Annotated in this window: 51 protein-coding genes (2 of these 51 only partly in view); 19 read left to right on the top strand and 32 right to left on the bottom strand. The window is 73.4% G+C overall.

What is annotated here, in order from left to right; genetic code table 11:
• A protein-coding gene (locus DEJ43_RS21055) for an SIS domain-containing protein (RefSeq protein WP_015035405.1) crosses the window boundary here: on the top strand, positions 1-301 show its final stretch. It extends 467 nt beyond the left edge of the window; 301 of the gene's 768 nt are visible here — the last part of the coding sequence; its start codon lies off the left edge, out of view; the stop codon is at positions 299-301.
• Between the two features lie 95 nt (positions 302-396).
• On the opposite strand, the gene DEJ43_RS21050 is transcribed toward DEJ43_RS21055, so the two are convergent.
• Together DEJ43_RS21050 and pdxH are read right to left on the bottom strand one after the other, a co-directional pair.
• Positions 397-1,731, bottom strand: coding sequence for a PAS domain-containing protein (locus tag DEJ43_RS21050; RefSeq protein WP_015035404.1), 1,335 nt, complete (start codon positions 1,729-1,731; stop codon positions 397-399).
• Positions 1,732-1,866: 135 nt separating this feature from the next.
• Positions 1,867-2,514 (bottom strand): pyridoxamine 5'-phosphate oxidase, encoded by a 648-nt coding sequence (gene pdxH / locus DEJ43_RS21045; RefSeq protein ID WP_181399457.1) that lies wholly within the window; start codon positions 2,512-2,514, stop codon positions 1,867-1,869.
• A 235-nt stretch (positions 2,515-2,749) separates the two neighbouring features.
• Here pdxH and DEJ43_RS21040 point away from each other — a divergent pair, with 235 nt between their 5' ends.
• A complete protein-coding gene (locus DEJ43_RS21040) occupies positions 2,750-3,850 on the top strand; it encodes a citrate synthase 2 (RefSeq protein ID WP_015035402.1) in 1,101 nt (366 codons plus the stop codon).
• 147 nt (positions 3,851-3,997) lie between these two features.
• On the opposite strand, the gene DEJ43_RS21035 is transcribed toward DEJ43_RS21040, so the two are convergent.
• Positions 3,998-5,065 carry an isopenicillin N synthase family dioxygenase gene (locus DEJ43_RS21035; RefSeq protein WP_015035401.1) on the bottom strand — a complete coding sequence of 356 codons (1,068 nt, stop codon included), beginning with the start codon at positions 5,063-5,065 and terminating at the stop codon, positions 3,998-4,000.
• Positions 5,066-5,431: 366 nt separating this feature from the next.
• On the opposite strand from DEJ43_RS21035, the gene DEJ43_RS38210 reads away from it, so the two are divergent.
• Together DEJ43_RS38210 and DEJ43_RS38205 are read left to right on the top strand one after the other, a co-directional pair.
• Positions 5,432-5,845 (top strand): hypothetical protein, encoded by a 414-nt coding sequence (locus DEJ43_RS38210; RefSeq protein WP_233447971.1) that lies wholly within the window; start codon positions 5,432-5,434, stop codon positions 5,843-5,845.
• On the top strand, positions 5,818-6,336 hold the full coding sequence (locus tag DEJ43_RS38205) for a M4 family metallopeptidase (protein WP_233447970.1): 519 nt from the start codon (positions 5,818-5,820) through the stop codon (positions 6,334-6,336). Before DEJ43_RS38210 ends, DEJ43_RS38205 begins: the two co-directional genes overlap by 28 nt.
• 41 nt (positions 6,337-6,377) lie before the next feature.
• On the opposite strand, the gene DEJ43_RS21025 is transcribed toward DEJ43_RS38205, so the two are convergent.
• From DEJ43_RS21025 to DEJ43_RS21010, 4 genes are all read right to left on the bottom strand, one after another.
• Positions 6,378-6,977, bottom strand: coding sequence for a TetR/AcrR family transcriptional regulator (locus DEJ43_RS21025; RefSeq protein ID WP_015035398.1), 600 nt, complete (start codon positions 6,975-6,977; stop codon positions 6,378-6,380).
• Positions 6,965-7,687: an enoyl-CoA hydratase family protein gene (locus DEJ43_RS21020; protein WP_015035397.1), complete on the bottom strand. Its 723-nt coding sequence runs from the start codon at positions 7,685-7,687 to the stop codon at positions 6,965-6,967. The genes DEJ43_RS21025 and DEJ43_RS21020 overlap by 13 nt, the downstream gene beginning before the upstream one ends.
• Positions 7,684-9,276: an AMP-binding protein gene (locus tag DEJ43_RS21015; protein ID WP_041662748.1), complete on the bottom strand. Its 1,593-nt coding sequence runs from the start codon at positions 9,274-9,276 to the stop codon at positions 7,684-7,686. Before DEJ43_RS21015 ends, DEJ43_RS21020 begins: the two co-directional genes overlap by 4 nt.
• 109 nt (positions 9,277-9,385) lie before the next feature.
• A complete protein-coding gene (locus tag DEJ43_RS21010; protein WP_015035395.1) occupies positions 9,386-10,390 on the bottom strand; it encodes a helix-turn-helix transcriptional regulator in 1,005 nt (334 codons plus the stop codon).
• 91 nt (positions 10,391-10,481) lie between these two features.
• Here DEJ43_RS21010 and DEJ43_RS21005 point away from each other — a divergent pair, with 91 nt between their 5' ends.
• Complete coding sequence (locus tag DEJ43_RS21005) at positions 10,482-10,877, top strand: RidA family protein (protein ID WP_041662747.1); 396 nt, start codon at positions 10,482-10,484, stop codon at positions 10,875-10,877.
• A gap of 51 nt (positions 10,878-10,928) precedes the next feature.
• Here DEJ43_RS21005 and DEJ43_RS38790 read toward each other — a convergent pair whose 3' ends face one another.
• The 6 genes from DEJ43_RS38790 to DEJ43_RS20970 form a co-directional block, all read right to left on the bottom strand.
• Positions 10,929-11,753: an excalibur calcium-binding domain-containing protein gene (locus DEJ43_RS38790; RefSeq protein WP_015035393.1), complete on the bottom strand. Its 825-nt coding sequence runs from the start codon at positions 11,751-11,753 to the stop codon at positions 10,929-10,931.
• Positions 11,754-11,951: 198 nt separating this feature from the next.
• Positions 11,952-13,085: an acyl-CoA dehydrogenase family protein gene (locus DEJ43_RS20990; protein WP_015035392.1), complete on the bottom strand. Its 1,134-nt coding sequence runs from the start codon at positions 13,083-13,085 to the stop codon at positions 11,952-11,954.
• Positions 13,082-15,031, bottom strand: a complete 1,950-nt coding sequence (locus tag DEJ43_RS20985; RefSeq protein ID WP_051026128.1) for an acetyl/propionyl/methylcrotonyl-CoA carboxylase subunit alpha — start codon at positions 15,029-15,031, stop codon at positions 13,082-13,084. The genes DEJ43_RS20990 and DEJ43_RS20985 overlap by 4 nt, the downstream gene beginning before the upstream one ends.
• Before the next feature lie 38 nt (positions 15,032-15,069).
• Positions 15,070-16,671: an acyl-CoA carboxylase subunit beta gene (locus DEJ43_RS20980; protein ID WP_015035390.1), complete on the bottom strand. Its 1,602-nt coding sequence runs from the start codon at positions 16,669-16,671 to the stop codon at positions 15,070-15,072.
• Positions 16,672-16,858: 187 nt separating this feature from the next.
• Entirely contained in the window at positions 16,859-18,583 is a 1,725-nt protein-coding gene (locus tag DEJ43_RS20975; RefSeq protein WP_015035389.1) for an acyclic terpene utilization AtuA family protein, read from the bottom strand.
• On the bottom strand, positions 18,580-19,515 hold the full coding sequence (locus tag DEJ43_RS20970; protein ID WP_078508707.1) for a TIGR03084 family metal-binding protein: 936 nt from the start codon (positions 19,513-19,515) through the stop codon (positions 18,580-18,582). Before DEJ43_RS20970 ends, DEJ43_RS20975 begins: the two co-directional genes overlap by 4 nt.
• A gap of 151 nt (positions 19,516-19,666) precedes the next feature.
• Between DEJ43_RS20970 and DEJ43_RS20965 the strand changes: the two genes are divergently transcribed.
• Both DEJ43_RS20965 and DEJ43_RS20960 read left to right on the top strand, forming a co-directional pair.
• Positions 19,667-20,266, top strand: coding sequence for a hypothetical protein (locus tag DEJ43_RS20965; RefSeq protein WP_015035387.1), 600 nt, complete (start codon positions 19,667-19,669; stop codon positions 20,264-20,266).
• 59 nt (positions 20,267-20,325) lie between these two features.
• On the top strand, positions 20,326-21,714 hold the full coding sequence (locus DEJ43_RS20960; RefSeq protein WP_015035386.1) for a M1 family metallopeptidase: 1,389 nt from the start codon (positions 20,326-20,328) through the stop codon (positions 21,712-21,714).
• 663 nt (positions 21,715-22,377) lie between these two features.
• On the opposite strand, the gene DEJ43_RS20950 is transcribed toward DEJ43_RS20960, so the two are convergent.
• A complete protein-coding gene (locus DEJ43_RS20950) occupies positions 22,378-23,595 on the bottom strand; it encodes an acyl-CoA dehydrogenase family protein (protein ID WP_015035385.1) in 1,218 nt (405 codons plus the stop codon).
• 158 nt (positions 23,596-23,753) lie between these two features.
• Between DEJ43_RS20950 and DEJ43_RS38575 the strand changes: the two genes are divergently transcribed.
• Positions 23,754-24,350 (top strand): TetR/AcrR family transcriptional regulator, encoded by a 597-nt coding sequence (locus DEJ43_RS38575; protein WP_051025910.1) that lies wholly within the window; start codon positions 23,754-23,756, stop codon positions 24,348-24,350.
• 286 nt (positions 24,351-24,636) lie between these two features.
• On the opposite strand, the gene DEJ43_RS20940 is transcribed toward DEJ43_RS38575, so the two are convergent.
• The 3 genes from DEJ43_RS20940 to DEJ43_RS20930 all read right to left on the bottom strand — a co-directional run bounded on the left by DEJ43_RS20940 (position 24,637) and on the right by DEJ43_RS20930 (position 26,807).
• Positions 24,637-25,410: an HAD family hydrolase gene (locus DEJ43_RS20940; RefSeq protein WP_015035382.1), complete on the bottom strand. Its 774-nt coding sequence runs from the start codon at positions 25,408-25,410 to the stop codon at positions 24,637-24,639.
• Entirely contained in the window at positions 25,407-25,703 is a 297-nt protein-coding gene (locus DEJ43_RS20935) for a LysR family transcriptional regulator (RefSeq protein ID WP_015035381.1), read from the bottom strand. Before DEJ43_RS20935 ends, DEJ43_RS20940 begins: the two co-directional genes overlap by 4 nt.
• A 78-nt stretch (positions 25,704-25,781) precedes the next feature.
• Positions 25,782-26,807: a ScbA/BarX family gamma-butyrolactone biosynthesis protein gene (locus DEJ43_RS20930; RefSeq protein WP_158506265.1), complete on the bottom strand. Its 1,026-nt coding sequence runs from the start codon at positions 26,805-26,807 to the stop codon at positions 25,782-25,784.
• Positions 26,808-26,940: 133 nt separating this feature from the next.
• On the opposite strand from DEJ43_RS20930, the gene DEJ43_RS20925 reads away from it, so the two are divergent.
• Positions 26,941-27,543, top strand: a complete 603-nt coding sequence (locus DEJ43_RS20925) for a ScbR family autoregulator-binding transcription factor (protein ID WP_015035379.1) — start codon at positions 26,941-26,943, stop codon at positions 27,541-27,543.
• A gap of 115 nt (positions 27,544-27,658) precedes the next feature.
• Here the strand turns inward: DEJ43_RS20925 and DEJ43_RS20920 are convergent, their stop codons facing one another.
• The 3 genes from DEJ43_RS20920 to DEJ43_RS20910 form a co-directional block, all read right to left on the bottom strand.
• Complete coding sequence (locus DEJ43_RS20920; RefSeq protein ID WP_015035378.1) at positions 27,659-28,723, bottom strand: DMT family transporter; 1,065 nt, start codon at positions 28,721-28,723, stop codon at positions 27,659-27,661.
• A 237-nt stretch (positions 28,724-28,960) separates the two neighbouring features.
• Complete coding sequence (locus tag DEJ43_RS20915) at positions 28,961-30,559, bottom strand: class I adenylate-forming enzyme family protein (RefSeq protein ID WP_015035377.1); 1,599 nt, start codon at positions 30,557-30,559, stop codon at positions 28,961-28,963.
• A gap of 285 nt (positions 30,560-30,844) precedes the next feature.
• Positions 30,845-32,521, bottom strand: coding sequence for an aminotransferase class I/II-fold pyridoxal phosphate-dependent enzyme (locus tag DEJ43_RS20910; protein WP_015035376.1), 1,677 nt, complete (start codon positions 32,519-32,521; stop codon positions 30,845-30,847).
• Between the two features lie 1,024 nt (positions 32,522-33,545).
• Here DEJ43_RS20910 and DEJ43_RS20905 point away from each other — a divergent pair.
• Entirely contained in the window at positions 33,546-34,046 is a 501-nt protein-coding gene (locus tag DEJ43_RS20905; protein ID WP_015035375.1) for a GNAT family N-acetyltransferase, read from the top strand.
• A gap of 180 nt (positions 34,047-34,226) precedes the next feature.
• Here DEJ43_RS20905 and DEJ43_RS20900 read toward each other — a convergent pair whose 3' ends face one another.
• The 3 genes from DEJ43_RS20900 to DEJ43_RS20890 form a co-directional block, all read right to left on the bottom strand.
• Positions 34,227-35,090, bottom strand: coding sequence for an alpha/beta hydrolase (locus DEJ43_RS20900; RefSeq protein WP_015035374.1), 864 nt, complete (start codon positions 35,088-35,090; stop codon positions 34,227-34,229).
• Between the two features lie 207 nt (positions 35,091-35,297).
• Positions 35,298-35,480, bottom strand: a complete 183-nt coding sequence (locus DEJ43_RS20895; protein WP_015035372.1) for a DUF1272 domain-containing protein — start codon at positions 35,478-35,480, stop codon at positions 35,298-35,300.
• A gap of 123 nt (positions 35,481-35,603) precedes the next feature.
• Positions 35,604-36,008 (bottom strand): ArsR/SmtB family transcription factor, encoded by a 405-nt coding sequence (locus DEJ43_RS20890; RefSeq protein ID WP_015035371.1) that lies wholly within the window; start codon positions 36,006-36,008, stop codon positions 35,604-35,606.
• A gap of 93 nt (positions 36,009-36,101) precedes the next feature.
• On the opposite strand from DEJ43_RS20890, the gene DEJ43_RS20885 reads away from it, so the two are divergent.
• Complete coding sequence (locus DEJ43_RS20885; protein WP_015035370.1) at positions 36,102-38,432, top strand: heavy metal translocating P-type ATPase; 2,331 nt, start codon at positions 36,102-36,104, stop codon at positions 38,430-38,432.
• Positions 38,433-38,525: 93 nt separating this feature from the next.
• On the top strand, positions 38,526-38,939 hold the full coding sequence (locus tag DEJ43_RS20880) for an SgcJ/EcaC family oxidoreductase (RefSeq protein WP_015035369.1): 414 nt from the start codon (positions 38,526-38,528) through the stop codon (positions 38,937-38,939).
• Between the two features lie 124 nt (positions 38,940-39,063).
• Here DEJ43_RS20880 and DEJ43_RS20875 read toward each other — a convergent pair whose 3' ends face one another.
• The 3 genes from DEJ43_RS20875 to DEJ43_RS20865 form a co-directional block, all read right to left on the bottom strand.
• Positions 39,064-39,708: a hypothetical protein gene (locus tag DEJ43_RS20875; RefSeq protein ID WP_106433732.1), complete on the bottom strand. Its 645-nt coding sequence runs from the start codon at positions 39,706-39,708 to the stop codon at positions 39,064-39,066.
• Between the two features lie 151 nt (positions 39,709-39,859).
• Complete coding sequence (locus DEJ43_RS20870) at positions 39,860-40,237, bottom strand: VOC family protein (protein ID WP_015035367.1); 378 nt, start codon at positions 40,235-40,237, stop codon at positions 39,860-39,862.
• A gap of 92 nt (positions 40,238-40,329) precedes the next feature.
• On the bottom strand, positions 40,330-41,055 hold the full coding sequence (locus DEJ43_RS20865) for an NADPH-dependent F420 reductase (RefSeq protein ID WP_071892475.1): 726 nt from the start codon (positions 41,053-41,055) through the stop codon (positions 40,330-40,332).
• A 345-nt stretch (positions 41,056-41,400) separates the two neighbouring features.
• Here DEJ43_RS20865 and DEJ43_RS20860 point away from each other — a divergent pair, with 345 nt between their 5' ends.
• The gene (locus tag DEJ43_RS20860) at positions 41,401-42,162 is read left to right on the top strand and encodes a formylglycine-generating enzyme family protein (RefSeq protein WP_015035365.1); all 762 of its coding nucleotides are present in this window, start codon (positions 41,401-41,403) and stop codon (positions 42,160-42,162) included.
• Between the two features lie 113 nt (positions 42,163-42,275).
• On the opposite strand, the gene DEJ43_RS20855 is transcribed toward DEJ43_RS20860, so the two are convergent.
• Complete coding sequence (locus DEJ43_RS20855; RefSeq protein ID WP_181399458.1) at positions 42,276-43,250, bottom strand: EamA family transporter; 975 nt, start codon at positions 43,248-43,250, stop codon at positions 42,276-42,278.
• A 153-nt stretch (positions 43,251-43,403) separates the two neighbouring features.
• Between DEJ43_RS20855 and DEJ43_RS20850 the strand changes: the two genes are divergently transcribed.
• Positions 43,404-44,261, top strand: coding sequence for a LysR family transcriptional regulator (locus tag DEJ43_RS20850; RefSeq protein ID WP_041662745.1), 858 nt, complete (start codon positions 43,404-43,406; stop codon positions 44,259-44,261).
• A gap of 20 nt (positions 44,262-44,281) precedes the next feature.
• Here DEJ43_RS20850 and DEJ43_RS20845 read toward each other — a convergent pair whose 3' ends face one another.
• The 3 genes from DEJ43_RS20845 to DEJ43_RS20835 form a co-directional block, all read right to left on the bottom strand.
• Positions 44,282-44,539, bottom strand: coding sequence for a DUF397 domain-containing protein (locus tag DEJ43_RS20845; RefSeq protein ID WP_015035362.1), 258 nt, complete (start codon positions 44,537-44,539; stop codon positions 44,282-44,284).
• Positions 44,517-45,365 (bottom strand): helix-turn-helix domain-containing protein, encoded by an 849-nt coding sequence (locus DEJ43_RS20840; protein WP_015035361.1) that lies wholly within the window; start codon positions 45,363-45,365, stop codon positions 44,517-44,519. The genes DEJ43_RS20845 and DEJ43_RS20840 overlap by 23 nt, the downstream gene beginning before the upstream one ends.
• Positions 45,366-46,160: 795 nt before the next feature.
• Entirely contained in the window at positions 46,161-49,040 is a 2,880-nt protein-coding gene (locus tag DEJ43_RS20835; RefSeq protein WP_015035360.1) for an FAD-binding and (Fe-S)-binding domain-containing protein, read from the bottom strand.
• A gap of 51 nt (positions 49,041-49,091) precedes the next feature.
• On the opposite strand from DEJ43_RS20835, the gene serC reads away from it, so the two are divergent.
• On the top strand, positions 49,092-50,210 hold the full coding sequence (gene serC, locus DEJ43_RS20830; protein WP_015035359.1) for a phosphoserine transaminase: 1,119 nt from the start codon (positions 49,092-49,094) through the stop codon (positions 50,208-50,210).
• Between the two features lie 71 nt (positions 50,211-50,281).
• On the opposite strand, the gene DEJ43_RS20825 is transcribed toward serC, so the two are convergent.
• Positions 50,282-51,277: an SdiA-regulated/phytase-like domain-containing protein gene (locus DEJ43_RS20825; RefSeq protein ID WP_015035358.1), complete on the bottom strand. Its 996-nt coding sequence runs from the start codon at positions 51,275-51,277 to the stop codon at positions 50,282-50,284.
• Positions 51,278-51,347: 70 nt separating this feature from the next.
• On the opposite strand from DEJ43_RS20825, the gene DEJ43_RS20820 reads away from it, so the two are divergent.
• Both DEJ43_RS20820 and DEJ43_RS20815 read left to right on the top strand, forming a co-directional pair.
• Positions 51,348-52,187 (top strand): alpha/beta fold hydrolase, encoded by an 840-nt coding sequence (locus DEJ43_RS20820; protein ID WP_041664099.1) that lies wholly within the window; start codon positions 51,348-51,350, stop codon positions 52,185-52,187.
• A gap of 168 nt (positions 52,188-52,355) precedes the next feature.
• Positions 52,356-53,036 (top strand): GDSL-type esterase/lipase family protein, encoded by a 681-nt coding sequence (locus tag DEJ43_RS20815; protein WP_015035356.1) that lies wholly within the window; start codon positions 52,356-52,358, stop codon positions 53,034-53,036.
• Positions 53,037-53,040: 4 nt separating this feature from the next.
• On the opposite strand, the gene DEJ43_RS20810 is transcribed toward DEJ43_RS20815, so the two are convergent.
• Positions 53,041-53,442 carry a carboxymuconolactone decarboxylase family protein gene (locus DEJ43_RS20810; RefSeq protein WP_233448072.1) on the bottom strand — a complete coding sequence of 134 codons (402 nt, stop codon included), beginning with the start codon at positions 53,440-53,442 and terminating at the stop codon, positions 53,041-53,043.
• Positions 53,443-53,503: 61 nt separating this feature from the next.
• On the opposite strand from DEJ43_RS20810, the gene DEJ43_RS20805 reads away from it, so the two are divergent.
• On the top strand, positions 53,504-54,064 hold the full coding sequence (locus tag DEJ43_RS20805; RefSeq protein ID WP_015035354.1) for a MarR family winged helix-turn-helix transcriptional regulator: 561 nt from the start codon (positions 53,504-53,506) through the stop codon (positions 54,062-54,064).
• A gap of 87 nt (positions 54,065-54,151) precedes the next feature.
• Positions 54,152-55,537: the 5' portion of a serine/threonine-protein kinase gene (locus DEJ43_RS38785; RefSeq protein ID WP_015035353.1), read on the top strand. Its footprint extends 294 nt past the window's final position; the window shows 1,386 of its 1,680 coding nt (coding positions 1-1,386); its start codon is at positions 54,152-54,154; its stop codon lies off the right edge, out of view.

Raw genomic sequence — 55,537 nt, 5'->3', positions numbered from 1 at the left:
GACCAGGTCACGGCACGTCTCGGGGACCTACCTCAAGGACCACTGCGACATCGTCCTCGACTCCCGGATCGCGGTCGGCGACGCCGAACTCACCCACGAGGGCATCGAGGCCCCCTTCGCGCCCGCCTCCACCGTCGTCACCAGCGCCCTCATGCAGGCCACCCTGGCCGCCGCGGCCGAGGACCTGGTCCGCCGCGGCATCGAGCCGCCGCTGCTGCGGTCCGGCAACGTCGACGGCGGCCACGAGTGGAACGGCCGCGTGATGACGGAGTACGGCGACCGGATCTTCTACAAGCACTGACCTCGGACGGGCCCGGCCCGGACCTCGCACGGGCCCCGACCTTCCACGAGCACCAACCGGCCACGAGCACCGACCGGCCACGAGGCCCCGGGCGCCTACTTCACGCCCGGGCCCTCCCCCAGGTCCAGCGCCGCGGCCACCCGCGCCGCCACCGACTCCGCGAAGACCACCTCCTCGCCCTCGAACGGCCGCCGGCAGGCGGCCCGCAGGAACGTCACGACACCCAGCGTCCGGCCCCGCGAGCGCAGGGCCACGCAGACCGCGTGCGCCGCGTCCCCGGGCCACTGGTGGGCCTCCGCCCACACCTCGGCCGTCCGCCCCGCGCTTGCCCGTACGGTCCCCACCCGGTCCCAGGCCTGGAGCGCCGGGTGCCGCGGGCCGTACCGCAGCGGGATGCCGCCGCCCACGACCGGCGAGGAGGGCCCTGGCGCACCCACCGGGGTCGTCAGCGCCCGGGTCAGCCGCCGCTCGCCCGCCACCCGGTCGAGGAGGGCGTGGTCCGCGAAGCCGGCGAGGGCGAAGTCCAGCAGCACCGCGGCCGCCTCCGCCGGGTCCTCGCACTCCGCCGCCGCCGCGCCAGCCCGGTGCAGCTGGCTCCAGCGGAACCGCAGCCGGTCCGCCTCCCGCGCCGCCAGCCGCTCCTCGGTCACGTCCTGGAAGAGCCAGGCGACACCCAGCGGCACGGGCTCCTCCGCCATCGGCGAGGACAGCCGCAGGAAGCCGCTGCGCCAGCACCGGCGGCGCTCCCCCGTGGACGTGCGGAGCGTCACCCACACCTCGGCGGGCGCGGGGGGCGTGCCCTCGGCGAGGACGTGCTGGAGCGCGCCCTCCAGTTCCTCCGCGCCGTGCACGACGACATCGCCGAGCGGGCGCCCCAGCAGGGCCGTACGGCCGGTTCCGAAGGCGCGGGCCGCGTGGCCGTTGACCATGGCGGGGCGCAGGTCGGCGTCGACGAGGACGACGCCCCAGGAGGCGTCCTCGAACAGGGCCTCGCTGAGGGCCACCGAGCGCTCCAGGTCGAGCTGCACGTGGACCTCGCTGAACGCGCAGTACACCCCCGCCGGGGTGCCGTCCGCGCCGCGCACCCCGGCGGCCTGGCTCCGTACGAGCACGCGGCCGCCGTCCTTGCGGAGCAGGGCCAGTTCGTGGACCTGGCGTCCGGGGCCCTTCATGGCCCCCATCAGGCGTCCCAGGGTCTCCTGGGCGTCGGCGCTGCGGGCGGCCCAGCCCTCGAAGCCGTGCCGTCCGACGGCCTCACCGGCGGACCAGCCGAGGATGCGCTCGGCCTCCCGGTTCCAGTGCGTGACCGTCCCGTCGGCGTCGAAGGCGCAGAGCGCCGCGTCCATCCCGTCGAGCAGTGCGGCCAGCAGATCGGCCCCCGCCCCGGGAACGGAAGCGGTCTCGCTCGCGGACCCCGTGAAAGCACTCATCCCGGCACCCCCCATGCTGCTGCCATTCAACTGGAACGTGACCCAGAGCACAGCACCTTCACCGAAAATGTTGCATCGCGGAAACGAATGCGGAGGCGGCTGCGGATCCGGCCGCGCCAGCGGCATATGCGCCGGTCAGGGCGCCAGCCGCTCCACCCGCCAGGTCTCGCCGGCGGCGCCGTCGGGGCCCTCCACGCGGACGTACCGGAGGCGGTCGTGCAGCCGGTTCTCGTGCCCCTGCCAGAACTCGATCGCGTCCGGCACCACCCGGATGCCGCCCCACTCCGGCGGCACCGGCACCTGGCTGCCCTCGGGATGCCGGGCGGCCAGCTCCTCGTAACGCGCGAGGAGTTCGGCCCGGGAGCCGATCACCGAGGACTGCCGGCTGGCCCAGGCGCCGAGCTGGGAGCCGTGCGGGCGGGTACGGAAGTAGGCGACGGTCTCGTCCCGGCCGACGCGCTCGGCGCGGCCCGTGACGATGACCTGGCGGGCCAGCGGGTGCCAGGGGAAGAGCAGCGAGGCGTACGGGTTGACCGCGAGGTCCGCGCCCTTGCGCGAGTCGTAGTTGGTGAAGAAGACGAAGCCCGCCCGGTCGTAGTGCTTGAGGAGCACCGTGCGGGAGGAGGGGCGGCCGTCGGCGCCGGCCGTGGAGACGATCATCGCGTTCGGCTCGTGGATCGCCGGGTTCGCGGCGGTCTCCTTGAACCAGCGGGTGAACTGCGCGATCGGCTCGGGCGCGAGGTCGGACGCCGACAGCTCCGTGGTGCGGTACTGCTCGCGCATGTCGGCGGGATCCAGGGCGTCGTTCACGGGATCAGTCACGGGGCCATCCTGCCGCAGCACCGCAGTCTGCCCGGCACCGCGTGCCGCCAATCCTTACTCGCCGGATCGGCGCAGTGTGCCGGATGTCACGCTTCCCCGCATCATCGGAACCGTACAGACTCTGGGGCTGGACGACTGTTGAATCCCCCCATCGACCAGCGCACGGTTGATCGATCATCGATAGAGGAGCCGCCTGATGTCCGACTTCGTACCCGGGCTCGAGGGAGTCGTCGCGTTCGAGACGGAGATCGCCGAACCCGACAAGGAAGGCGGCGCGCTCCGCTACCGCGGCGTCGACATCGAAGACCTCGTCGGCCACGTCTCCTTCGGCAACGTCTGGGGGCTGCTCGTCGACGGCGCCTTCAACCCCGGCCTGCCCGCCGCCGAGCCGTTCCCGATCCCCGTGCACTCCGGCGACATCCGCGTCGACGTGCAGTCCGCCCTCGCGATGCTCGCCCCCGTGTGGGGACTCAAACCGCTCCTCGACATCACCGCCGAGCAGGCCCGCGACGACCTCGCCCGCGCGGCCGTCATGGCCCTCTCGTACGTCGCCCAGTCCGCCCGCGGCCAGGGCCTCCCCATGGTCCCGCAGAGCGAGATCGACAAGGCCGAGTCCGTCGTCGAACGCTTCATGATCCGCTGGCGCGGCGAGCCCGACCCCAAGCACGTCAAGGCCGTCGACGCCTACTGGACCTCCGCCGCCGAACACGGCATGAACGCCTCCACGTTCACCGCCCGCGTCATCGCCTCCACCGGCGCCGACGTGGCCGCCTCCCTCTCCGGCGCCGTCGGCGCCATGTCCGGCCCGCTGCACGGCGGCGCGCCCTCCCGCGTCCTCGGCATGATCGAGGAGATCGAGCGCACCGGCGACGCGACGGCCTGGGTGAAGCAGGCCCTCGACAAGGGCGAGCGCCTGATGGGCTTCGGCCACCGCGTCTACCGCGCCGAAGACCCCCGCGCCCGCGTGCTGCGCCGTACGGCCAAGGAACTGGACGCCCCGCGCTACGAGGTGGCCGCCGCGCTGGAGAAGGCCGCCCTCGAAGAGCTGCACAACCGGCGCCCCGACCGGGTCCTGGCCACGAACGTCGAGTTCTGGGCGGCCATCGTCCTGGACTTCGCCGAGGTCCCCGCGCACATGTTCACGTCGATGTTCACCTGCGCCCGCACGGCCGGCTGGTCGGCGCACATCCTGGAGCAGAAGCGCACCGGGCGGCTCGTGCGCCCCTCGGCCCGCTACACGGGCCCGGGCCAGCGGAACCCCCGCGAGATCGAGGGTTACGCCGACATCGCCGGCTGAGTCCACCCCGGCCCGCACCGCGGCGGCCCGACCCGCACAGTCGGGGCCGCCGCGCAGGGCCGGCCGGGCGCTGTGGGGCCGGCCTCTGTCGGGTCGGCCGCTGTCGGGCCGGCCTCTGTCCCGGCCTCTGTCCCGGCCTCTGTAGGGCTAGGACAGGGCGGGCTGCGTCTCCGGGTGGAGGAGCAGGTCCGCGTGATGGCGGGCCGTCGTCAGCGGGTGGGCCCGCAGCTTGCCCTTCAGCTCGTTGCGCCCGTACTCGGCGAACAGCGGGTTCGCCGGGTCGGCCGTGACGCCGGGCGCGCTCTGCGCGTACGGGAAGACCAGCGGGCTGATCCGGGCGTCGAGCCGCGGGTTGTAGAAGAACGGCACCGAGTAGCGCTCCGTGGCCCCCGGCGGCGAGACGACCCGGTGGTTGGTGGCGATCAGATAGCCGTTGGTCGCCACCTCGAGCAGCTCCCCGAGGTTCACGACGAACGCGCCCGGCAGCGGCGGCACGTCGTGGAAGTTCCCGTCCTCGCGCTGCACCTGGAGCCCGCCCACCTGGTCCTGGAGCAGCAGGGTCAGGAAGCCGTAGTCCTTGTGCGCGCCGACGCCCTGGTCGTCGCCGTCGCCGCTGCTGCCCGGGTAGCGCACCAGCTTGAGGTGCGGGTGGGCACGCGGGCCGAAGATGTCGTCGTAGAAGTCCTCGGGCGCGCCGATCGAGGCGAGCAGCTCGTGCAGCAGGCGCTCGGCGACGGCGCTGAGCCGGTCGATCCAGTGCAGGGCCGCGGTGCGCAGCTCGGGGAGCGCGGCGGGCCACTGGTTGGGGCCTTCGAGCCACCAGTACGGGGCTTCCCAGGGTCCGGGGTCGCGGGCCGGGCGCTCGGCGCCGATGTCGAGCTGGTCGCGCCAGTCGCGGGCGCCGCCGGTGCGCTCGTCGCCGATCCGGGTGTAGCCGCGGAAGTGCGGGGAGTTGATGTTGTCGAGGGCGAGCCGGTCGGCCTCGGGCAGCGCGAAGAACGCGTGCATGGCGGAGGTCAGGGCCCGGGTCTCCGCCTCGGTCACGCCGTGCCCGACGAGCTGGAAGAACCCGACGTCATGGGCGGCGGAGTGGAGCTGCGCGTGCAGCAGCCGCCGGGCCTGGGGGCCGCGGTCGGCGGCGGAGAGGTCGACGATGGGGAGCTGCGACGGGGAGGAGGAGAGGGTCGACTGCGGGGAGTACGAGCTGCGAGTCATGGGTGCGTCCGCGGGGTCTACGGGTGCCCGGGGCGGCCGCCAGGGGTGGGGCGGGGGCCACGGGTGCCGATCGGCTTTGGGCTCTGAACGAGGGACCCGGGGGCCGGTGATGGGGCCCAGGGGGTCAGGCGGAGCGGCGACAGCTCATGCTCGTGACGCGGACGAAGTCCACGTGGCGACGGCGTACGAGCGTAGGCATGCGACCAGAGTACTGCGCGTACGGGTGAACGACTGTGGTCCGGGTCACGTTCCGGTGTCCGTGACGCGGGGGTGTTCAAAGGGGCGGCCGTACGCGAAGATCTCCGCCACGCATGTCAAGCGCATGCCAATGATCTCGTCGCAGCATCCCATCGCAGGAGGATGTCCATGAGTCGCCGCCCGTCCCGCGGCCCGATCGCCACGGCCATCGTCACGCTGCGGAACCTCGACGCGAGCGGCGGCCTCTCCGGCCGCTGGGCCGCGGTGCGGTCCGAGACCGGCAAGCCCGCCACGGTCGCGGGCGCCACCGCGTACGACCGCTCCCACGACGAGTTCGAGCAGGTCATGGCGTACTTCTGGGTCAACGAGTCACAGGAGTACCTCCAGGGGCTCGGCTTCGGCACCGAACTGCCCGGCGCCAACGACCGGGTGCAGCCGGTCCGGATCAACCAGTGGGGCGCCGACAACTCCTTCTTCACCGACAAGAAGGCCGAGATCCTTCCCCAAGCTCTCAGCTCCGTTCGAGCAGGGGAGACCCCAATGGCAAGGGCGGGGTGGACGACGCCGAGGACGCCGAGGTGATCGTCCACGAGTACGGGCACGCCGTGCACCACGCCCAGGTGCCCGGCTTCGGCACGACTCCGGAGTCCGGCGCGATCGGCGAGGCCTTCGGCGACTACCTGGCCGTGGCGGTCGGCACGCACGCGGCCGGGAAGTACGGCTGGCCGGTCAAGGCCGACGCGGCCTGCGTCGCCGACTGGGACGCGACCGGCTACAGCGAGGCGCCGCACTGCCTCCGCCGGATCGACGGCACGAAGACGTACGCGGACCGGGAGGGCGAGGTCCACGCCGACGGCGAGATCTGGTCCCGGGCGCTCCTCGACATCCGCACCTCGCTCGGCGCCCGAACCGCCGACCGGATCATCGTGAACGCCCAGTTCGGCTTCGCCCCCGACACCAGCTTCCGGGACGCCGCCCTGACGACGATCGCGACCGCGGAGAAGATGTACGGGTCGGGCGCGGCGAAGGCCGTACGGGACGCCTTCCGCGCCCGCGAGATCCCGGGGGTCTGACCGGGGGCCGGCCCGGCCCCCTGGCCGGGCGGGGGGCCGCGTCAGGCGTCCAGCGCCTCGTCGATCAGGCGAGCCCACTGGGCGACCACACGGTCCCGGCGGGCCCGGTCGTCCGTCAGCAGGGTCGCGAGACCGAGACCGCGGGCCATGTCCAGGAGGCCCTGAACGGTCTCGCGGACTCCGGGGCGGGACTCGTCCGCGCCGAGGACCTCCACGGCGATGCGGTGCGACTCGCGGCCGACCCGGGCCTCCAGCTCCGTCACGCGCGCGCGGAGCTGCTCCTCGCCCGACGCGGCGACCCACAGGTGGAGCGCGGCCCGGAAGAGCGGGCCGGTGAACAGGTCGACGAGGGCGGCGACGGCCTCGTGGCGGTCGCGGGACGGGAGGGTCCGCAGCGCCTGGGACCGCTCCTCCGCCACGTACTCGACGGCGGCCGTGAACAGGTCCTCGCGGGTGGGGAAGTGGTGCTGGGCGGCGCCCCGGGAAACCCCGGCCCGTTCCGCGACGACGGCGACCGTGGAGCCCACCCAGCCGTGTTCGGCCAGGCAGGACACGGCCGCCTCCAGGAGCCGCTGCCGGGTGGCGCGGCTCCTGTCCTGCTTGGGGTTCCGGTCCGGCTTGGGTGCGGTCACAGCCGCCATGCGGGGTCCCGTCGTTCGAGGAAGGCCGTCATCCCCTCGCGTGCCTCGGGGGAGGCGAAGAGCGTGGCCGACCTCTGCACCAGGTCCTCCGCGTCACGTTCGAAGGTCTCCAGGACTCTAGCGGTGACCAGGCGCTTCGCCTCGCGCAGGCCCTGCGGGGAGGCGGCGCGCAGCGCGTCGAGGATGCCGGGGAGGGCCTGGTCGCCGTCGGTGACGAGGCCCATGGCGACGGCCTCGGGCACCCCGAACCGCTCGCCGGTCAGGTAGTGGCGGGCCGCCGCGCGGGGTTCCAGCTTGGGCAGGAGGGTGAGGGAGATGACGGCGGGCGCGACCCCTATCCGTACCTCGGTGAGGGCGAAGTCCGCCGTCTCGCCCGCGAGCACGATGTCGCAGGCTCCGAGCAGTCCGAGGCCTCCGGCCCGTACGTGCCCGGTGACGTGGCCGACGACCGGTTTCGGCAGCTCGACGACCTGCCGGAGCAGGTCGACGAAGGCGTACGGGCTCGGCGGCGCCTTCAGGTCGGCGCCGGCGCTGAAGGTGCCGCCGGTGTGGCCGAGCACGACGGCCCGGACGGCCGGGTCCTTGCCGCAGGCGGTGAGCGCGTCGGACAGCTCGGTGACGAGCGCCGCCGACAGGGCGTTGCGGGTGGCCGGGGAGTTCAGGGCGAGGGTGGTGATGCCCCGCTCCTCGGTGACGGCGACCAGGGTCATGCGCGGTCCCTCAACTCTCGGTCTCGGAGCTCTCGTCGGAGGATCTTCCCGGACGCTGCCCGGGGGACGGCGTCGATGAACTCGACGGCGCGGACCTTCTTGTAGGGGGCGACCCGGGCGGCGACGTGCGCCATGACGTCCTCGGCGGTGAGGCCGGCCGCGGCGGGCTGGCGCACGACGAAGGCCTTGGGGATCTCGGTGCCGTCGGCGTCGGTGACGCCGATGACGGCGGCGTCGGCGATGCCCTCGTGGGTGAGCAGGAGCGCTTCGAGTTCGGCGGGGGCGACCTGGAAGCCCTTGTACTTGATGAGTTCTTTGACGCGGTCGACGACGAACAGCCAGCCGTCGTCGTCGACGCGTCCGATGTCGCCGGTGTGCACCCAGCCGTCGGTGTCGATCATGGCGGCGGTGGCGTCGGGGCGGCCGAGGTATCCCTTCATGACCTGCGGCCCCCGGATGGCGACCTCGCCCTCCTCGCCGGGCGCCGCGTCCTTCGACGGGTCGTCGAGGGAGAGGATGCGCATCTCGGTGGAGGGCAGCAGTTTGCCGACGGTGCCGGGCGGGGGGTTGGGGGCGTCGAGCGGGACGACGTGGGTGCCGGGGGAGAGTTCCGTCATGCCGTACGCCTGGAGGACGGGCGGCAGCCCGAGCCGGGCGGAGCAGGCCGCGGCGAGGGCGGCGTCGAGCGGGGCGGCGGCGCTGACGACGTACTCCAGGGAGGACAGGTCGTACTCGGCGACGGCCGGGTGTTTGGCGAGGGCGAGGACGACGGGCGGGGCGACGTAGAGGCCGTTGATGCGGTGTTTCTGGATGGCGCCGAGGAAGGTGTCGAGTTCGAAGCGGGGCAGGACGACGACGGTGGCGCCCTGGCGCAGGGGCGCGTTCATGAGAGCAGTGAGCCCGTAAATGTGAAAAAAGGGCAAAATCGCTAGAATTCGGTCGCCGGGGCCCATCGGGATGACCGGTTCCAGCTGGGCGAGGTTGGTGGCGATGGACGTGTGGGTGAGCATCACGCCCTTGGGGACGCCGGTGGTGCCGGAGGAGTACGGGAGCGCGGCGATGTCCTCGTCGGGGTCGACGTCGATCTCGGGGACGGGCCCGGTGGAGCCGAGGAACGCCTGGAGCGAGCGGACGTCCTCTCCTTCGGGCGCCGCGTCGCAGACGAATATCTCCTGGACCCCGCCCGCGAGTTCGGCGGCCGCGCGAGCGGCGGGGAGCAGCGGTGAGACGGTGACGATCCAGCGGGCGGCGGAGTCCCGCAGCTGCTTGGCGAATTCTTCGGGGGTCGCGAGCGGGTGCACGGTGGTGACGGCGGCGCCGGCGCGGGTCGCGGCGTAGAAGGCGATGGGGAAGAGCACGGTGTTGGGGCTGTGCAGCGCGAGCACGTCCCCCTTCCGCACCCCGGCCTCGGCGAGCCCGGCGGCCACCCGCCGGTGGAACGCGTCGACCTGCCCGTACGAGAGGGTCAGCTCTCCGGCCCCGTCGATCAGCGCGGGGAGCTCGCCCCGCTCGGCGGCCCGCCCGAGGACGGCGTCGTGGATCGGCAGGGAAACGCTGGGAACGGCCTCGTACTCGCTGTGGAACACCATGCAAGCCCCCTGGAGCGGTGGAAGGTGATCGCCAGGATCGCGTGAGTCACGACGACTTGGGGAGACCTTGTCAGCACTCCATCGAAACAATCAAGCATGCATGCATGGTTTATGACAGAGTCCCGGCGTCCCCGCTACCGCCGCCGTCCCCGTCTCCGTACTGCGCGACGATCGCCGCCGCGCGGGCCCGTAGGGCGGTGCGCAGGGACGGGGGGTTCAGGGCCTCCGCGTCCGGGCCCAGTTGCCACAGGGCCCATTCGGCGTGCCGGGCGTCCTGGAAGGTCAGTTCCAGGCGCAGGCGGCCGTCTTCCTCCGGTTCCTCCGTGCGGGCGGCCACCGCGGTGCCGAGGAGTTCCTCCCTTCGCGCCGGGGTGACCCGTACGAGCACGGTGAGGTGGCCGTCGGAGAGGAACCGCGCGGTGCGCTCCCGCCAGACCCGGTCCAGGTCGACGCGGTCCGGGCGGTCCGCCGCTTCGGGGAGTTCCTCGGCGGCCCGCACCCGCGACAGCCGGTAGGTGCGGTCCTCGCCGGCTCTGGTGGCCAGCAGGTAGCCCCGGTCCCGCACGGTGACCAGGCCGATCGGGTCCACGGTCCGCCACCGGGGCGGCTCGCCCGCGGCCGCGTAGTGGATGCGCAGCCTGTGCCCGGTGAGCACCGCGCGCCGGACCTCTGCCAGCACATTGCCAGGTACCTCTTCGGTGGTTCGCCGGCGGGAGAGCAGGTCGGTCTCGGGGTCGACGAGGAAGCGCCGGGCCGCGTCGCTCGCGGTGGCCCGGTGACCCTCGGGCAGCGCGTCGACCACCTTCCGCAGGGCCGAGGCGAGCGACGGGCCGAGGCCGATGACCCGCTCGGCGGGGCCCGGTCCGGCGGCCAGGAGGGCGAGGGCCTCGTCGTGGTTCAGTCCGGTCAGCTCGGTACGGAAGCCGGGCAGCAGCGAGAAGCCGCCGTGGCGGCCGCGTTCGGCGTAGACCGGGACTCCGGCGGCGGACAGTGCCTCGATGTCGCGGAGCACGGTCCGGGTCGACACCTCCAGCTCACGGGCCAGGGCGCCCGCGGTCAGCCGGCCGTGCCGGCGCAGCAGGAGCACCAGGGAGACCAGCCGGTCGGCGCGCATGCGCGAACGCTAACGGAATACCTGACCGAGGGTGTCGTGATTGCTTGGCAGGCTCCGGATCACCCAAGGAACGAGTGGAGTTGATGCGGCGATGCAGCGAACGGCTGTCAATCCGGTGACGTGGTCGACGGGACTGGGCTTCGACCAGGGCGTGGTCGTCTCCGGGCAGACCCGGACCCTGTACATCTCGGGCCAGACCGCCATGGACGGCGACGGCAGGCCCCGGCACGACGGTGACATGGCGGCGCAGCTGGCCCTGAGCACCGACAACCTGGAGGCCGTGCTCGCCGGGGCCGGGATGTCCCTGGCGAACCTCGTGCGGCTCGGTGTCTACACGACCGACGTCGACCTGCTGTTCCAGCACTACGGCGGGCTCGTGGCGCGGCTGGCGGCCGCCGGGGTGACGCCGACGATGACGATGCTCGGCGTGACACGACTGGCGGTCCCCGGCCAGCTGGTCGAGCTGGAGGGAACCGCCGTCGCCTGACAGGGGCGGGTGGAGGCCGCCGTCGCCTGACAGGAGCGGGTGGGGGCCGCGTCAGCCCTCGCAGCCCACGCCGTCGCCGTCGCGGTCGAGGTGGCGGCCGTAGCCCGGGTCGCCCGCGTGGATGGGGGCGGCGCCGGCGGCGCGGACGGCCGCGCAGTTGCGGTAGGAGACGCTGCCGCCGCCCCCGGACGAGCCGTCACCGGCGTCCTCGGTCGGCTCCGGCTCCGGCGCCCGGGTACGGGTCGGCTCGGGCGTGGGTGTCGGCTTCGGCTTCTGGGTGGTCGGCGTGGGCTTCGGGGTCGGCTTGTGGAGCAGTTCGCTGGTGGACTTCGGGCAGGGGACGCCCGGCTCCGTCAGGTACACGACCGGCACCGTGGATCCGACCGGCGCGCCGGCGTCCGGGCGCTGGAAGCAGACCGTCCAGTCGGCGGCGTCGGCGGGCGGGACGACGTCCTTGTACGCGCCGTACGCCCGGCCCTTGTTGTCCTTGAGGAGCTGTGCGGCGTCCGCGTAGGTGCCGCCCACCAGCTGGGGCATGGCCGGGGCGTCCTCCGTCGGCGACGGTGTCGGCGTGGGCGTCGGGGTCGGCGTGGCGGCGGCCGTCGCCGCCGGCTTCGGGTCGGCCTTCGCCTCGTCCTTCTTCTGCTCGGGGGAGTCGGTCAGGAGGAACAGCAGGAACCAGAGCGCGCCGAGCACGGTCGCGATGATCTTCTTGTTCTGGCTCCAACGGCTCGTCCAGACCAGGGCTATGCCCGCCGGGGGAAAGACGACGAGGAGACAGATGATCAGTGCCGAGTGCTGCCACCAGCGCCGCGGGGGCGCGGGGGGATGGAACGGCGGCGGGGGCTGGAACGCGGGCGGCTGAGGCGGGTACACGTGCGGCTCCGGGGGCTGTGAGCGTGTGCGAAGTGTCGTGGATCGTACACAGGATGTTCACAACCGGTGGCCGACTCTACGGAAATGAGACCGCCGGCCTCCGCCGCCCGGCCGGGAGACGCCCGGCCCCCGCCGCCCGGCCGGGAGACGCACGCCCCCGCCGCCCGCCCGGCGGGGACAGTGCGTCTCCCCGCCGCCTCAGTACGACTTGGGCAGCCCCAGCGTCTGGTGCGACACGTAGTTGAGGATCATCTCGCGGCTGACCGGGGCGATCCGGGCCACCCGGGCCGCCGTGACCAGCCGGGCAAGGCCGAACTCCTTGGTCAGGCCGTTGCCGCCGAGGGTGTGGACCGCCTGGTCGACGGCCCTCACACAGGCCTCCGCCGCCGCGTACTTCGCCATGTTGGCGGCCTCCCCCGCCCCCATGTCGTCGCCCGCGTCGTAGAGCTGCGCCGCCTTCGCCATCATCAGCCGGGCCAGCTCCAGCTCGATGTGGGCCTGGGCCAGCGGGTGCGCGATCGCCTGGTGGGCGCCGATCGGGGCCTTCCAGACCTGCCGCTCCTTGGCGTACTTCACGGCCTGCGCGAGCGCGTACCGGCCCATGCCGATCGCGAACGCCGCCGTCATGATGCGCTCCGGGTTGAGGCCCGCGAAGAGCTGGAGCAGACCCGCGTCCTCGTCGCCGACGAGCGCGTCGGCCGGCAGGTGCACGTCGTCGAGGGTCAGCTCGAACTGCTTCTCGTTCGCGTCGAGTTCCATCTCGATGTGCCGCCGCTGGAAGCCGGGGACCTCGCGCGGCACGATGAACAGGCAGGGCTTGAGGCTGCCCGTCCGGGCGTCCGACGTACGGCCGACGATCAGCGTCGCGTCGGCGATGTCGACGCCCGACACGAACACCTTGCGGCCGTTGAGGACCCAGCCGTCCTCCGTCCGCTCGGCCGTGGTCGTGATGCGGTGCGAGTTCGAGCCGGCGTCCGGCTCCGTGATGCCGAACGCCATCGTCAGCGAACCGTCGGCGAGCCCCGGCAGCCAGGCCCGCTTCTGCTCCTCCGTGCCGAACCGGGCGATGACCGTGCCGCAGATCGCGGGCGAGACCACCATCATCAGGAGCGGCGCGCCCGCCGCGCCCGCCTCTTCGAGGACGACCGACAGCTCGGCCATGCCGCCGCCCCCGCCGCCGTACTCCTCGGGCAGGTTCACCCCCAGGTAGCCGAGCTTCCCGGCCTCCGCCCACAGGGCCGCCCGGTCGAAGCCGGGGCCGTGCCGGTGGCCGAGCGCGGAGACGGCGGCGCGGAGCGCGACGAGCTCGTCGCTTTCGATCATGCTGCTCATACGGTCTGGTCCTCCTGTGCTGCGTCGGGCGTGGCGTCGTCCGAGACGACGGCGAGCAGGGCACCGACCTCGACCTGGCGGCCGGGGGCGGCGTGGAGCGCGGTGAGCGTGCCGGAGGCGGGGGCGATGACGCGGTGCTCCATCTTCATGGCCTCCAGCCAGAGGAGCGGCTGCCCGGCCTCGACCCGGGCGCCGACGGCGAGACCGTCCGCGACCCGCACGACGGTGCCGGGCATGGGTGCGAGCAGGGACCCGGGGGCGGTCTGCTCGCGGGGGTCGGTGAAGCGGGGGCGGCGGGTGAGCCGGTGCCGTCCCGCGTGGACGGTGCCGTCCTCGTACGCGGTGACGTCGAAGTCCCGTACGACGCCGCCGACTTCGAGGCGCACCCGGTCCGGGGTCGCCGACACGACCCGGACGCCTTCGGGGGCCGTGACCTCGTACCCGCCGTCCCGTGTCGGCCGGTAGCGGACCTCGTGGTCCCCGTAGGTCCGCGTCTCGTCCTGCGAGCGCAGGTTCCGCCACCCCCCGCCGAACCGGCCCCCGCGCCCGGCGGCCTCGGCCAGGGCGGCCGCGACGGCCGCGTACTCCGCACCGGTCCGGGGTTCCGTCAGCGTGGCGCCGTTCCGGTCGTAGAAACCGGTGTCCAGCAGCCCGGGGTCCCCGAACTCGGGATGCCGGAGGGAGGCGACCAGCAGGTCGCGGTTGGTGACCGGGCCGTGGATCCGCGCCCGGTCCAGGGCGTGGGCCAGCTTGCGGACCGCCTCGGCGCGGGTGGGCGCGTGGACGATCACCTTGGCGAGCATGGCGTCGTAGTGGACTCCGACGGCGTCCCCGGAGACGTACCCGGTGTCGAGCCGGACGCGGCCCTCACGGGGCAGTTCGAAGAGGTGCAGGACGCCCGTCTGCGGGGCCCATCCCCGCGCCGGGTCCTCCGCGTACAGCCGCGCCTCGATCGCATGGCCGCGGGGGGCCGGCGGCTCGGGCGGCAGGGCGCGGCCCTCGGCGACGGAGAGCTGGAGGGCGACGAGGTCGACCCCGAACACCTCCTCGGTCACGGGGTGTTCGACCTGGAGACGGGTGTTCATCTCCAGGAAGTGGGCACGCCCTTCGGCCACCAGGAACTCGACCGTGCCCGCCCCCACGTAGCCGACGGCCTTCGCCGCCCGGACGGCCGTGTCCAGGAGGGACGCTTCGAGCGCGGCGGGCAGTCCGGGCGCGGGGGCCTCCTCGACGACCTTCTGGTGGCGCCGCTGGAGGGAGCAGTCGCGGGTGCCGAGCGCCCAGACGGTGCCGTGGGCGTCGCAGAGGAGCTGCACCTCGACGTGCCGCCCGTTCTCGACGTACGGCTCGACGAACACCTCGCCGTCCCCGAAGGCGCTCGCCGCCTCCGCCGACGCGGCCGCCAACTCGCCTTCCAGGTGCGCCAGTTCCCGTACGATCCGCATGCCCCGGCCGCCGCCGCCCGCCGCCGCCTTCACCAGGACGGGCAGGTCCGCCTCGGTCACGTCCGTGAGGGGCGCGATCCCGAGGAGTTCCTTGGCGCGGGTCTTCGACGCCATCGCCTCGATCGCCGCCGGCGGCGGGCCGATCCAGACGAGACCGGCGGCGGTCACCGCGCGGGCGAAGTCGGCGTTCTCGGAGAGGAAGCCGTAGCCGGGGTGGACGGCGTCCGCGCCGGCCGCGAGCGCCGCCTTCACCACCAGGTCGCCGCGCAGGTACGTCTCCGAGGGCGCGGCCCCCGGCAGCCGTACCGCCGCGTCCGCCTCCCGTACGTGCAGGGCGTCGGCGTCCGCGTCGGAGTACACGGCGACGGTGGAGATGCCCAGCTCACGGCAGGTGCGGAAGACCCGGCAGGCGATCTCGCCGCGGTTGGCGACGAGGAGGGTGGAGATCGTCGGCGCCGCGGACGGGGTCGTCGAGGCCGCGGACGGGGTGATCGAGGTCATCGGAGTCATCGGGGTCATCGAGGTCATCGGGAGGGGCCTCACATTCGGAAGACGCCGAAGCCGCCTCGCGCGCCCTCGACCGGTGCCGTGTGGATCGCGGAGAGGCACAGCCCGAGGACCGTGCGGGTGTCGCGGGGGTCGATGACCCCGTCGTCGTACAGCCGGCCCGAGAGGAACATCGGCAGGGACTCGGACTCGATCTGCGCCTCGACGAGCGCCCGCAGACCGGCGTCGGCCTCCTCGTCGTACGGCTGCCCCTTCGCGACGGCGCTCGCCCGCGCGACGATGGACAGGACACCGGCGAGCTGCTGGGGGCCCATGACGGCGGACTTGGCGCTCGGCCAGGCGAAGAGGAAACGGGGGTCGTAGGCCCGGCCGCACATGCCGTAGTGCCCGGCGCCGTAGCTCGCCCCCATGAGGACGGACAGATGGGGGACCTTCGAGTTCGACACCGCGTTGATCATCATCGCGCCGTGCTTGATGATGCCGCCCTGCTCGTACTCCTTGCCCACCATGTAGCCGGTGGTGTTGTGGAGGAAGACGAGCGGGATGTCGCGCTGGTTGGCGAGCTGGATGAACTGCGCGGCCTTCTGCGACTCCGGACCGAACAGCACGCCCTGGGCGTTGGCGAGGACGCCGACCGGGTAGCCGTGCAGGGTCGCCCAGCCCGTGACCAGGCTCGGCCCGTACAGCGGCTTGAACTCGTCGAAGTCCGAGCCGTCGACGATCCGGGCGATCACCTCGCGCGGGTCGAACGGCGTCTTCAGGTCGCCGGGGACGATCCCGAGCAGCTCGTCCTCGTCGTACCGGGGCGGCTCTGCGGCGGTGACCGGGTCCGGGTGCGCCTTGCGGTGGTTGAGCCGGGCCACGATCCGGCGGGCCTGCCGGAGCGCGTCGGGCTCGTCGACGGCGTAGTGGTCGGCGAGCCCGGACGTCCGGGCGTGCATCTCGGCGCCGCCGAGGGATTCGTCGTCGCTCTCCTCCCCCGTCGCCATCTTCACCAGCGGCGGCCCGCCGAGGAACACCTTCGAGCGCTCCCTGATCATCACGGCGTGGTCGGACATGCCGGGGACGTACGCGCCGCCGGCCGTCGAGTTGCCGAAGACGACCGCGACCGTGGGGATGCCGGCGGCGGAGAGGCGGGTGAGGTCGCGGAAGAGCGCGCCGCCGGGGATGAAGATCTCCTTCTGGGAGGGGAGGTCGGCGCCGCCGGACTCGACGAGCGAGATCACCGGCAGCCGGTTGGCGAAGGCGATCTCGTTGGCCCTGAGGGCCTTCTTCAGCGTCCAGGGGTTGGAGGCGCCGCCCCGTACGGTCGGGTCGTTGGCCGTGATCAGGCACTCGACGCCCTCGACGACCCCGATCCCGGTGATCAGGGAGGCACCCACGGCGTAGTCGCTGCCCCAGGCGGCGAGCGGCGACAGTTCGAGGAAGGGGGTGTCCGGGTCGACGAGCAGCTCGATCCGCTCGCGGGCGAGCAGCTTGCCGCGCGCACGGTGCCGCGCCACGTACTTCTCGCCGCCGCCCGCGAGGGACTTGGCGTGCTCGGCGTCGAGGGCGGTGAGCTTGTCGAGCATGGCGGCCCGGGCGTCGGCGTAGTCGGATCCGCCGGTGTCGAGGGCGGAGGCGAGGACGGTCACTGGAGTTCCTCCGGTACGTCGGGCGGGAGGGGGGTCACCGGATGGCCTCCGGTACGTCGGGCGGGAGGGCGGTCACCGGATGGCCTCCGGTACGTGGGGCGGGAGGGCCGTCACCGGAGGTCCTCCCGTGCGTCGGGGCAGGAGCGCGGTCACCGGAAGTCCTCCCGTGCGTCGGGCAGGAGCGCGGTCACCGGAAGTCCTCCGCCACGTCGGGTAGCAGCGCGGCAGGGATGTCGGTGTGGCGGGAGCGGAGCCACTCGCCGAGGGCCTTGGCCTGGGGGTCGAAGCGGGCCTGTGAGGCGACGCCGTCGCCGAGGATGCCGGCGACGGTGAAGTTCAGGGCGCGCAGGTTCGGCAGGACGTGCCGGGTGACGTCCAGGCCGGCGGTCTCCGGGAGGAGCTCCCGCAGCCGCGCCACGGTGAGGGTGTGCGCGAGCCAGCGCCACTCCTCGTCCGTGCGCACCCAGACGCCGATGTTGGCGTCGCCGCCCTTGTCGCCGCTGCGGGCGCCGGCGAGCCGGCCGAGCGGGACGCGCCGGGTGGGCCCGGGAGGAAGCGGCTGCGGCAGCGCCGGCTCGGGGACGGGCTCCAGCTCCCGCGTCCGCGCCGGTATGGGAACGGGGACGCGGGACCCGTCCGGGAGGACGGCCGTGTGGGGAACGTCGCCGGCCGGTACGAACGCGGTCCCGAACACCCCGTACGGCGCGCCCTTCCCGGGCGGCGCGGTGACGTGGAAGCCGGGGTAGCTGGCGAGGGCCAGCTCGATCGCCGCGCCGGTGAGGGCGCGGCCGACGGGCCCGGGGGCCGGGTCCCGGACGACGAGCCGCAGCAGGGCGCTCGCGGTCTCCTCGGTGTCCGCGTCGGGCCGGTCGGTCCTGACGAGTTCCCAGCGGACCTCGCGGGGGCGGGCGTCCGTTCCGGCGAGGGCGTCCTCGACCTGGTCCCGGACGAGCGCGGCCTTCTCCTCGACGTCGAGGCCGGTCAGGACGAACACGACCTCGTTGCGGAAGCCGCCGAGCCGGCTGAGCCCGACCTTGAGCGTGGGGGGCGGCGCCTCTCCCCGTACGCCGTCGATCCGGACCCGGTCGGGGCCCTCCTGGGTGAGCCGTACGGTGTCGAGCCGGGCGGTCACGTCGGGGCCGGCGTAGCGGGCGCCGGCCGTCTCGTACAGGAGCTGGGCCGTGACCGTGCCGACGTCGACGAGGCCGCCGGTGCCGGGGTGCTTGGTGACGACGGCGCTGCCGTCCTCGTGGAGTTCGGCGAGCGGGAAGCCGGGGCGGCGCAGGAGCGCCGGGTCGTGCTCGCGGAAGAAGGCGTAGTTGCCGCCGGTGGCCTGGGTGCCGCACTCCAGGACGTGCCCGGCGACGACCGCCCCCGCCAGCTTGTCGTACTCCTCGGGGCCCCAGCCGAAGTGCCACTGCGCGGGCCCGGTGACCAGGGCGGCGTCGGTGACCCGGCCGGTGACGACGACGTCGGCGCCGGCGGCGAGGCAGGCGGCGATCCCGGCGCCGCCGAGGTAGGCGTTGGCGGCCAACACCCCTTCCGCGGCGGGGAGTCGGTCGCCCTCCACGTGCGCGACGGTGGTCGGCAGGCCGAGCTTGGCGGCGAGGGCGCGCAGGGCGTCGGCGAGCCCGGCGGGGTTGAGGCCGCCCGCGTTGGTGACGATCCTGATCCCGCGGTCGTGGGCGAGTCCGAGGCCCTCCTCCATCTGGCGCAGGAAGGTCTTCGCGTACCCGGCCGCCGGGTCCTTGAGCTGGTCGCGGCCGAGGATGAGCATGGTCAGTTCGGCGAGGTAGTCGCCGGTGAGGACGTCGACCGCGCCATCGGGCCCGCCGCCGGTGAGCATCTCGCGGACGGCGTCGAAACGGTCGCCGTAGAAGCCGGAGGCGTTGCCGATCCGAAGCACGGTCACGGGGCCTCCTTGGCGGTGCGGCTGCTGCCTGGGGTCTCCGTGGCCGTACGGCCCGGGGCCTCCTCGTCCGTACGGCCCGGGCCGGCGGCCTCCTCGGCGGCGCGGCCGGGGCCGGGGGCGTCCTCGGCGGTGCGGCTGGGACCGCTGGCCTCCTTGGTCGTGCGGCCCGGGCCCGCCGGGCCCGCGAAGGCCTGGGCGATGTCCAGCCAGCGGTCGGCGTCGGCGCCTTCGGCGACGAGGGCGGTGTCGGCGCGGTGGACGCGCTGGGTGACGAGCAGGCAGAAGTCGAGCGCGGGCCCGGTGACCCTCTGGGCGGCGCCCTCGGGCCCGTACGTCCACAACTCCCCGTCGGGGGCGGTGACCTCGACCCGGACGGGCTCGGCGGGCACGGGGAGTCCCCGTACCAGGAAGGCGTAGTCACGGGCCCGGTGGCCGATCCAGGCGACGTGCCGGAGGCGGGCCGTCGGGGTGCGGACGATCCCGAGGGCGTCGGCGACGTCCTGGCCGTGCGCCCAGGTCTCCATGAGCCGGGCCGTGGCCATGGCGGGGGCGCTCATGGGCGGCCCGTACCAGGGGAACCTCGCCCCCGCCGGCACCGCGCGCAGGGCGTCCTGGAGCCGCTCGCGCCCCGCCCGCCAGTCGGCGAGCAGCTCGGCGGGCGGCAGCTTCGCGCCCTCCTCGGCGCCCTCGTCGACGAACCGGTCGGGGGCGGCGAGCGCCTTCTCCGTCTCGGCGGCGAAGGCCTGGGCGTCGGTGGCCGCGAGGAACGCGGCGCGGTCGGTCCAGGCGAGGTGCGCGATCTGGTGGGCGATGGTCCAGCCGGCCGCGGGGGTGGGCGCACCCCATCTCTCGTCGCTCAACTCCGCGACGAGCCGGTCGAGTTCGTCACTCTCGTCACGCAGGTCGTCGAGCACGACGACGGGGTCGGACACGGTGCGCTCCCCTCGGGGACGGGCGGTCACGGGCCTTCGCAAGGAGCATGGCAGCGGGGAAAGAAACAATCAAGCGCGCTTGCTTTAGATTCTTGGGCGCCCAAAAGATCGGCAACGCACCGATCGCCACATTTACGATGACCGGGTGATCATGGAGGAAGGCGCCCGGTCGGGCGCGGAAGCAGCCCGCAGGCTGGCGAGGACGGGAAGGGCCGAGATGCTCCCCGGCCTGTCGGACGCGGAGTTCGACCGGATCGAGGAGGAGTTCGGCTTCGCGTTCAGCGACGACCACCGGGTGTTCCTGGCGGCCGGGCTTCCCGTGGGCCGGCCCGACCCGCACGGCCGCCCGTCGCCGTGGCCGAACTGGCGCGGCCCCGACCGCGACGACCTGCGGTGGCGCTTGGAGAGGCCGGTCGACGGCGTCCTCTTCGACGTCGAGCACAACTCCTTCTGGCGGCGGGAATGGGGCCCGCGGCCGGCCGCGCCCGCCGAGGCCGTGACGGCGGCGCGCGCCGAACTGGCCACCGTGCCGCAGATGGTGCCGGTCTACGCCCACCGGTACCTGCCCGCCGGGCGCGGCACGCACGGCCACCCGGTCCTGTCGATCCAGCAGACCGACGTCATCTACTACGGCGCCGACCTACCCGACTACGTCGACCGGGAGTTCAACGCCGCGGCCGCGCCGAGGGGATGGGGCGAGGAGGACGGGGAGGAAGCGGAGGCGACGGTGCCGTTCTGGCGCGACCTCTAGGCGCACGCGCATCGCGGAACCCGCCCGTCCGGGCGTACGGGCGTTCTAGCGTGCCTGGCATGACCTCGCTCAGTGGCTGGCGGGCGCCGTTGCTCGCCCTCGCGGCCCTCCTGCTGCTCGCCCCGCAGACCGCCGTGGCGCAGGCACCCGACGGCCCCTCGGTCGCCCCGTCGGCGGCGACGCCGGACCGGCCCTCGTACGACGTGCGGCTGCGCGCCGACGGCGACGGTTCGCACTGGTCCGGCCGCCAGACGGTGTCCTTCCGGAACGCCGCCCGGGCCCCTCTGACCTCGGTCGACCTGCGGCTGTGGGGCAACGGCACCGACGGCTGCGGCGCCCCGGACAGCCCGTCCCCGGTGCGGGTCGGGCGGGTCTCCGGAGGCACCCCGCGGCCGCTCGCGGTCGACTGCACCGCGCTCCGGATCGAACTGCCCGAGCCGCTGCCGTACGGGGCGCGGGCGAGCGTGTCGTTCGACGTCGACATCGCCGTACCGGACCGGGTGCACCGCTTCGGGAAGGACGGCGCGTACCGCTACCTCGGCAACGCGCTGCCCCTGCTGTCCGTACGCGACGAGCAGGGCCCGCACCTCGACCCGGACGTCGGCTTCGGCGAGAGCTTCCACACCCTGGCCGGCGACTTCCGGGTCGTCCTCGACCATCCGCGCGCGCTGGTCGTCCCCGCGACCGGCACCACCACCCGGCGCGCCGGCGCACCCGGCCGGACCGTCAGCACGAGCGTGGCGCACGGGGTGCGGGACTTCGCGTGGGCGGCGGGCCCCTTCACGTCCAGGACGGTGACGACGCCCGGCGGGGTCCGGCTGAACGCGTACTGGACGGCGACCACGCCCCCCGAAGGCGTCGAGACCGACCTGAAGGCGGCCGTCGGCTCGGTCGACGACTTCGGAAGACGCTTCGGGCACTACCCGTACGGCGAGCTCGACCTCGTCATGAGCGACAACCTCGACGACTTCGGCAGCATGGAGTTCCCGGGCCTCGTCCTGCTGTGGACGGAACCGGAAGGGTCGGCCGTGGTCCACGAGATCGCCCACCAGTGGTTCTACGGCATCGTCGGCAACGACCAGTTCGCCTCACCGTGGCTCGACGAGTCCTTCGCGCAGTACGCGAACCAGCTGTACTACGGGGAGCCCACAGCCACCTGCTGGGAGGACCAGGGCGAATGGCCCAGCGACACGGCCGCGCTCCACAGGACCATGGCGTACTACGCGGACGGCCACCGCTCGGAGTACGTCCGCGTCGTCTACATCCGCGGCGCCTGCGCCCTGCACGACCTGGAACGAACCCTGGGCAGCCGGGAAATGGCCACCATGCTGCGCACCTACGTACGCACCCACTGGCTGGGCGTCGCCACAACGGCCGACTTCAAACACGCGGCCCAGTCGGCGACGGACCGGGACTTGGGTCCGTTCTGGAGGGAACACCGGATCTAGGGGCGGGGCGGGGGCGGGTCGCTGCGCGCGGGGCGGGGGTCGGTTCGGCTCGGCTGGGGGCGCGGATTGGGGCGTGGCTCGGGGCCCCAGCTCGGCCCGGCTTGGGGCCCGGCGCGGGGGCCGGCTTCGGGCCCGGAAGGGGGCCGGTTTGGGGCCTGGCTCAGGGCCCGGGCTTGGGGCCCGGCGCGGGGCCCCGGCCTCGGGCCCGACTCACGGCCCGGCTTCGGGCCCGGAAGGGGCCCGGCTTCGGGCCCCGGCTTGGGGCCCGGATCACGGCCCCGGCTTGGGGCCCGGCTTCGAGCCCGGCCCGGGGCCTGGCTTCGGGCCCGGCACGGGATCCGGCACGGGGCGCGGCTCACGGCCCGGCCTAGGGCCCGGCTCAGGGCCCCGACTTCGGGCCCGACTCACGGCGCGGCTCAGGGCCGGGCTTGGGGCCCCGACTTCGGACCCGACTCACGGCCCGGCTTCGGGCCCGGCTCAGGGCCCAGCTCAGGGCCCCGCTCAGGGCCCCCGCTCAGGGCCGCGGCTCACGGCCCAGCCATGGCCCGGCTCACGGCCCAGTTCGGCGCCCGGCTCTTCCGGGGGACGCCGCCGGGGCGGAGGACTCATGCCCCCGGCGAGCTTCTGGAGACGGCCCCCGTCCTAGGTCGCTCCCCCGGGCGTTCAGGGTGACGTCGGGAACACCGTCGCCGCGTAGGCGGCCGCCGCCGGGGCCGGTTGGAGGGCCGCGTGCGCGGCTATCGCGTGGACGTCGCGCCAGGCGCGCTCCAGGCCGCCGCCCGCGATCAGGCCCCGCGCGCCGCCGGCCCGCATCAGCCGCTCCACCGCGCCCACCAGCAGGTCCACGGCCCCCGCCGCGTCGCGTTGGTTGAGCGCGGTGACCGCCTCGCGGGCGTCCCTCGCCCCCGCGGCCCCGCCCGGCCAGTCGTCCGCCCGGGTCGCCGCCGCCTTCAGCAGGAGGTGCGCCGCGTCGATCTCCGCCGCGCTGCGGGACAGCGTCTGCTGGACCACCGGGTCCTCCGTCAGCGGCCGGCCGTCCGGGAGGCGGCGTAACCCCGTCATCAGCGTCCACGCCTCCAGCGCTCCCCGCGCCGCGCCCAGCGCCGGCGCCGCGAACTGGAGGGACGCGACCAGCTGGTACGGCACCCGGTGGCACGGGGCCACCTCGGCGGGCGCGTCGCCGGCCTCGCTCCCGGCCGCGCCCTCCCCCGGGTCGACGGCCCCCGTCACCACCCCCGTCACCAGCGTCTCGCGCAGGAACGTGCGGTGCTCCGGTACGAAGACCTCCGCCGCCTCCTCGATCACCACGCTGTGGCTGCCCGTCGCCCGCAGCCCCACCGCGTCCCACGTCTCCCTGATCCCGACCCGTTCACGCGGCACCGCCAGGACCCGGTAGCCGGGCGCCCCGGCCCCCGAGTGGTCGAGCGAGGCGAGCAGCACCCACTCCGCGTCCTCCACCCCGCTCGCGAACGCCCACTCCCCCGACAGCCGCCACCCTCCCGGCACCCGCCGGAGCCGCCCCGCCGGGGGCACCACCGCCGCCGCCACGCGGGTGTCCGGCGAGTCGCCCCACAGTTCGCGCTGCCCCTCGACCGGCAGGTGCGCGGCGAGCCGGCCGTGGGCCGCGAGCAGCGCCCCGCACCAGGCGGTGGACGCGCAGGCCGTCCCCACCTCGGCGACGGTGTCGAGGAGTTCGGCGAACCCGCCGGCCCGGCCGCCCCAGCGGCGCGGGACGAAGTGCCGGGCGAGCCCGGCGGCGGTCATCGCGGTGACGACCTCGGGGTGGAGCCGTCCGCTCCGTTCCGACCCCTCCGCGTGGCGCGCTGCGGCGGCGTACAGGTATCCGGTGGCGAGGGAAGCGGGCGTGTCGACGACCGTCATGACGTGGACTCCTTGAGTGGTGGTACTGATGCGAGTAGAAAAAGATTCGGTCTGGAAGGTATTTTCTGTGGGGCCGTCATGCATCCATGGAGGTCCGAAGGAACACGAACACAGCGACGGGAGGCGGACGCTCGGTGAAGCAACAGGACAGGGCCCGCATGACCTACGACCTGGTGCTCGGCGCCGCTGCCGCCGAGTTCGCCCTGCACGGATTCGCGGGGACGAACCTGGCCGACATCACGGCCCGCACCGGACTGACCAAAGGAGCCCTCTACGGACACTTCTCGTCGAAGGCGGACCTCGCCGGCGAACTGACCCGCTCCTTCGAGTCGCGCTGGGCCGACGCCCTCGCCACCGCCGCCACCCGGGGGGCGGGCGCCACCGCCCAACGGGGCACGGCACTGACCGCCCTGCGCGGACTGCTCGTCGAGCTGAGCCGCAGGGTGTACGAGGACCTGCCCTTCGCCGCCGGCCTCCGCCTGGTCATGGACGCGGCCCGCGCCGAAGGAACCGTCCCCGTCCAGCTCGGTGAACTCTGCGGTGTCGTCGAGCTGTTGATCCGCAGGGGCCAGGAGGAGGGCTCGGTGTCCGACGCCCATCCCGCCGGACTCCTCGCCCAGCTCGCCGTGGCGCTCCTGGTCGGGGCCCCCGCCGTGGTGCGGGCGACGGACACGACCGGCCCCGCCGATCTCGTACGCGAGGTCTGGGACGTCCTCGAACCGTCCCTGTCGACCGCTCGCCCCGCGACCGCCTGACCGGCCGCTCCCCGACCACGCCTACCGACCCCGCCCCCCGCCCGGAGCCTCCGTGGCGGCGGGGCTTCCTCGGCGGGTCGTGGTCTTCCAGGCGCTGAGCGATGACGAGTGTGACGTCGGTGAGGAGGGTCTCGCCCGTGACGTCGGTGACGTCGGTAACGAGCCTTCCGGGGTGCGGGGGGGGACGGGGGAAGACAGTCATGCACGTGAGGGCGAGGACAAGAGCGGCACCCTCCCGAGCGGCCCCCGGCAGATCCTCAGGCCGTCCGCGGCCTCATGACGGCTCTCAGGCCGCCTGCGTCACCGGCCTGCGGGCGGTCGCCGCGGCCGTGCGCGCGGCCGAGGGCCGGCCCGGAGCGGGCGCCGGGGCCGAAGGCGCCGCGGCGGGCGCGGGGCCCGGGAGCCAGGACCAGCCCGCCGTCTCGGAGGGCGGTGCGGAGACCGGTCCGTCGCCGACGAGGACCGGGTGACCGACGGAGCGCAGCAGCGGCAGGTCGCTCTCGTCGTCGGCGTACGCGAAACACTCCTCGGGCCCGAGCCCGAAGGCCGTCATGATCCGGCGGGCCGCCTCGCCCTTCGCCTCGCCGAGCATCGGCGGGCCGACCAGTTCCCCGGTGAGCACTCCCTCCGAGGTCACCTCGGGCACGGTGCACACGACGAGGTCGGCGCCGATGTCGCGGGCCAGCGGCTCCAGGCAGGCGGAGAAGGCTCCGGAGACGAGGACGACGAGGTCGCCGGCGCCGGCGTGGCGTCGGAGCGCCTCGTACACGGGGGTGTGGAGGAGTCCGCCGGTGCGGGCCTTCTCGTACCACTCCTGTCCGCAGGTCTCCAGGTCGTCGAGGTGGCTGCCGGCCAGGAAACGGAAGAAGGTTCGGTTCACCTGCTCGCGGGGCACGCCCTCGCGGATCATGCGCCGGAGTTCGGCGTGCGCCGCGGCGAACCTGCGGGCGGCCACTTCGCCGCGCCCCCAGAAGCGGGCGAGGACGCAGGCCATGCTCTTGCAGGTGATCAGGGTCTCGTCGACGTCGAAGAACGCGGCGCGGCCGGGAGCGATGCTCATGCTCTGCCCCCTCTGGCCCGGCCGCCGGCGCCGACCGGGCCCGCGATCTCGTGCTGGGCGGTGTCGACCAGTTCCAGGATCTGTTCCGCCAGCGGACGCAGGCGCGCCCCGGCCGGCGTCAGTTCCACGGAGCGGTTGCCGCGCCGCTGGAACAGCGACGCCCCCATGTCCTCTTCCAGGCCCTTGATCTGCGCGGTCACGGCGGGCTGGGAGTAGTGCAGGTTGTGCGCCGCGCGGGTGAAGCTGAGTTCTCGGGCCACTTCGCGGAAGGCCCGTAAGTGCTGGAGTTCCATCGCTCTTTCCTTTCTACGTCTCTACGTCTCTACGCCTCTACGTCGGTCCGTTCGTCCTTCGGGTCGCGCCTCCGGCCCTCACGCGCGGCGGGCCCCCGCCGTCGCGAGCACGCGACCTCCCTGGGTCGCCGACAGCCGCATCCGGCCGTCCCCCGCGGTCGTCGCCGCCGCTTGGACGGTCACCGCCTCGCCCAGCTCCCCGAACACCGCGAACTCGGCTTCCAGGGAGGCCAGTACGGTCCCTCCACAGAGTTCGAGGGCGGCCTGCCGGAAGGCTTCCAGGAGGAGCATCCCGGGGACGTGGTCCGACGGGTGCTCGAAGTACCCGGGGTGCGTGGGGTCGACGTGCAGCCGCCACTCGCCGGTGCCGGCCGGCCGTATCGCCGTCCCCGGCGCGGGGCGCAGCACGCCCCGTCCGTCGCCGGGGGCCCCGCCCTTCCTCTCGTACGCGGACGGGCGGGCGGGCGCGGTTCCCTCGTACGCGGACGGGCGGGCCGACACGGTCCCCTCGGTACGGCCCCGCTGCCGGAGGCGGGCGTACCGCACCCCGTCGATCACGGTCACCCCGGCGGAGGCGCGGGCGCACTCCCGTCCGCCGACCTCGATCACCATGTCGAAGCGGGCGTCGAAGCGCCGCGGGTTGCGCGCGCCGGGGATGCCGGCCGTCCGTCCGCCCGGCGTGGCGACGTTCACGTCGAGGACCACCGCGAGCGGTCCGGCGCCGACCCGGAGCGCGGCCGGGTCGCTGATGTGCAGCGACAGGGCCTTGAAGATGAAGTGGTGGCCGAGCGGCACGTCGTAGTGCCGGTGGCTCAGGTAGATCCCGGCCTGCCGCACGGTCTCGACGAGGAGCATGAAGTCGCACTGCCCGGTCTCCTCCGGGCGGTACAGGGCGTGGTTGCGGGGCAGTTGGGCCCCGATCAGGAAGCGGTCCGCGCCGGCGACGGCCGCGTCGGTGAGGAAGACCTCCGTCACCGAGGCGCGGTGGACGAGCCGTCGGGAGATCGTTCGGTCGAAGCTGAGGCCGTCCTTGGCCTCCCGCACGAGAGACTCCAGTGACTCCAGGGGCTCAAGCGGCTCAAGAGGCAATACGGTCTGCAGCACACCGATGGACATCCTTTTCCCCCTCAAGGTGAATCATCGTTGCGACGAGGGACCTCGGCGGCCCCTCGGCAGCAAGAAATATACCTTCGAGAATGTATATTGCAAGGCATACGAACGAGAGAGGCGGACAGGCATGGCGACACCCCGAAGCCAACCGAAGCAGGAGCGCGCCCGGCGTACGAAGGTGCACATCCTCCAGTCGGCGGCCGAGCTCTTCGCGGAGCGCGGCTACGCGACCGTCACCCTGCAGGACGTGGCCGAGCGCGCCGAGATGACCAAGGGCGCGGTGTACTTCCACTACACGAACAAGGAGGCCCTCGCCGTCGCGGTCGTCCAGGAGCACTACGCCCGCTGGCCCGAGATCCTCAAGGGCGCCGAGGGCGACCACGCGGAGCCGTTCGACATGCTCACCGCCGTCCTCGACACGGTCACCCGGGCGTTCGCGCGGGACATCGTCGTCCAGGCCGGCGCCCGGCTCCAGATCGAGCGCGCCCTCATCGACGCCGAGCTCCCGGAGCCGTACGTCGGCTGGGAGGACTACCTCACCCGCCTCATCGCCGAAGCCCGGGACGCGGGACAACTGCGGGACGGAGTGGAACCCCGCGCCGCGGCCCGCGTCCTCGTCTCCGCCTTCTTCGGCATGCAGCACATCTCCGACGTCCTCAGCGGCCGCTCGGACCTCACCGAGCGGTACGAGGAGCTGCGCACCGTCCTCCTCGAAGGCCTGCGCCGCTGATCGGCCGCCAGGCCACCGCGCGGGACCGGAAAACGGCGTGGCCCCCCACGAGGTGTGGGAGGCCACGCCATAGGCGTTCCCGGGGACGCGCACCCGGGCCGTACGGGTCGGGGCGTCAGGACCTGGTGCCCGACCCGACCGGCGCGGGAGCGGAAGCGGAACCCGAACCGGAGGCCGTACCGGAGGACGTACCGGAAGACGAGCCGACGGACGGTCCGGACGCGGCGGGCGCCGGGGACGCGGCGGGGGCGGCCTTGGCGATGCGCCGCAGGTACAGGTTGTTGAAGACCAGCGCCGCCGCCGTGAGCGAGGCGCCGACGATCTGCACGCCGGCCGGGACGACCCCCGTCAGGGCGGAGATCACGAAGGCGGTCACCGGCACCACGTCCATGAACAGGACGCCGTTGAGCGGGCCGAGGTAGCGGTTGCCGAAGTTCCAGCCGAGCACACCCACGAAGCCGGCGATGACGCTCATGTACGCCAGCTGCGGAAGGATCGTGCCCACGGCACCCGCCGTCGGGACCGGCACCCCGCCGGCCGCCAGGATGACCGCCGTGATCACGGTGGCGCTCGCGAGCCCGAGGACCGTCGTGATCGCCGTGTACTTGATCGGGGACCAGGTCGGGAAGTAGCTCGCACCCGACGTGTAGACGACCCAGCACAGCGCGGCGAAGAGCAGCAGGGCGTCGGCGCCCGCCTCCTTCGGGGAGGCGATCAGGGAGCCGATGTCGCCGTTGGAGACGACCAGGATGGTGCCGACGAAGGACATCGCGATGAAGACGAGCGAGAACTTCGGCGGGACGACCTTCTTCATGACCCAGTTCACCAGGAAGCCCATCATGGGCATGGTCGCCATCATGATCGAGGCGTTGAGCGCGCCCCGGGCGCCGATGAGGTCCTGCCCGAAGAAGACCAGGAACTGGAAGCCCGCGAACCCGGCGGTGCCGAACAGCCAGGCCAGGCCGATGCGTTCGCCCTTCAGGCGCAGCCCCTCCCGCCCCTCGCGCATCCGCAGGAAGACCAGGAACATCGCGCCGGCGATGGTGTACCGCATGACCGTGAAGGTGAACGGGTCGATGTGCTGGAGGGTGGAATCCATGAGGGGGAACATCGCGCCCCAGGACACCGTGGCCAGGAGGCAGAGAAGGACGCCTCGCGTGTACGTGTTCTGACTGTTCATGACTCTTCCTGTCAGGCCTGTTCCGGCTGGGAGTTGAGGAGGGGAAGGGGAGGTAGGGCTACGGGGGTGAGGCGGGGAATCCGAGGAGGGAGGGCCGGCCGGCGGGAAGGGGGTCCGCCGGCCGGGGGCCAGGAACGACGACCGGGCAAGGTCCACCGGTCGGCGGGGTCGGCCGGTCGGCGGGTCGGACGGGTCGGCCGGGTCTGCGGGTCGGACGGGTCGGCGGGGGCGGCCGGGTCAGACCCCGACCGTCTCCGCCTCGCGCTCGTCCGCCGGCCGGATGTCCAGGAGCGGGAGGACCGACTCCAGGAGCTGGGCCGCCCGGACCTTGCCGGTGGGGCTGTACGGGATGGCGTCGACGGGCACCACGTACGCCGGGAGGCAGGGCACGCGGCGGGCGCAGGCGGCGCTGACCGCCCGGTAGCCGCTCTCCTGGCGTTCGGGCGCGACCGGCGTGAAGGGCACGACGAGCACCTCGCCGGCGCCGGGGAGACTGGTCCGCAGGACGGCCGTCTCGCGGACGCAGGGCAGGTCCATCAGGTCGGCTTCGAGCCCGAAGATGTTGACGTCGAGCGGCTTGCCCGCCTCGGCCTTGGCGACGCCGTCGTTGCGGCCGGTGAGTTCGAGCCGGCCCGCCTCGTCGACGAGCCCGCTGTCGCCGGTGAGCAGGAACCGCTGGGTGCGGCCGCCGTAGTCGAGCGTCATGAAGTCGGGCTCGCTGGTCGCGTAACTGTCCATCAGCTGGTAGCTCGCTATGGCGACCCGGCCGCGGCTGCCCTTGGGGAGCGGGCGGTTCTCGGCGTCCAGGACGACGACGGTGTTGCCGGGCATGGGACGGCCGGAACGGCAGGGAGCCACGTGCAGCTCCTCGGGTCCGATCATGACGTTCACGCCGGTCTCGGTGGTCCCGTAGTAGAGGTGGAGGACGGGGCCGAGACGGTCCCAGGCGTTGTTGATGACCCAGCGGTTGAGGTGCCGGCCGCCGGAGAGGACGAAGTGCAGCCGGGACGTCTTGTGCAGGTGCTCGGAGTCGGGGTGGGCGACGACCCGGGCGAGGACGGGCGGCACCATGAGGGTGGTGGAGACGCCCTCGTCCTGGATGATGCGGATGAGCTCCCCGGCGTCGTCGTGCGGGCCGAGAACGACGGTGCCGCCCAGGGTGAGGAAGATGCGCGCCCAGCCGGGCCCGGAGGCGTGGTAGAGCGGCACGGTGACCAGGTGGACGTCCTCCTCGTCGAAGGCGTACTGGTCGACGAGATCGGCGAAGCGGCGGGCCTCGAAGGAGGTCCGGCGGACGACCATCTTGGGCACGCCGCTGGTGCCGGAGGTGAAGGAGAAGGCCTCGAAGGGCTGCTCGACCGGCTGGGGGTCGCCGGGCGCCGAGACGAGGAGGTCGGTGAAGCTGACCGAGACGGTCTGGCCGTCGGGCAGGCCGACGGGCTCGCTGTCGAGGAATATGTCGAGTATGTCTCTGCCGTTCGGCCAGCCGCACTCCTCCAGGAGGGCGCGGTGGGCCCGCGAGGTGATCACGACGGTCGGTTCCAGCTGGTCGAGCGCCGCGCGGGTGGCGACGGGGCCGGCGGTGTAGTCGAGCCCGACGCAGGGGATGCCGAGCGAGCTGACGGCGGCCATGGAGACGACCAGCTCCCAGCTGTTCTCGGCGAGGAACACGGCCCGGGCGGGCCGGGTCTCGGGCAGCAAGTCCTGGATGGCGCAGGACACGCGGCTGACCTTGTCGGAGAAGCTCGCCCAGGTCATACGGGTCTCGCCGTCGACGACGGCGACGCGCTGGGGCCAGCGGGTGGCGTGCTTACGGATGTCCGCGATCTTGATCATGGAGGTGTTCTCCCTCGAAGTCGGGATCGGAGGCGGAGTGGCGCGGCGGAGTGGGGACGACCGGCGCCGGGATCGCTGCCGGGGTGGAGCGGGCGCCGGAGCGCGGGTGGAGCCGGGGTGGAGCGCAGCCGAGCCGGGTGGAACTGGCGCGGGAGCCGGGGTGGAGCCGGCATCGGAGCGCGGGTGGAGCCGGGCGGAACTGGCGCCGGAGCCGGTGGAACTGGCGCGGGACTCGGGGTCGAGCCGACGCCTGCGCCGGGGGTGGAGCCGGGAGGTGAGGTGTGGTCAGCTGGTGGCCACCGCGGTGGCGACGGCCGTGGCCGCGGCGGCCGAGACCGTCGCGGCGGTCGTGCCCGCCGCCGAGACCGCGGCGGCCGCGCCCGCGAGCCGCTCCGAGGTGGGCGGCGGCGCGGCGAGGTGGCCGGCGGGGACCGGCAGGGCCCCCGTCGCCGCCGCCTGCGCGGCGAGCGCACCGGCCGAGACGGTCGGGTTCCGCAAGGTGTAGATCTCGCAGCCGCTGGAACGGAGCGTGTCGATCTGACTGAGCGTCCGCTCGCAGAGCTTCTCGCCGGGCACCGTGATGGGGATGCCGGGCGGGTACGCGATGATGAAGTGCTCGGAGGTCCCCGCCGCCAGGGCCTCGGAGGCGCTCCGGTACGTGCGCTGGATCGTGCGCAGCGCGTCGAGGAGCCGTAGCAGCGTCGCCTCGTCCACCCCGATGTGGATGTGGAAGAGGACGGCGTCACCGCTCTCCCGGGCCACGTACAGCGCGTACTCGTCGAAGAGCATCCGGCGGAAGTCCGCCGCCGTGATGCCGAGGGCGCTGATGTCGACGAGGACCCGGGTGGGATCGTCGCTGACCAGCTGCGCCGGGTCGGTGAGGTGGCCGTCGGGCCCGAGCGGGCGGTACGCCGAGAGCCTCGGGTCGGTGGCGAGTTCGACGCGCAGGGTGCGGGCGAGCCCGAGGGAACGCCCGAGGAGCGCCTCGCCCTCGGTCTCGGCCTGGAGCCTGGCGAGGTCGAGGCTGGCGAGCACCGGCCAGCTGGGTGAGGTGGTGTGGTGCTGGAAGAGGGCCTGCGCGGTGCGTTCGCGGGCTTCGCCGTCGCCGATGAGGTGCAGGTACGAGCCTTGCCGGAGCGCCGACATCGACTTGTGGGCGGAGTGGGTGACGGCCACGTTCATGGTGAACCGGGGATCGGCGGCGCGCAGCGTCTCGACGGCGTGCAGCGCGGTGAGCGGGCGCAGCCGGGGGTGGAAGCGGTGCGCGGCGCCCCAGGCCTCGTCGACGAGGACGGCGACGCCCGGGTGGACGGCGGCGAGTTCGGCGAGGACGGTCGGCAGGTCGTAGCGGACACCGTCGTAGGAGACGGCGGAGAGGACGACGGTGTCGTAGGGCCGGCCTTCGACGGCGGCGGCGCGGAACATCTCCAGGAGCCGGGGCAGGTCGGCGTACGTCCGTGGGCAGTCCTCGCAGCAGCGCTGCATCGGCGCGTAGGCGACGGAGACGCCGAGGGAGTTGAGCGCGAAGTGCACCGACTGGTGGCAGGAGCGGTCGGCGAGCACCCGGGAGCCGGGCCGGGTCATGGCGGTGAGGGCGACCCGGTTGGCGGTGCTGGTGCCGGCCGACAGGAAGAACGTGGCGTCGGCGCCGAAGCTGCGGGCGGCGAGCCGCTGGGCCTCGCGGAGCGGGCCTCGGGGCCGGAAGAAGGAGTCGAGCATCGTGCCGCTGTACGACACGTCGGCCGCGAGCTGCGCGGCGCCGAAGAGCGCCTCGTAGGTCTCCCGCATGTGGGAGTCGCGGATAGACCGGCCGTGCGAGAGCGGCAGCGCGTGGAACGTGGCGATGTCACGTCGGGCGACTGCGAGCACGGCGTCAGCGAGGGGTGTCCTGCCGTCCGGGTAGGCCCCGGGGCGAGCCGGCCGATGGGCCGGCTCCGGAGTGGAGCTGGTGGATGCGGTCATGGACCCATGAAATAAAAACCTTCACGAAGGTATCAACTGTAATCAGGGACGCTGATGGAGGGGGAGGGAGGGCAGGGAGCGGACCTGCGACGATGCCGAAGCGCGACGGTGGGGGCCGGGGCCGGGCGGGGCCGGGCGGCGGCGGCCGAGCGCGACCGGGGGCTACCGGGCGACTGCCCTACCGGGCGGCCGGGGCCCCCGGACCCCCGCGCCGCCGAGGCCGGCGGCCGCGAGGCCGCAAGGCCGCAAGGCCGCAAGGCCGCAAGGCCACGGGCCCACCCGGGCCGCGAGGCCCGCAAGGCGGCCAGGCCGCCGGACCCCCGGGCCGCGAGGCCGCCGGGCCACGGGCCGCCAGGCAACCCGGGCCGCGAGGCCGCCAGGTCGCCGGACCCCGGGCCGCGAGGCCGCAGGGCCACGGGCCGCAAGGCCGCAGGCCCGCGGGCCGCAAGGCCACCGGCCCACCCGGGCCGCCAGGCCGCCGGACCCCCGGGCCGCCAGGCCACAGGCCGCCGGACCCCCGGGCCGCGAGGCCGCAAGGTCGCAGGTCGCAGGTCGCAAGCCGCATGGTCGCAAGGTCGCCGGACTCCCGGGCCGCGAGGCCGCAAGGCCGCCGGACCCCCGGGCCGCCGGACCCCCGGGCCGCCGGACCCCCGGGCCGCCGGGCCGCCGGGCCGCCAGGCCACCGGCCCACCCGGGCCGCGAGGCCGCAAGGCCGCGAGGTCGCCGGACCCCCGGGACGCGAGGCCGCCAGGCCACGGGCCACCCGGGCCGCGAAGCCGCAAGGCCGTCGGCCCCCCGGGCCGCGAGGTCGCCAGGCCGCCGAACCCCCGGGCCGCCAGGCCGCCGAACCCCGGGGCCGCGAGGCCACCGGCCCACCGGGCCGCCAGGCCACCGGCCCACCAGCCCCGGCCCTCGCCCCCTGCCCCCTGCCCCCCTGCCCCTCGGCCCACGCCCCCGGCCCACGCAGATTCGTTCCGATCACCGCCAGGCCAGCGGCAGTTCGGCGTTCTCATAAGGTGTTCGGATGAGCCAGCACCTCTTGATCGGGCACCTATCAGCTGACCGTCTCGACGATCTCGAACCCCTGTGGAAAGCACTCCACACCCACCACGTGGCCGTGGCCGGGCATCTCGAAGAGCTCTCTCCCTCCCTGTCCCCTGAGGCTTCGTGGCGGCATCGCAGGGCCAAGTACGAGACATGGCTGGCTTCCCCGGATGCCTTCGTGCTGGCCGCCGAAGCCGGTGGCGAACTTGTCGGCTATGCCCTGGCCCGTGTGAAGGATCAGCCGCCGGGTTCCTGGGAACGAGGGGCGAAAACCGGTGTCCTGGAGAGTCTTTCCGTACGGGCCGACCAGCGGGGCGGCGGGATCGGGACTCGCCTGTTCGAGGCGGTCCGTGCCGAGTTCGTGGCGCGGGGAGCGCGCGAGTACCAGCTCGACGTCATCGCCACCAACGCGGACGCCATCCGCTTCTACACCCGCCAGGGCCTCGTGCCGTACGTGACGACTCTGGTCGGCCGCAGCTAGGCGGTTCCGTCTGGGCCGTTGTGCCGACCGGAGGAAGATGCCCGTGATGTGGAGCCCGGCCAGGTAGGCGTTCCTCGCGGTCCGGTGGTCGGCACTCTCATGCCCATGCCCATGCCCGGAGGGTGGACGGCGTCCCCGTTGCCGGGGCGACCGGCGGCGGGGACGCCGAAACGGGTGGTGCTAGACCAGGCCGGTCAAGAGGTCCGCGAAGAGTCGCGGCCGGCTGAAGTAGCCCACGTGTGACGTGGCCAGGGTGTGCACCTCGAACGGGTTGTCCGGCGTCAGCTCGTCCGCTTTCCGGATCATGTAGTCCTGGACGGCCGGCGTGATGCCGCGGTCCTTCGACAGACGGACGTAGGTGTGCGGGATGCGGCCCCACCCGTCGGCCCGGACCAGGGCCCCCGGCTCCAGCACCGCGTAGGTCTCGTCCGGGTCCATCGAGTCCAGCAGCACGCGGAACTGGTCGTCGGTGGAGTCGGCCATGATGGCGGCCTTCAACTGGGCGAACAGGGCCGGATCGGCATGGGCGCTACGCCAGTTCAGCCGGGCCACAGCGGGGTCGCGCACGTCCGGCACAGTAATCCCAGCCGCCGCCGCGTCCAGCAGGTTGTCGTCCACCACGTCCCACGGCTCGGTGAGCATGGCCGGGGTACTGAGGCACAGCGCGGAGAGGTAGACGACACGGTCGAGCAGGTCGTGCGCGGCGTTGGCGACGGCGCTGACCGTCAGGCCACCGAGGCTGTTGCCGACCAGGACGACCGGCCCGTGCTCGGCGAGCCGGCGCACGGCGTCCACCACGTGCTCCACGTTGTCCCGCAACGTGACACCACGCATCGGGGAGGGAGCGGCGGCCAGCGCCGCCATGTCCTGGGGCTGCCGGTAGTAGGCGGCGGGGCCGGCGGCGCGATCACCGTGGCCGGGTAGGTCGACGGCGTACGAACGGTGCCCGAGCAGGGCCAGTTCGTTCTGCAACGGGCTCCAGGCCCGGGAGTTGCTGGAAGCGCCGTGCACGAAAACGAACGTGGGGCGCGAGTGAGCGCGCATGGTGGAGTTCCTCGTCATCCGGAGGCGAACGATGGACGTGGACCCCGGTGTCGGCGACGCGGCCGACTCCGCGGGTCAGGACGTCGACCGCGTGCGCAGGGCCTGCCAGTTGTGGATGACGGAACTCATGCCGGCGAGCGTAGCGGACCCTGCGGAGAGCTCGAGAGGAATAACGTCGATGCACCGACCCACCGCGCCTCCGGTCGCCTACCCGGCGACGCGTCGCGGGCGGGGAACGAGTTCGCCGCCGCAGTTGGGGCAGACGTTCCGCATCTCGTCGGCGCAGGGCACGCAGTAGCTGCACTCGTACGAACAGATCCGCGCGGGACCGTCCGCCACCAGCACGGCCACCTCGCACCGCTCGCACCGCTCACGCATCTCCAGAGCCACGACGACTCCCTCCCTCGTACCGAGACGAACCATTGATCGACATCGTCGCGCCGGCCGGGACTCCCCCGAAACAGCCCGCAGGCCAATGATCAACAGGATCGGGACGCGCCGGGACGCCGCCGGCTACGGACCGGTCGGCGCCCGCTCCGGCGCCGCTTCCTCGCCGAGGGCCGCCGGGGCGTCCCGCATCCCGAGCCGCAGGTGCTCGACGTGGTAGAGCGCCTGGTCGAGGAGTTCGGCGACGTGGTTGTCGTACAGGGCGTAGACGATCGAGCGCCCGTGGCGCTCGCCCGTGACCAGCCCGAGGTTACGCAGCAGGCGCAGCTGGTGGGAGCAGGCGGAGGCCTCCATGCCGACGGCGTCGGCGAGGTCCCCGACGGAGCAGGGGCCCTCCTGGAGGCGGGCGAGGATGTGCAGCCGCGAGGGGGTCGCGAGGGCCTGGAGGGTGGCGGCGACATCGGCGGTGCCGACCGCGTCGAGGCGCTCGCGGGTGGTGGCGCTCCTGGCGGTCTCGGTTCCGTGGCCCATGGGGTCATCATAACGATGACACCTGAAGACCTGTTCAGATGTTCCTGTATGGTGAGGGCGATGCCGCACCCGCCCGCGAAGGGTTGATTTGTCATGCCTTCTGCCCTCGACCAGCGCCCCGCGCCCACCGCCGCCGGACCGCGCCCGGCGGCACCCCGGCGCCGCACGCGCGTCCTGGCACTCCCGGAAGCCCGCTGGGCCCTGGCCGCGCTGGTCCTCTTCCTGGCGGCCCTCCCGCTCAAGCTCCTCGACGCCCCCGCGTGGACCTGGGCGCCGCTGTTCGCCGCCACCTACGTCACCGGCGGCTGGGAACCGGGATGGGAGGGCCTGAAGGCCCTCAAGGACCGGACCCTGGACGTGGACCTGCTGATGGTCGTGGCCGCCCTCGGCGCCGCGGCCATCGGGCAGGTCCTGGACGGCGCGCTGCTGATCGTCATCTTCGCCACGTCCGGCGCGCTGGAGGCGGTGGCGACGGCCCGCACCGCCGACTCCGTACGCGGCCTGCTCGACCTCGCCCCCACCACCGCGACCCGCCTCCTGCCGGACGGGCGCGAAGAACGGGTCGCCGCGGAGGAGCTGCGCGTCGGGGACACCGTGCTCGTCCGGCCCGGCGAGCGGGTCGGCGCGGACGGCCGGGTACTCGACGGCGCGAGCGAGGTCGACCAGGCGACCATCACCGGCGAACCGCTGCCGGTCGCGAAGCGCGCGGGCGACGAGGTGTTCGCCGGCACGGTCAACGGCACCGGGGCCCTGCGCGTACGGGTGGGACGCGACCCGGCGGACTCGGTGATCGCCCGGATCGTCCGGATGGTCGAGGAGGCCTCCGAGACGAAGGCCCCCACGCAGCTGTTCATCGAGAAGGTCGAACAGCGGTACTCGATCGGCATGGTGATCGCGACCCTCGCCGTCTTCGCGGTCCCGCTGGCCTTCGGCTCCGCGCTCCAGCCCGCCCTGCTGCGGGCCATGACCTTCATGATCGTGGCGTCGCCGTGCGCGGTGGTGCTGTCGACGATGCCGCCGCTGCTCTCCGCCATCGCCAACGCGGGCCGCCACGGGGTCCTCGCGAAGTCCGCGGTCGTGATGGAACGCCTCGGGCAGGTCGACACGGTCGCCCTCGACAAGACCGGCACCCTCACCGAAGGCACGCCCCGAGTGACGGACGTACGGCCGCTGGTGGGTACGGAGGTCGGCGCGGGGCGCGGTGGTGGCCTCGATGTGGATCTGGGCGCGGATCCCGGCTCGGACCCCGACGGGCACCTCGACGCTGACGGCCTGCTCGCGCTGGCGGCCGCGGCCGAGCACCCCAGCGAACACCCGCTGGCCCGCGCGATCGTCGCCGCGGCACACGAACGCGGCCTCGCGGTGGCCGCGGCGACGGACTTCACGTCGGTACCGGGCCGGGGAGTCACGGCGACGGTCGAGGGCAGGACGATCGAGGTCGGCTCCCCGACGAGCACCCCGGCCGGGGCCGACGCCCCGACGAGCAGCGCCACCGGGACCAGCTCCCCGACGAGCAGCGCCACCGGGACCAGCTCCCCGACGAGCAGCGCCGCCGGGACCGGCTCCCCGACGAGCGACACAGCCCGGCCCTACGCGCCCACGAACAGCACGGCCAAGGCCGGCTCCCCGACGACCAGCCCCGCCGGCACCAGCTCCCCGACGAGCCGCACCGCCGCAGCCGACACCCCCACAAGCAGCTCGGCCAAGGCCGGCTCCCCCACGAGCGCCGACCCGAACGCCCAGCAAGCGGCCGCGGTCGTGCGGGTGTTGGAGGAGCAGGGCCGTACGGCCGTCGTGGTCCGGCGTGACGGCGTCGCGGTCGGCGTCCTGGGTATCGCCGACCGCCTTCGCCCCGACGCCCGCGCGACGGTGTCCGCGCTCACGGCGCTGACCGGCCGCGCGCCGGTCCTGCTCACCGGCGACAACGAAAGCGCGGCCCGCCACCTGGCCGCCGAGGCCGGCATCACGGACGTGCGGGCGGGCCTGCTCCCGCAGGACAAGGTCGCGGCGGTACGGCACTGGGAGAGCGAGGGACGCCGCGTCCTGGTGGTCGGGGACGGAGTCAACGACGCCCCGGCACTCGCGGCCGCGCACACCGGCATCGCGATGGGCAAGGCGGGCTCGGACCTGGCGCTCGAGACGGCGGACGCGGTGGTCGTACGCGACGAACTCGCCACGATCCCCGCCGCGGTGGCCCTCTCCCGCAAGGCCCGCCGCCTGGTCGTACAGAACCTGGTCATCGCCGGGGCCTTCATCGCGACGCTGGTCACCTGGGACCTGATCGGCACGCTGCCGCTACCGCTGGGCGTGGCCGGCCATGAGGGCTCCACGGTCGTCGTGGGCCTGAACGGCCTGCGCCTGCTACGGGAAGCGGCCTGGCCGAACACGCACACACCGGGGTACGAGGCTCCCCCCGGCGATTAGGGGGTCCCGCCCGATCAGGTCCGGGTCGGTCGCCCTCAGCACCCCTACGCCTGCGATAACACGCTTGACCTCAACCGCACTTGAGGTGTGAGGATGATCCACATGACTACGGAATCCGTATCCCACGCGGCAGACATCGAAGCGATCAACCAGCTCGTCGCCACCGTCGAGCACTCCCAGCAGAACAAGGACCCCGAGGAGTTCCTCGCCCTCTTCCACCCGGACGCGATCTGGACGACGGCCCACGGCAAGGTCCTCATCGGCCTCGACGCGATCTCGGAGTTCACCCGCAAGGTTCTCCCCGCGGCGAACTGGGACGGCAAGGTCACCTACGAGGTGAGGCACGTGTTCTTCATCCGCCCCGACGTCGCGGCGGTCAAGGTCCGTCAGCGCTACCTGGCCCCGGGCGACGAGAGCGAGGGCGCCCCGCTGTACGTGATCTCGAAGCAGGCCGACGGCCGCTGGCTGCTGACCGCCTGCCAGAACACGGGCGTCGTCGCCGACTAGGACCTGTCCGGTCGATCAAGCTCGCAGCCGTACAGAGTCGGGGATCGCGTGCCGGATGCCGCGTCGCCGCAGCTATTCGCGGCAGGGCCCGTGGCTGTACGCCGTATCGCCGGGGCCCGCGTGGTCATCGGCCGGAACGGCTGGCGGTCCCCGGCGTGCGGCTCGCGAGCCAGGCAGCGATCCGCTTCTGCAACTCCTTGTCGGTGCGGGGATAGTCCCAATGTGCGTACCACTCAAGGTGTTGCAGGATGTTCTCGGAGCGGGCCGGGTGGGCCACCGCCCTCACGTCGACACCGATCTCGCCCGTCGAGCAGCCGATGTACACGCTGCCGTCGAGCGCCATCATGCTGAAACCCGGGTGGCCCGCACGTATCCCGAGGAACGCCGATGCCGCACCCCGGCCCATGATGTCCCAGCGGTCGAGGAGGCGGACCCGGGTCCAGACCGGCGGTGGGGTGTGGCGGCCGTAGTGCAGGTGCTCCTTCGGCAGGAGGGCCTGGTGCGTGTAGATGCCGTGCGGAAGCAGGACGAGGAACTCGCGCCGGTGGTCGAAGAGGCCCGAGGAGACAGCCAGGTCGTACCAGTCCTCGTTGAGACGCTCGACGAGCCGTGGGGTTTCGTACGGGTGGGAGAAGCCTCCGGCAATGTCCTCGCGACCGTATCCGGCGACGAACGGCATCGTGCCGTCCGGCACGGCGTCCGGGATCACCTCGAGGCCGGCCCGCCGCAGCGGCCGGTACATCTTGCGTTCCCGCTCCTGGATACCCACGGGTCAGTGTTCTACCAGGCGCGGCGCGCCAAGAATTCCCGGCCCGGAACGTCTCCCGTTTCCCGACCTCTCGGATCGGACCGGTGCTCGGATCAGAGGCGTGATCGGCCGGATAGGTCCTAGGACTCCGCCGGCTGACCAGTCCCGGCGCTCAGTGCCTGACCAGGCAGAACGGGTGGCCCGCCGGGTCCGCGTAGACGCGCCAGCCTCGGGCGGGTTCGCCGGCGTCCAGGAGGCTCGCGCCCTGGGCGAGGACCTGCTCGTGTGCCGCGTCCAGGTCCGGGACGCCGAAGTCCAGGTGGAACTGCTGGGGCCGCTCGGGGGACGGCCACGTCGGCGGGCGGTGGTCGGCGACCCGCTGGAAGCAGAGGACGAGGCCGCCGGGGGTGTGCAGGGTCGACCAGTCCTCGTCGAGACCCCAGCGCCGGTCCGGCCGGTCGACCTCGCCGCCGAGCACCGAGCGGTAGAACCCGGCGAGTTCGCGGGGCGCGGGGCAGTCGAGTACGAGGCACTGCAGTTCAGCGATCATGCGCGGATCCTAGGAGGAGGCGTACGGCGCCGCGAGGACGTCGGAGCGCACTGCCTTCCGGGTGTTGCGGCGTCCCGACACCAGGACGCCCGTCACCCCTCCCCCGCCGCTCCCCGCACCGCGGACTCCACGAGTCCGGCCACCCGGGCCGCGGGGACCGCCGTGCCCGGGGTCCGGAGGGTCCAGCGGAAGAACTCCGCAAGGCTCAGGGCGGGAACCTCGCCGAGGTACGGCCGTACGTACACCGGCGTGTCCGGTTCGCTGCGCCAGCTCGTGGCGAGCGGGCCCGTGTCCACCGCGTCGTACCCCAGGACGTCCAGCAGCCGGCCCGCCAGCGCCTTGGCCTCCGCGTCGTCGCCCGCCAGGGGAAGCGCGCTGCGGTCCGGCGCACCCAACGGGCGGGCAAGGGAAAGCAGTTGATGTGGGGTGATGTTGTTGAAGGCCTTCACGAGCCGCGCCTCCGGGAGCAGCCGCTGCGCCCACGCCGTGGAGGTCAGTTCGCCCGCGTCCAGTTCGGGCAGCCGGCCGTCCCGTTCGGGGTGGTAGTTCGCGGTGTCGATCACCGTCCTGCCGGCCAGCGCGTCGGCGGGCAGCAGGCGGTAGGCCGTCAGCGGCACGGCGGCCACGACGAGGTCCGCCGCGCGGGCCGCCTCCGCCGGGGTGGCGGCGCGGGCGCGGTCGCCGAGTTCGGCGACGAGACCGGTGAGCGTCTCGGGGCCGCGCGAGTTGCTGAGGACGACGTCGAGCCCGGCGGCGACGGCCAGTCGGGCCACGGAGGTGCCGATCATGCCGCTGCCGATCAGACCGACCGTCCTGATGACTCCAACGTCTCCGACTGTTCCACGTGGTCCAGGCACGGCGTCTCTCCGTTCATCGCAAGGCGGGTGGATGGCTACGCAGGTGACCCCCGACCCGCAGCGTGAAACCGCAACGCCAACCCTGCCAGACCCCTGTTGTGCGTACGCGTCGCATGAACACATTCCCCTCCCGCCTTCCGCCCCGCCCATGGGTATGGGGCCTCGGCGGGGGACGACCGAAGACCCGGGCAGGAGGGACCCGAGGTCCTGGTTCCAAGGTCGCTGAGGACATGGGCCCATCGGCCGACGCGCACCCCGACCGCCAAGGTGATCATGTGAGTTGCGCACGTGAGCCAAGGAGTGTCAATGCAGGTGGAGCGGGTGGAGCACGTGAAGCAGGTGGAGCAGGTGAACTGGGTCGACATCCCGGCAGGGTTGCTGCGCCGAGGTACGCCGGTCGACGAAGTCCCGGCAGTGGCCCGCCGTTACGCCGACACCGGGGTGCCGGTGGAGTGGTACCTGAAGGAAGCTCCCCGCGCGGAGGTCCACGTCCCGGCGTTCCGGGTCGCCCGCACCCCGGTCACGGTCGGCCAGTGGGCACGCTTCGCGGCGGCCACCGGCCGACCGGCCCCCCAGGGCCCGGCAGACCACCCGGTCATCGGGGTGCCCTGGGAGGCGGCGACGGCCTACTGCCGGTGGCTCGGAGAACAGCTCGGCCACGAGGTGCGGCTCCCCACGGAGGACGAGTGGGAGCGCGCCGCGCGGGGCGACGACTGCCGGGAGTTCCCGTGGGGCGACGCGTACCGAACCGGTCTGGCCAATCTGGTGGACCTGGGCATCGGCACCACCACGCCGGTCGGCTCGTTCCCCGACGGAGCCAGCCCCTTCGGTGTGCTGGACATGGCGGGCAACGCCGACGAGTGGACCTCCACCCTCTACGCCCCCTACCCCGGCGCGCCCGCCGAGGTGGCGACCACCGAAGATTGGGCCTTCGACCGGCACGTCACCCGAGGCGGCGCCTTCCGCCACGACCGGGACCTGGCCCGCTGCGCTCGTCGGCACGGCGCCTATGAGCCGGACCTGGAGGCGATCGGCGTGGGCTTCCGCCTCGCGGCACCGGCCGCGTAGAAGTAGAACCGGACATTGGGGCGGGATCGCCGGCAGGACGTCCTCGCCCCCGATGCCGACCTCACCCCCGACGCCGGCCTCGCCCCCGACGCCTAGCGCCTCGCGCCTAGCTCCTACGCCGACCGTCCTCGCTCTCGCTCTCGCCTCGTCGCTCGCGCCTGGGTGCGGACCGCTCCCATGCTCGCCGCGATGACGAGGGCGATCGCGAGGGCGTCCGTCAGGGACAGGGCCTGGCTGAGGATGAGGAAGCCGGCCGTCGCCGCAATGGCCGGTTCCAGGCTCATCAGGATGGCGAACGTGGGGGCGGGCAGGCGGCGCAGGGCGAGGAGTTCGAGGGTGTACGGCAGGACGGACGACATCAGGGCGACCGCGAGGCCCAGGCCGATCGTCGACGGTACGAGGAGCTTGTCGCCCGCCTCCGCGATGCCCAGCGGCAGGCTGAGGACGGCGCCGAAGGCCATCGCGAGCGCCAGCCCGTCCGCCTGCGGGAAGCGCCGGCCCGTACGCGCACTGAACACGATGTACGTCGCCCACATCGCGCCCGCCGCGAGCGCGAAGGCCGCGCCCAGTGGGTCGAGCCGGTCGAAGCCGCCGCCGCTGAGCAGGACGACGCCGCCGAGGGCGAGGCCCGCCCAGAGGAGGTTCATCAGGCGGCGGGAGGCGACCACGGAGAGGATCAGCGGGCCGAGGACCTCCAGGGTCACGGCGGCGCCCAGCGGAATCCGGTCGGCGGCCTGGTAGAAGAGGATGTTCATGCCGGCCATCGCCGCGCCGAAGGCGACGATGGTGCCCCAGTCCGCGCGGCCGTAGCCGCGGACCTTGGGGCGGCAGACGATCAGCAGGACGGCGGCGGCGAGCACGAGCCGCAGGGTGACGACGCCGAGGGCGCCCGCCCTCGGCATGAGGAGCACGGCGAGGGCCGACCCGAACTGCACGGAGAGCCCGCCGGTGACGACGAGCGCGACGGGCCCGAAGCGGTGACCCGCGAGCCCCTTGGGTCCGCGGCCGCCCTGGGAGACGCCGACGGCGGCCAGTGACTCGGGGTCGACCGCGGTGCCCACCGGGCCCGCCTCCTTGACCGGACTGATGTCCACCGACCACTCCTCAAGTGTTCATTGCATTGAACTTCCAGTCCAGAATAATGCACCATCGGTCCACTGTCACCGGAGTTCCCCTCCCACGCTACGAGCCCCCGCGCGGCGCCGGAAATGCCGATTGCGCTGCGGTTATGCTCCGTACGCATGAGCATCGAGCTGCGCCACCTCCGCTGCTTCCTCGCCATCGCCGAGGAATCCAGCCTCACCAGGGCGGCCGCCCGGCTCCACCTCACCCAACCCGCCGTCTCCCGCACCCTCGCCGCCCTGGAGCAGCACCTCGGCGCCCGGCTCGTCGACCGCTCCACCCACCACCTCGCCCTCACCGCCGAGGGCCGCGCCTTCCAGGACCGGGCCGCCGCCGCGCTCGCCGCCTTCGAGGCCGCCGTCGACCCGGCCCGCCTGCGGCACCGCCCGCTCCGCCTCGGACACGCGTGGTCGGCCTTCGGCCCCTACACCACACCCCTGCTCCGCCGCTGGCAGCGCGAACACCCAGAGACCCCGCTCGAACTCCTCCGTATCGACGACCGCACGGCGGGACTCACCCGGGGCGAGGTGGACGCGGCGCTGCTCCGCGGCGCGGTCGATGCGCCGGGCCTGGTCACCGAGGAACTCACCACCGAGGAACGAGTGGCGGCCGTACCGGCCGACAGCCCCCTCGCGGAACGGCCGCACCTCGCCCTGCACGACCTGGCGGGCGGAACCGTCGTCCTGAACACGGTCTCCGGCACGACCACGCTCACCCTCTGGCCGGCGGGAGCCCGCCCGGCCGCGACGGTCACGGTGGCGAACACCGACGACTGGCTCACGGCGATCGCGGCGGGCCGGGGCGTCGGCGTCTCGTCCGCGTCGACGGCGTCACTGCACCCCCACCCGGGCGTCACGTACCGCCCCCTGCCGGACGCGCCACCGCTGCCGGTGGTGCTGGCCTGGCGGGACGCGTTCCCGCACCCGGCGACGGGGGCGCTGGTGGCGATGGCCCGGGAGATCGTCAGCGGGGACTGACGCCCCTCATTCGGGCCGGATCAGAACCGCCCCTGCGCGGCGGCGGCCACGAACACCGCGAAGGCGGCGGGGGTGGCGCGGAAGTGGGGGCCGTGGGGGTTCTTGGAGTCGCGAACGGCGATGTGGGGGACGAGATCGGCTACCTCGACGCACTCGCCGCCGGTGTTGCCACTGTGGGAGGACTTGAGCCAGGTGGCGGGGCCGAGGGGGGCGCACTCGATGCAGTCGCCGCCGGTGTTGCCGCTGAACGAGGACTTACGCCACTCCACGCTGGTCATGCTCGATCCGGTCCCCATACTGCTCCTCCATGACGCGCATGATCAGTTCCGCCGAATCCTCCACGGACAGGGCGGACGCCTGCAAGTGAGCGTAACGAAGGGCGGCTTCCCTCAGCGTGTCCAGATCGGCCGTCATGTGCCCGGAGATGAGGTCCTCGGTGTACACAACGTCCGGATCATTGTCGAAACGCAGGGCATTGAAAGAGCCGATCAGGCTCGCGTGCTCCCCCGCCGCGAACGGCAGTACCTGGATCCGCACCCAGCGTTCCTCACGGAAGCTGAGCAGGTGGGCCAGTTGCGCACGCATGATCTGAGGGGAGCCGATGGGGCGCCGCAGGGCGGCCTCGTCAAGAATCACCCACACCATCGGCGGACGGTCGCAGGTCAGGATCCGCTGACGCTCCAGTCGCGCCGCCACCAGCTCTTCGAGCTTGTCCGGCAACCCCGTCGCCAGCACCGCCCGGGCGTACTCCTCCGTCTGAAGCAGGCCGTAGACCATCTGCGACTGGTACGTCGAGATGTACGCCGCCTTCGCCTCCATCTCGGCGTACGGCTGGAACCAGCTCGGCAGCTGGCTCCTCAGCACCAGGCCTACCAGGCGGGTGAAGAACCCGCCCGTCACGAGCGCCGCGTCGAGCCGTTCCGAGAAGTCGCGGGTCGGGACCTTCTTCGCCGTCTCGATCTGGCCGATCAGGGACCCCGTGCAGAAGACGATGCCGCCGAGCTGGCTCTGCCCGAGTCCGGCGGCCTCGCGCAGGCGGCGGAGTTCGGATCCGTAGTAGTCCAGCGGTGAGGCGGACGGATCAAGGCTGCGGATGTTGACCACGAGGAGGGCACCCCCAATGTCGGCTCACGCCGACAGTAACGGGGCGCCTCGTCCCGGAGGCCCGAATCAGGCAACCGGCCCACTTTCGAAGGAACTTGGACCTGCGAGCGCATGAACGCAAGCCGGGCGGCAACGACGCGGCCGACAAGCGAGCTCGTGGCCGGTGGGTCGGATTCCGTCGGCTCGGGGTGCGCGGTCGTTGAATGGGGCGGTCGGGGTCCGGCCCAGCGACGAAATGCCGACTGGGGTCGGGCTTCAGGCCCCGCTGGTCACTCCCGGTGGGTGGGAGCGTGAGTAACTGCGCACTACTCCGAGTAACCCGCCCCGAACCAAGCCACATTAGAGGCAAATCACGCTTATCGGGCGGTGAAAGTGCAAGAAACTCACGCCACCAGCTCCCACCACCCACCAAGACAGACCAGCGGGGCCTGAATCCCGGCCGAAGGACGGCGGTCGGCCGCTGAGCCGAGCCGGGCCGCCCCATTCAACTGCCGCGCACCCCCACCCCACCGGACTGCGCCCACCGGCCCCCGCAACGAACCAAGCCCCCACCCACCGGCCCGTCGCCCGCAAGCGCCACCGGTGGACTGCCCGAAGCCCGGCGTAGGCCCCGGCCCTCGGCCGCCCTCCGAGTGTGAAAAGGCGGCCTCCGCCGCCGGGTCAAGGGTGCAGCGCAGCGGAATCGGCGAAGCCGACGCGACGAAGGAGCGCCCTTGACGCGGTGGTGGAGGCCGCCACACTCGGAAAGAGGGCGGCCGCGCCCGCACCCCACCAGGCACGCTCACCCCCAGGGCCTCAAGAACCCGTCTCCCCCTCGTCCACCGCCTCCGCCAGTACCTCCGCCAGGTGTCGGCCCCGGACGCCCGCCAGGTCTCCCATCTGTGTCCTGCAGGAGAAGCCGTCCGCCAGGACGGTTGCCTCCGGGGCCGCTCCCCTCAGCGCCGGCAGCAGCTGGTCCTCCGCGCACGCGACCGATACCTCGTAATGGCCCGGCTCGAAGCCGAAGTTTCCCGCGAGGCCGCAGCACCCGCCCGCGAGGTCTCCCGTCAGGCCCGCGCGTGTGCGCAGGCGGCGGTCGGCCGCGTCGCCGAGGACCGCGTGCTGGTGGCAGTGCGTCTGGCCGGTCACCGGGCGGTCCAGGCGCGGCGGCTCCCAGTCCGGTGCCAGCGTCTCCAGGGCCTCCGCGAAGGTCCGTACCGAGGCCGCCAGGCGGGCCGCCCTCGGGTCGTCGGGCAGCAGTTCCGGCAGGTCGGTGCGGAGGGTCGCCGCGCAGGAGGGTTCCAGCACCACGACGGGCCCCGTGGGTCCGGCGGCCCCTTCCGCACCCCCTGCCATCACGTCCAGCGTTCTCCGCATCACCCTCCGCGCCGCCCCCAGCTGGCCCGTCGACACGTACGTCAGCCCGCAGCACACCCGGCCCTGCGGGAGTGCCACGCCCAGGCCCGCCGCCTCCAGGACCCGGACCGCCGCCCGGCCCACCTCCGGCGCGAGATGGTCGGTGAAGGTGTCGGGCCAGAGGGTGAGGGCCGCCGTGCGGACCGAGGCGCGTTCGGCGAACCAGGACGTGAAGGTCCGGTCCGCCACCCTCGGCATCGCCCGCTCCGGCGTCACCCCGGCGAGGCGCGCCGCGAACGGCAGCCGCATCCCGGCGTTCAGCCCCCGTCCGAACACGTCGAGCCAGTGCGGCAGGCGGCCCATCGTCCAGTGCGAGCGCGGCCGGCGCAGGAAGCCGAGCGGGCCGGCGTAGTGCCGGTCGAGGAACTCCGCCTTGTACGCCGCCATGTCGACGCCCACCGGGCAGTCGCTGCGGCAGCCCTTGCACGACAGGCACAGGTCGAGCGCCTCCCGCACCTCCTCCGAGCGCCAGCCGTCCGTGACGACCTCGCCGAGCGCCATCTCGTGGAGCAGTCGCGCCCGGCCCCGGGTGGAGTGCTTCTCCTCCCCCGTCGCCCGGTAGGACGGGCACATCACGCCCGGTCCGGAACTCGGTCCTGCCACGCGGCACTTGGCCACGCCCACGCAGCGGGCCGCCTCCCTTCCGAGGCCCACCAGGGGCAGTCCCGCGAACCGCAGGCCCTCGTCGAGCGGGCGGGGGCGGACGAGCATCCCCGGGTTGAGGCCGCCGTCCGGGTCCCACACGTCCTTGACCGCGCCGAAGAGCCCGACGAGCTCCTTCCCGTACATCCTCGGCAGCAGTTCGGCCCGCGCCTGTCCGTCGCCGTGCTCCCCGGAGAGCGAGCCGCCGTGGGCGACGACGAGGTCGGCCACGGCCTCCGAGAAGCGGCGGAAGTCCCCTACCCCCTTGTCCGTCCACAGGTCGAAGTCGATCCGAACGTGCACGCACCCGTCACCGAAGTGCCCGTACGGGACCCCGTGCAGCCCGAACTCGGCCAGCAGCGCCCGGAATTCACGCAGGTACGCGCCGAGCCTGGCCGGCGGCACCGCGCAGTCCTCCCACCCGGGCCAGGCCTCCGTGCCGTCCCGGCTCCGCGTCGCCGTGCCCGCCGCGTCCTCGCGGATCCGCCACAGCGCCCGCTGCCCCGCCGGGTCCCGCACCACGGTGGAGTCGACCGCGTCCGCCGCCCGGACCAGCGCCCGTGCCGCGCCCTCCCCGTCCACCTCGCAGAACAGCCACGCCGCACCGCGAGGCAGTCCGGCGGCGCCCCGTACGAGATCGGCCGCCATCCCCTCCACCGTGAGCGGCCCGTACGGCAGCAGCCCCGCCGCCGCCTCCGCCGCCGCGCTCTCGTCCGCGTACCCGAGCACCACGAGCACCGGCTCGGCCGGCAGCGGGACGAGCCGTACCGTCGCCTCCGTCAGCACCCCGAACGTGCCTTCGCTGCCGCAGAACGACCGGGCCACGTCGACGCCCCGCTCGGGGAGCAGCGCGTCGAGCGCGTAACCGGAGATCCGGCGCGGCAGCCCGGGCGGGTATCCGGTCCGCAGGAGGGAGAGGTGACCGCCGACGAGATCGAGCAGCCCGGCCGGAGCCCCCGAAGCCCCCGAAGCCCCGGAACCGGCGAGCGTCGAACCGACGGCCCCCGAAGCCGCGACCCCCTCCGGTCCACCCGGCCCCTCCCGCCCCGCCCGCCCCAGCGTCAATCTCTCGCCCCGGTACGTCACCACATTCAGCGAGCGCACGTTGTCCGCCGTCGTGCCCCAGGCGACCGAGTGCGCCCCGCACGCGTTGTTGCCGATCATGCCGCCGAGGGTGCAGCGGCTGTGCGTGGACGGGTCCGGGCCGAAGGTCAGCCCGTACGGGCGGGCCGCCTCCCGCAGCCGGTCGAGGACGAGCCCCGGGCCGACGACCGCCGTCCGGCCCTCCGGGTCGAGCGAGACCAGCCGGGCCATGTGCCGTGTGAAGTCGAGCACGACGCCCGTCCCCGTGGCCTGTCCGCCGATGGACGTGCCGGCGCCGCGCGCCACGACGGGCGTCCCGTGCGCCCGGCACACCTCCAGGACCGCCGCCACGTCGTCGGCGTCGCGCGGCGCGACCGTACCGACCGGCACCCGGCGGTAGTTGGAGGCGTCCATCGTCGTCAGGGCGCGCGCGGTGACGGAGAAGTCGACGTCTCCGGCGACGGCGGCGCGCAGCTCGGCGGCGAGTCGGGCGGCGTCCCCGGCCCGTTCCTGGTGTGTTCCCACAAGCCCAGGATGTCTCAGTCCTCGTCTCATCGGGCGGACATCCGGCGACCGGCCCCTTCCCGACCCGATACTCTCCGCCTCGTGGCTGATATCCAGATTCCCGCTGACATCAAGCCCGCCGACGGCCGTTTCGGCGCGGGCCCCTCCAAGGTGCGTACGGAGGCGCTGGACGCCCTGGCCGCCACCGGCACCTCTCTCCTCGGCACGTCCCACCGCCAGGCTCCGGTCAAGAACCTGGTCGGCGAGGTACGTACCGGCATCCGTGACCTCTTCTCGCTCCCCGAGGGTTACGAGGTGATCCTGGGCAACGGCGGCTCCACCGCCTTCTGGGACGTCGCGACCCACGGTCTGATCGAGAACAAGTCGCAGCACCTCACCTTCGGCGAGTTCTCCTCCAAGTTCGCGAAGGCCGCCAAGCTGGCCCCGTGGCTGGCCGAGCCGACCGTGATCTCCGCCGACCCGGGCACCCACCCGGAGCCGGTGGCCGAGGCGGGCGTCGACGTCTACGCGTACACGCACAACGAGACCTCCACCGGTGTCGCCTCCCCGATCAAGCGGGTCGCGGGCGCCGACGAGGGCGCGCTCGTCCTGGTCGACGCGACCTCGGGCGCGGGCGGCCTCCCGGTGGACATCACCGAGACGGACGTCTACTACTTCGCCCCGCAGAAGTCCTTCGCCGCCGAGGGCGGCCTGTGGCTCGCGGCCTTCTCCCCGGCCGCTCTGGAGCGGGCGCAGAAGATCCACGGCTCGGGCCGGCACGTCCCCGAGTTCTTCTCCCTCCCGACGGCGATCGACAACTCGCTGAAGAACCAGACGTACAACACCCCCGCGCTTTCGACCCTCTTCCTGCTCAACGAGCAGCTGAAGTGGATCAACGGCCAGGGTGGTCTGGACTGGGCCGTGGCCCGGACGAAGGAGTCCTCGGACGCGCTGTACGGCTGGGCCGAGGAGTCCAAGTACGCGACGCCGTTCGTCACGGACGCGGCGAAGCGCTCGCAGGTCATCGGCACGATCGACTTCTCGGACGAGATCGACGCGGCGGCCGTCGCCAAGGTGCTCCGCGCCAACGGGATCGTGGACACCGAGCCGTACCGCAAGCTCGGCCGCAACCAGCTGCGGATCGCGATGTTCCCGGCGATCGACCCGGCGGACGTGCGCGCGCTGACGGCCTGCATCGACTACGTCATCGAGAAGCTGTAACCGTCGGTCGTACGTGCGAAGGGCCCGGCACCGGAGACATCCGGTGCCGGGCCCTTCGGCATGTCCGCCGCTCAGCCCCGCCGCAGCAGTCGCTTGATACCGAAGACGAGGACGAACGCGCCCGCGAGGACCAGGAAGCCGACCGTGACGTTTCCCTTCTCGCCGTCGGCGGCCGGGGAGCGCGGGGACGGCGGTGAGCCGGGCGTGGCCGGGGTGCCGGCCGGCTTCTCCGAGGAGCCGCCCGCGTCCGTGCGCTCCACCCGCACCACCCGGCTGTTGCGGCCCTCCGAGCCGAACATGTAGGCCGAGCCGTCCGTCGTGTACGTCGCCGATTCCGCCTGGCCCTGGAACGGCGCCCCGACCGATGTGCCCTCGTCGCCGAGGCGTCCGTCCTTCCACGCGTACTCCCGCGCCATGAGGTAGCCGCGCAGCAGGAGCCGGTCGCCGGCCGGCGAGAAGGCGCCGTCGGTCACCCACGGGACCTCGCCGACGCGCCGGAAGACGTTCGTCCCGGACGCGGAGAGCCGCTCGGGGCCCGCGTACAGGCCGCCGCCGTCCTCGTTCTTGCTCGCGATGTACACCCGGCCGGTCTTCGGGTGGACCATGAGGGCCTCGGCGTTCCGCGCGCCGTCGGCGTACTTCACGACGTACTGCTTCGCCGCCACCTTCTGGTCCTTGAGGACCTTCGGCTCGGGGAAGCGGTAGATCCAGACGTGGTCCCAGGAGCCGTCGAGGTTGTCGCCGATGTCGCCGACGTAGATGTCGCCGTCCGGGCCGACCGCGATGGCCTCCATGTCGCGGGGCGTGCCGACGCCCTGCATGGTCAGGGTCGCCACCGTCTTTCCCGTACGGGAGTCGATGCCGTAGATCAGGGGGGCGTCCTGGTCGTTGTGCGTCCAGTAGATCCCCGGGTGGGCCCGGCTGGCGGCGAGGCCGCTGGACTCGGTGACGCGGGAGTCCTCGATGGTGAAGTCGCGGTCGGGTTCCTGCCCTTCGGCACGGGCATGGCCGGCCGGGAGCAGCACCAGGGCGGCGGCCGCGCCGAGGGCGCACAGAGCAGATCGCATGGATCAAGCGTGCCACGGGGCGGGGGAAACCCGATTGACCTGCACCGGAGGCGCTGCCATGGTCGCGCTCATGCCTACGCTCTCCGCTCCCGACGGGACCCTGCTCGCGTACCACGCGTCCGGTTCCGGCGATCCGCTGATCTGTCTGCCCGGCGGCCCCATGCAGGACTCCGGTTATCTCGGCGGGCTCGGCGGGCTCGACGCCCGCCGCACCCTGATCCGGCTCGACCTGCGGGGCACGGGCGCCTCCGGGGTGCCGGAGGACCCGGCCTCGTACCGCTGCGACCGGCTCGTCGACGACGTGGAGGCGCTGCGCGTGCACCTCGGGCTCGACACGGTCGATCTCCTCGGGCACTCGGCGGGCGCGAACCTCGCCGCGCTCTACACGGCCCGGTACCCCGAGCGGGTCGCCCGGCTGGTGCTGCTGACCCCCGGCACGGCGGCCGTCGGTCTGGAGACGACCGGGGAGGAGCGGCTCGCGGCGGCGCGGCTGCGGAGCGGGGAGCCGTGGTTCGGCCCGGCGTACGCGGCTCTGGAGGAGCTGGCGGCGGGACGGGGTTCCGCCGAGGCCTTCGAGGCGGTCGCGCCGTTCTTCCACGGCACCTGGGACGAGGCGGCGCGGGAGCGGCACGCGGCCGTGGCGCTCCAGCGGAACGGGGAGGCCGCCGGGGTCTACGCGAGCGCGGGCGCCTTCGACCCGGAGGCCACGCGGGCGGTGTTCGCGGAGTTCGGGCGGCCGGTGCTCGTCGTCGCCGGGGAGGGCGACGCGAACACCCCGGTGCCGACGGCCACGGCGTACGCGGAACTGTTCCCGAAGGCCGAGCTCGCGGTCCTGGCGGGGGGCGGGCACTTCCCGTGGCACGACGACGGGGAGTGGCTGGCGGCGACGGTCGACGGCTTCCTCTCGTAGGCGTACTCGTCGTAGGCGGCCTACTTGCCGCCGTACGCCTCGCCTCCGTACGCCTCGCCTCCGTATGCCTCGCCTCCGTATGCCTCGTCGCCGTACGGAGGCAGCCGCCGCCCGCTCGTGGTCCGGATCACGTCGCAGGCTCCGGACGGCGTCCGTGATGATGTGAGCATGCGTTTTCTGTTCGTCGGCGACAGCATGACCATCGGACGCGCCGGCGACTGGACCTGGCGGTACCGCATGTGGCGGCACCTGGAGTCCACGCTGCCCGGCGGGTACGAGATCGTCGGGCCGCGCACCTCGCTGTACGACCCCGCCGCCGACGCCCCGGCCTCGGAGGCGTACGCCGACCCCGCCTTCCCCGCCCCCGCCCGCCGCCATCTGGCGGGCTGGGGCGAGGGCTGGCTGCACATGGCGCCGGTGATCGGTGACACGGTCACGGCGACCGGGGCCGACGTGCTGCTGATCTCGCTCGGCCTGATCGACCTCGGCTTCTACACGAACAGCGAGCAGACCGAGGCGAACGTCCGGGCGTTCGTCGCGGCGGCGCGCGCCGCGAACCCGCGGGTCCGGGCCGTCCTGCTGCCGGTCATCCCCAATGTGCGCGCCGGGTACGACGCGCCCTTCGCCGCCGAGTGCGCCCGCTTCAACGAGCTCCTCGCGAAGGCGGTCGCCGACCTCGACACGGCCGCGTCCCCGCTGCTCCTGGCCTCGGTGCCGGAGTCGTACGAGCTCGACGCCGACACCTACGACGGCACCCACCCCGGCCCGTCGGGCGAGCACAAGCTGGCCGCCGCGTTCGCCGGCGCGATGCACCAGGCGTGGGGGCTCGGCGGCCCGTACGCCCCCTGAGGGCTCAGGCGGCCCGGGTGAGGCGGTTGGCGAAGGTCGAGAGGGTGTACGCGCCGATGCCGAGGACGACCTCCAGGGCGTTGCGGCGGGTGTAGCCGGCCTTCTCGAAGTCGGCGAGGTCGGCGTCGCCGACCGCTCCGGACGAGGCGAGGACCCGGAGGGTGAACCGGCGTACGGCGTCGAGGCGTTCGGCGTCGGGGGCCGGGCCGAGGGCGGCCATCTTGGCCTCGTGCATGTCGACGCAGAGGTGGCACTGGTTGCGTTCGGCGACGGTCAGGATGAGGGTCTCGCGGGAGTGCGGGTCGAGGGTGGTGGACTCGAAGATCTGGCTGAGTTTCAGGAAGCCGTCCAGGGTCTCGGGGGACTCCTTGAGGAGGGCGATGGCGTTGGCGGTGCGGGTGGACATGTCCACGGACAAGGCGACTCCAGGCTCGGATTGCTCGGCTCGGAAGAGTAGAATCGACAACATGGTTGACCATGTGTCGAGGGAAAACGTAAACCAGGTTGTCGATAACGGCAAGGGAGAAGGCGGAACGGAGGACGAAAGCAAGAGCGGCAGCACCGGCGGCAGGGGCTACGAACTCCCCCTGCTCCTCTTCGGCGGCTTCCGCACCCTCATCGACCGGCTCCACGCCCGCCTCGCCGCCGAGGGCCACCCCGACGTGCGGCCCGCCCACGGCTTCGCCATGCAGGCCGTCGGCGTACACGGCGCCACCGCCAGCGAGATCGGGCGGCGCCTCGGCGTCTCCAAGCAGGCCGCCGGCAAGACCGTCGACCGGCTCCTCGCCCTCGGCTACGCCGAGCGGGCCGACGACCCCAGCGACGCCCGCCGGAAACTGGTCCACCTCACCCCGCGCGGCTACGACGCCCTCGCCCGCTCCGCCGCGATCTTCGACGACCTGCGGGCCGAATGGGCGGCGGCCCTCGGCGCCGACCGCGTCGGCGACATGGAGGCGGCCCTGCGCAGCGTCGTCCCCGCGGAGACGGCGTTCCGCCTGGACGCCACGAGCTGGCTCGGCGCGCCGTAGACCCGAGCCCCGGGTGCCCCCGCCGGACGGGTCGGCCATACTGACCGGCGGCATTCCAACGGGGGCGTACGACACAGGGGGTGGCGAGTGGACGGCGGGGAACTGCCCGAGCGCATCGGCGACTACACCGTGGAGCGCGAGCTCGGCGCGGGCGGCATGGGAACGGTCTACCTGGCGCGGTCCCGGGGCGGACGGACCGTGGCCGTCAAGGTGGCCCGGCCCGAACTGGCCGCCGATCCGCACTTCCGCGCCCGGTTCCGCGCGGAGGTCGACGCCGCCCGCAGGGTCGGCGGATTCCACACCGCGCAGGTCGTCGACGCCGACCCGGACGCGGCCGCGCCCTGGCTGGCCACCGCGTACATCCCAGGACCGACGCTCTCACGGCTGCTCGCCGAGCGGGGACCGATGGACGAGGCCCGACTGCGGCTGCTCGGCGCGGCGTTGGCGGAGGCACTCCAGGCCATCCACGACTGCGGGCTCATCCACCGCGACCTCAAGCCGGGCAACATCATCATGGCCGACGACGGACCGAGGGTGCTCGACTTCGGCATCGCCCGGGCCCTGGAATCGACCCGGCTGACCTCCACGGGCGCGGCCTTCGGCACGCCCGGGTTCCTGGCGCCCGAGCAGGCCCAGGGCCACGAAGTCGCCGGCGCCGCCGACGTGTTCGCGCTCGGCGCGGTGCTGGTGGCGGCAGCCGGCGGCCACGCGTTCGGGGAGGGCACGCCGGTGATGCTGATGTACCGGGCCGTGCACGAGCCGGCCGACCTGACGGCCGTACCCGAGGCCGTACGCCCGGTGGTCGCGGCCTGCCTGGCCAAGGACCCGGCACAAAGGCCGTCCCCGAGAGGGCTGTTGGACCTGTTGGCCCCGGACACGGCACGGACCCCGGAGACGACACGGACCCCCGACACGGCACGGACCCCGGAGACCACGCAGGCCCGGGATACGGCACGGACCCCGGACACCTCGCGGGCCCCGGACACCTCGCGGGCCCCGGCGATCGCGGGAGCATCGGCGACCGCACCGGCGCCGGCCGCGACGCCGCCCCCGGCCGCCGCCCACCCCCCGACCGTTCCCTCCTCCCCCGACGGCGGCATCGCCCACGCGGCGACCGTCACCGCGGTCCCGCGCGCCGAGTCCCCGGCCGGCAAGACGTCCGCCGGAAAGATGGCCGCCATGGTGGCCGGAGCCCTGATCGTGCTCGCCGGCGCGGGCTACGGGATCTACGTCTCGGGGGACTTGGGCGGGCCGGGGTCCTACCCGCAGGCCACGCACGAGCTCGTCATCCCCGAGTCGATCGTGGACGGCGCGTACGGGCGCAACATCGAGAACCGCCTCCCGCCGGACCCGCAGGAGGACGGCTCGGGCCAGAAGGGTTCGACGCACTACTCGGCCGACTACACCGTGACCAGTTCCGGCAGCGAGAAGGGGGTCCCGTTCCGCACGGTGGAGGTGTACGGCTCGTCGGGC

Source organism: Streptomyces venezuelae ATCC 10712, assembly GCF_008639165.1.
Classification (GTDB): Bacteria; Actinomycetota; Actinomycetes; order Streptomycetales; family Streptomycetaceae; genus Streptomyces; species Streptomyces venezuelae.
Note: the sequence above shows the minus strand (reverse complement) of the source record. Positions and strands in the feature narration are given on the sequence as shown.

Excerpts from the sequence above, each read along its gene's own strand:
- DEJ43_RS21050 (WP_015035404.1), bottom strand. The coding sequence starts at position 1,731 with ATGAGTGCTTTCACGGGGTCCGCGAGCGAGACCGCTTCCGTTCCCGGG.
- pdxH (WP_181399457.1), bottom strand. The coding sequence starts at position 2,514 with ATGCGCGAGCAGTACCGCACCACGGAGCTGTCGGCGTCCGACCTCGCG.
- DEJ43_RS21040 (WP_015035402.1), top strand. The coding sequence starts at position 2,750 with ATGTCCGACTTCGTACCCGGGCTCGAGGGAGTCGTCGCGTTCGAGACG.
- DEJ43_RS21035 (WP_015035401.1), bottom strand. The coding sequence starts at position 5,065 with ATGACTCGCAGCTCGTACTCCCCGCAGTCGACCCTCTCCTCCTCCCCG.
- DEJ43_RS38210 (WP_233447971.1), top strand. The coding sequence starts at position 5,432 with ATGAGTCGCCGCCCGTCCCGCGGCCCGATCGCCACGGCCATCGTCACG.
- DEJ43_RS21025 (WP_015035398.1), bottom strand. The coding sequence starts at position 6,977 with ATGGCGGCTGTGACCGCACCCAAGCCGGACCGGAACCCCAAGCAGGAC.
- DEJ43_RS21020 (WP_015035397.1), bottom strand. The coding sequence starts at position 7,687 with ATGACCCTGGTCGCCGTCACCGAGGAGCGGGGCATCACCACCCTCGCC.
- DEJ43_RS21015 (WP_041662748.1), bottom strand. The coding sequence starts at position 9,276 with ATGGTGTTCCACAGCGAGTACGAGGCCGTTCCCAGCGTTTCCCTGCCG.
- DEJ43_RS21010 (WP_015035395.1), bottom strand. The coding sequence starts at position 10,390 with ATGCGCGCCGACCGGCTGGTCTCCCTGGTGCTCCTGCTGCGCCGGCAC.
- DEJ43_RS21005 (WP_041662747.1), top strand. The coding sequence starts at position 10,482 with ATGCAGCGAACGGCTGTCAATCCGGTGACGTGGTCGACGGGACTGGGC.
- DEJ43_RS20990 (WP_015035392.1), bottom strand. The coding sequence starts at position 13,085 with ATGAGCAGCATGATCGAAAGCGACGAGCTCGTCGCGCTCCGCGCCGCC.
- DEJ43_RS20985 (WP_051026128.1), bottom strand. The coding sequence starts at position 15,031 with ATGACCTCGATCACCCCGTCCGCGGCCTCGACGACCCCGTCCGCGGCG.
- DEJ43_RS20965 (WP_015035387.1), top strand. The coding sequence starts at position 19,667 with ATGGAGGAAGGCGCCCGGTCGGGCGCGGAAGCAGCCCGCAGGCTGGCG.
- DEJ43_RS20960 (WP_015035386.1), top strand. The coding sequence starts at position 20,326 with ATGACCTCGCTCAGTGGCTGGCGGGCGCCGTTGCTCGCCCTCGCGGCC.
- DEJ43_RS20950 (WP_015035385.1), bottom strand. The coding sequence starts at position 23,595 with ATGACGGTCGTCGACACGCCCGCTTCCCTCGCCACCGGATACCTGTAC.
- DEJ43_RS38575 (WP_051025910.1), top strand. The coding sequence starts at position 23,754 with ATGACCTACGACCTGGTGCTCGGCGCCGCTGCCGCCGAGTTCGCCCTG.
- DEJ43_RS20940 (WP_015035382.1), bottom strand. The coding sequence starts at position 25,410 with ATGAGCATCGCTCCCGGCCGCGCCGCGTTCTTCGACGTCGACGAGACC.
- DEJ43_RS20935 (WP_015035381.1), bottom strand. The coding sequence starts at position 25,703 with ATGGAACTCCAGCACTTACGGGCCTTCCGCGAAGTGGCCCGAGAACTC.
- DEJ43_RS20925 (WP_015035379.1), top strand. The coding sequence starts at position 26,941 with ATGGCGACACCCCGAAGCCAACCGAAGCAGGAGCGCGCCCGGCGTACG.
- DEJ43_RS20920 (WP_015035378.1), bottom strand. The coding sequence starts at position 28,723 with ATGAACAGTCAGAACACGTACACGCGAGGCGTCCTTCTCTGCCTCCTG.
- DEJ43_RS20915 (WP_015035377.1), bottom strand. The coding sequence starts at position 30,559 with ATGATCAAGATCGCGGACATCCGTAAGCACGCCACCCGCTGGCCCCAG.
- DEJ43_RS20910 (WP_015035376.1), bottom strand. The coding sequence starts at position 32,521 with ATGACCGCATCCACCAGCTCCACTCCGGAGCCGGCCCATCGGCCGGCT.
- DEJ43_RS20905 (WP_015035375.1), top strand. The coding sequence starts at position 33,546 with ATGAGCCAGCACCTCTTGATCGGGCACCTATCAGCTGACCGTCTCGAC.
- DEJ43_RS20900 (WP_015035374.1), bottom strand. The coding sequence starts at position 35,090 with ATGCGCGCTCACTCGCGCCCCACGTTCGTTTTCGTGCACGGCGCTTCC.
- DEJ43_RS20890 (WP_015035371.1), bottom strand. The coding sequence starts at position 36,008 with ATGGGCCACGGAACCGAGACCGCCAGGAGCGCCACCACCCGCGAGCGC.
- DEJ43_RS20885 (WP_015035370.1), top strand. The coding sequence starts at position 36,102 with ATGCCTTCTGCCCTCGACCAGCGCCCCGCGCCCACCGCCGCCGGACCG.
- DEJ43_RS20880 (WP_015035369.1), top strand. The coding sequence starts at position 38,526 with ATGATCCACATGACTACGGAATCCGTATCCCACGCGGCAGACATCGAA.
- DEJ43_RS20870 (WP_015035367.1), bottom strand. The coding sequence starts at position 40,237 with ATGATCGCTGAACTGCAGTGCCTCGTACTCGACTGCCCCGCGCCCCGC.
- DEJ43_RS20860 (WP_015035365.1), top strand. The coding sequence starts at position 41,401 with ATGCAGGTGGAGCGGGTGGAGCACGTGAAGCAGGTGGAGCAGGTGAAC.
- DEJ43_RS20850 (WP_041662745.1), top strand. The coding sequence starts at position 43,404 with ATGAGCATCGAGCTGCGCCACCTCCGCTGCTTCCTCGCCATCGCCGAG.
- DEJ43_RS20845 (WP_015035362.1), bottom strand. The coding sequence starts at position 44,539 with ATGACCAGCGTGGAGTGGCGTAAGTCCTCGTTCAGCGGCAACACCGGC.
- DEJ43_RS20835 (WP_015035360.1), bottom strand. The coding sequence starts at position 49,040 with ATGAGACGAGGACTGAGACATCCTGGGCTTGTGGGAACACACCAGGAA.
- DEJ43_RS20825 (WP_015035358.1), bottom strand. The coding sequence starts at position 51,277 with ATGCGATCTGCTCTGTGCGCCCTCGGCGCGGCCGCCGCCCTGGTGCTG.
- DEJ43_RS20820 (WP_041664099.1), top strand. The coding sequence starts at position 51,348 with ATGCCTACGCTCTCCGCTCCCGACGGGACCCTGCTCGCGTACCACGCG.
- DEJ43_RS20815 (WP_015035356.1), top strand. The coding sequence starts at position 52,356 with ATGCGTTTTCTGTTCGTCGGCGACAGCATGACCATCGGACGCGCCGGC.
- DEJ43_RS20810 (WP_233448072.1), bottom strand. The coding sequence starts at position 53,442 with ATGTCCACCCGCACCGCCAACGCCATCGCCCTCCTCAAGGAGTCCCCC.
- DEJ43_RS20805 (WP_015035354.1), top strand. The coding sequence starts at position 53,504 with ATGGTTGACCATGTGTCGAGGGAAAACGTAAACCAGGTTGTCGATAAC.